At 69.7% G+C, this 54,698-nt stretch carries 57 protein-coding genes, 1 tRNA gene and 1 other RNA gene (1 of these 59 running past the window's edge); 26 read left to right on the forward strand and 33 right to left on the reverse strand.

The features are described 5' to 3' along the window. Positions 1–732, forward strand: a 732-nt coding sequence (ftsY, locus tag MKK67_RS32175) for a signal recognition particle-docking protein FtsY (RefSeq protein WP_243973234.1), incomplete at its 5' end; no start/stop codon positions are given. Here ftsY and MKK67_RS32180 read toward each other — a convergent pair. Both MKK67_RS32180 and MKK67_RS32185 read right to left on the reverse strand, forming a co-directional pair. Beyond that, positions 729–1,118, reverse strand: a complete 390-nt coding sequence (locus MKK67_RS32180) for a type II toxin-antitoxin system VapC family toxin (protein ID WP_243973236.1) — start codon at positions 1,116–1,118, stop codon at positions 729–731. The two genes, ftsY and MKK67_RS32180, sit on opposite strands and share 4 nt — an antisense overlap. Next, positions 1,115–1,375 carry a type II toxin-antitoxin system VapB family antitoxin gene (locus MKK67_RS32185; protein ID WP_243973238.1) on the reverse strand — a complete coding sequence of 87 codons (261 nt, stop codon included), beginning with the start codon at positions 1,373–1,375 and terminating at the stop codon, positions 1,115–1,117. Before MKK67_RS32185 ends, MKK67_RS32180 begins: the two co-directional genes overlap by 4 nt. Positions 1,376–1,462: 87 nt before the next feature. Here MKK67_RS32185 and MKK67_RS32190 point away from each other — a divergent pair, with 87 nt between their 5' ends. After that, positions 1,463–2,077, forward strand: coding sequence for a septation protein A (locus MKK67_RS32190; RefSeq protein ID WP_243973240.1), 615 nt, complete (start codon positions 1,463–1,465; stop codon positions 2,075–2,077). Positions 2,078–2,080: 3 nt separating this feature from the next. On the opposite strand, the gene MKK67_RS32195 is transcribed toward MKK67_RS32190, so the two are convergent. From MKK67_RS32195 to MKK67_RS32210, 4 genes are all read right to left on the reverse strand, one after another. Continuing rightward, positions 2,081–2,686: a DsbE family thiol:disulfide interchange protein gene (locus MKK67_RS32195; RefSeq protein WP_243973242.1), complete on the reverse strand. Its 606-nt coding sequence runs from the start codon at positions 2,684–2,686 to the stop codon at positions 2,081–2,083. Then, the gene (gene ccmD / locus MKK67_RS32200) at positions 2,683–2,826 is read right to left on the reverse strand and encodes a heme exporter protein CcmD (protein WP_243973245.1); all 144 of its coding nucleotides are present in this window, start codon (positions 2,824–2,826) and stop codon (positions 2,683–2,685) included. The genes MKK67_RS32195 and ccmD overlap by 4 nt, the downstream gene beginning before the upstream one ends. A gap of 10 nt (positions 2,827–2,836) precedes the next feature. After that, positions 2,837–3,634 carry a heme ABC transporter permease gene (locus MKK67_RS32205; RefSeq protein WP_243973247.1) on the reverse strand — a complete coding sequence of 266 codons (798 nt, stop codon included), beginning with the start codon at positions 3,632–3,634 and terminating at the stop codon, positions 2,837–2,839. Between the two features lie 93 nt (positions 3,635–3,727). Beyond that, a complete protein-coding gene (locus MKK67_RS32210; RefSeq protein WP_243973386.1) occupies positions 3,728–4,657 on the reverse strand; it encodes an AraC family transcriptional regulator in 930 nt (309 codons plus the stop codon). A 117-nt stretch (positions 4,658–4,774) separates the two neighbouring features. Between MKK67_RS32210 and MKK67_RS32215 the strand changes: the two genes are divergently transcribed. From MKK67_RS32215 to MKK67_RS32230, 4 genes are all read left to right on the forward strand, one after another. Beyond that, the gene (locus MKK67_RS32215) at positions 4,775–5,752 is read left to right on the forward strand and encodes an SDR family NAD(P)-dependent oxidoreductase (protein ID WP_243973249.1); all 978 of its coding nucleotides are present in this window, start codon (positions 4,775–4,777) and stop codon (positions 5,750–5,752) included. 267 nt (positions 5,753–6,019) lie between these two features. Beyond that, positions 6,020–6,856 (forward strand): glutamate racemase, encoded by an 837-nt coding sequence (gene murI, locus MKK67_RS32220; RefSeq protein ID WP_243973251.1) that lies wholly within the window; start codon positions 6,020–6,022, stop codon positions 6,854–6,856. Between the two features lie 610 nt (positions 6,857–7,466). Next, positions 7,467–8,153 carry a trna delta -isopentenylpyrophosphate transferase gene (locus MKK67_RS32225; RefSeq protein WP_243973256.1) on the forward strand — a complete coding sequence of 229 codons (687 nt, stop codon included), beginning with the start codon at positions 7,467–7,469 and terminating at the stop codon, positions 8,151–8,153. Between the two features lie 38 nt (positions 8,154–8,191). Beyond that, positions 8,192–8,503 (forward strand): hypothetical protein, encoded by a 312-nt coding sequence (locus MKK67_RS32230; RefSeq protein WP_243973257.1) that lies wholly within the window; start codon positions 8,192–8,194, stop codon positions 8,501–8,503. Here MKK67_RS32230 and MKK67_RS32235 read toward each other — a convergent pair whose 3' ends face one another. Next, a complete protein-coding gene (locus MKK67_RS32235) occupies positions 8,504–9,253 on the reverse strand; it encodes a tRNA1(Val) (adenine(37)-N6)-methyltransferase (RefSeq protein ID WP_243973258.1) in 750 nt (249 codons plus the stop codon). Further along, positions 9,250–9,474 carry a DUF2007 domain-containing protein gene (locus MKK67_RS32240; RefSeq protein WP_147855101.1) on the reverse strand — a complete coding sequence of 75 codons (225 nt, stop codon included), beginning with the start codon at positions 9,472–9,474 and terminating at the stop codon, positions 9,250–9,252. The genes MKK67_RS32235 and MKK67_RS32240 overlap by 4 nt, the downstream gene beginning before the upstream one ends. 168 nt (positions 9,475–9,642) lie before the next feature. Here MKK67_RS32240 and MKK67_RS32245 point away from each other — a divergent pair, with 168 nt between their 5' ends. Then, a complete protein-coding gene (locus MKK67_RS32245) occupies positions 9,643–10,656 on the forward strand; it encodes a polyprenyl synthetase family protein (RefSeq protein WP_243973261.1) in 1,014 nt (337 codons plus the stop codon). Positions 10,657–10,665: 9 nt separating this feature from the next. Here the strand turns inward: MKK67_RS32245 and ftrA are convergent, their stop codons facing one another. Continuing rightward, positions 10,666–11,652 carry a transcriptional regulator FtrA gene (ftrA, locus tag MKK67_RS32250; protein ID WP_243973263.1) on the reverse strand — a complete coding sequence of 329 codons (987 nt, stop codon included), beginning with the start codon at positions 11,650–11,652 and terminating at the stop codon, positions 10,666–10,668. 103 nt (positions 11,653–11,755) lie between these two features. Between ftrA and MKK67_RS32255 the strand changes: the two genes are divergently transcribed. Further along, positions 11,756–12,370, forward strand: coding sequence for a glutathione S-transferase family protein (locus MKK67_RS32255; protein WP_243973265.1), 615 nt, complete (start codon positions 11,756–11,758; stop codon positions 12,368–12,370). Positions 12,371–12,382: 12 nt separating this feature from the next. Here MKK67_RS32255 and MKK67_RS32260 read toward each other — a convergent pair whose 3' ends face one another. Both MKK67_RS32260 and MKK67_RS32265 read right to left on the reverse strand, forming a co-directional pair. Continuing rightward, the gene (locus MKK67_RS32260) at positions 12,383–13,258 is read right to left on the reverse strand and encodes a protein-L-isoaspartate O-methyltransferase family protein (protein ID WP_243973267.1); all 876 of its coding nucleotides are present in this window, start codon (positions 13,256–13,258) and stop codon (positions 12,383–12,385) included. 43 nt (positions 13,259–13,301) lie between these two features. Next, on the reverse strand, positions 13,302–13,730 hold the full coding sequence (locus MKK67_RS32265) for a MarR family winged helix-turn-helix transcriptional regulator (protein ID WP_243973273.1): 429 nt from the start codon (positions 13,728–13,730) through the stop codon (positions 13,302–13,304). Between the two features lie 154 nt (positions 13,731–13,884). Between MKK67_RS32265 and MKK67_RS32270 the strand changes: the two genes are divergently transcribed. Further along, a complete protein-coding gene (locus MKK67_RS32270) occupies positions 13,885–15,699 on the forward strand; it encodes a chloride channel protein (protein WP_243973274.1) in 1,815 nt (604 codons plus the stop codon). Between the two features lie 18 nt (positions 15,700–15,717). Here the strand turns inward: MKK67_RS32270 and MKK67_RS32275 are convergent, their stop codons facing one another. Then, on the reverse strand, positions 15,718–16,593 hold the full coding sequence (locus tag MKK67_RS32275) for a 4-(cytidine 5'-diphospho)-2-C-methyl-D-erythritol kinase (protein ID WP_243973275.1): 876 nt from the start codon (positions 16,591–16,593) through the stop codon (positions 15,718–15,720). 66 nt (positions 16,594–16,659) lie between these two features. Next, positions 16,660–17,898, reverse strand: coding sequence for a gephyrin-like molybdotransferase Glp (gene glp / locus MKK67_RS32280; protein WP_243973276.1), 1,239 nt, complete (start codon positions 17,896–17,898; stop codon positions 16,660–16,662). Between the two features lie 159 nt (positions 17,899–18,057). Here glp and MKK67_RS32285 point away from each other — a divergent pair, with 159 nt between their 5' ends. Beyond that, on the forward strand, positions 18,058–19,215 hold the full coding sequence (locus MKK67_RS32285; protein WP_243973279.1) for an aminotransferase class V-fold PLP-dependent enzyme: 1,158 nt from the start codon (positions 18,058–18,060) through the stop codon (positions 19,213–19,215). Positions 19,216–19,360: 145 nt separating this feature from the next. Beyond that, positions 19,361–20,653, forward strand: coding sequence for a hypothetical protein (locus tag MKK67_RS32290; RefSeq protein ID WP_243973280.1), 1,293 nt, complete (start codon positions 19,361–19,363; stop codon positions 20,651–20,653). 54 nt (positions 20,654–20,707) lie between these two features. On the opposite strand, the gene MKK67_RS32295 is transcribed toward MKK67_RS32290, so the two are convergent. The 3 genes from MKK67_RS32295 to MKK67_RS32305 all read right to left on the reverse strand — a co-directional run bounded on the left by MKK67_RS32295 (position 20,708) and on the right by MKK67_RS32305 (position 24,443). After that, entirely contained in the window at positions 20,708–21,832 is a 1,125-nt protein-coding gene (locus tag MKK67_RS32295) for a GNAT family N-acetyltransferase (protein ID WP_243973281.1), read from the reverse strand. A 3-nt stretch (positions 21,833–21,835) separates the two neighbouring features. Continuing rightward, complete coding sequence (locus tag MKK67_RS32300; RefSeq protein WP_243973283.1) at positions 21,836–22,825, reverse strand: sterol desaturase family protein; 990 nt, start codon at positions 22,823–22,825, stop codon at positions 21,836–21,838. Positions 22,826–23,087: 262 nt separating this feature from the next. Continuing rightward, positions 23,088–24,443 carry a glycosyltransferase family 4 protein gene (locus MKK67_RS32305; protein ID WP_409568468.1) on the reverse strand — a complete coding sequence of 452 codons (1,356 nt, stop codon included), beginning with the start codon at positions 24,441–24,443 and terminating at the stop codon, positions 23,088–23,090. Positions 24,444–24,551: 108 nt separating this feature from the next. Between MKK67_RS32305 and MKK67_RS32310 the strand changes: the two genes are divergently transcribed. Further along, complete coding sequence (locus MKK67_RS32310) at positions 24,552–25,733, forward strand: DUF1972 domain-containing protein (protein ID WP_243973285.1); 1,182 nt, start codon at positions 24,552–24,554, stop codon at positions 25,731–25,733. Then, the gene (locus MKK67_RS32315; RefSeq protein WP_243973287.1) at positions 25,730–26,974 is read left to right on the forward strand and encodes a glycoside hydrolase family 5 protein; all 1,245 of its coding nucleotides are present in this window, start codon (positions 25,730–25,732) and stop codon (positions 26,972–26,974) included. Before MKK67_RS32310 ends, MKK67_RS32315 begins: the two co-directional genes overlap by 4 nt. 215 nt (positions 26,975–27,189) lie before the next feature. On the opposite strand, the gene MKK67_RS32320 is transcribed toward MKK67_RS32315, so the two are convergent. Together MKK67_RS32320 and MKK67_RS32325 are read right to left on the reverse strand one after the other, a co-directional pair. Continuing rightward, positions 27,190–28,485 carry a VpsF family polysaccharide biosynthesis protein gene (locus MKK67_RS32320; protein WP_243973289.1) on the reverse strand — a complete coding sequence of 432 codons (1,296 nt, stop codon included), beginning with the start codon at positions 28,483–28,485 and terminating at the stop codon, positions 27,190–27,192. Continuing rightward, complete coding sequence (locus tag MKK67_RS32325) at positions 28,482–30,587, reverse strand: GumC family protein (RefSeq protein WP_243973290.1); 2,106 nt, start codon at positions 30,585–30,587, stop codon at positions 28,482–28,484. Before MKK67_RS32325 ends, MKK67_RS32320 begins: the two co-directional genes overlap by 4 nt. A gap of 256 nt (positions 30,588–30,843) precedes the next feature. Between MKK67_RS32325 and MKK67_RS32330 the strand changes: the two genes are divergently transcribed. The 5 genes from MKK67_RS32330 (at position 30,844) to MKK67_RS32350 (ending at position 34,519) form a co-directional block, all read left to right on the forward strand. Next, on the forward strand, positions 30,844–32,355 hold the full coding sequence (locus tag MKK67_RS32330; protein WP_243973291.1) for a formyl transferase: 1,512 nt from the start codon (positions 30,844–30,846) through the stop codon (positions 32,353–32,355). 228 nt (positions 32,356–32,583) lie between these two features. After that, entirely contained in the window at positions 32,584–32,832 is a 249-nt protein-coding gene (locus tag MKK67_RS32335; protein WP_243973292.1) for a hypothetical protein, read from the forward strand. A 101-nt stretch (positions 32,833–32,933) separates the two neighbouring features. After that, positions 32,934–33,090, forward strand: a non-coding RNA gene (ssrS, locus tag MKK67_RS32340) — 6S RNA. Further along, on the forward strand, positions 33,080–33,697 hold the full coding sequence (locus MKK67_RS32345) for a 5-formyltetrahydrofolate cyclo-ligase (RefSeq protein ID WP_243973293.1): 618 nt from the start codon (positions 33,080–33,082) through the stop codon (positions 33,695–33,697). The genes ssrS and MKK67_RS32345 overlap by 11 nt, the downstream gene beginning before the upstream one ends. A gap of 3 nt (positions 33,698–33,700) precedes the next feature. Next, a complete protein-coding gene (locus MKK67_RS32350; protein WP_243973294.1) occupies positions 33,701–34,519 on the forward strand; it encodes a TIGR00282 family metallophosphoesterase in 819 nt (272 codons plus the stop codon). Positions 34,520–35,134: 615 nt separating this feature from the next. On the opposite strand, the gene mtaB is transcribed toward MKK67_RS32350, so the two are convergent. Next, on the reverse strand, positions 35,135–36,361 hold the full coding sequence (mtaB, locus tag MKK67_RS32355; RefSeq protein ID WP_243973296.1) for a tRNA (N(6)-L-threonylcarbamoyladenosine(37)-C(2))-methylthiotransferase MtaB: 1,227 nt from the start codon (positions 36,359–36,361) through the stop codon (positions 35,135–35,137). Next, positions 36,361–37,248, reverse strand: coding sequence for a diaminopimelate epimerase (dapF, locus tag MKK67_RS32360; protein WP_243973298.1), 888 nt, complete (start codon positions 37,246–37,248; stop codon positions 36,361–36,363). Before dapF ends, mtaB begins: the two co-directional genes overlap by 1 nt. 198 nt (positions 37,249–37,446) lie before the next feature. Between dapF and MKK67_RS32365 the strand changes: the two genes are divergently transcribed. Then, the gene (locus tag MKK67_RS32365; protein ID WP_243973300.1) at positions 37,447–38,190 is read left to right on the forward strand and encodes a GyrI-like domain-containing protein; all 744 of its coding nucleotides are present in this window, start codon (positions 37,447–37,449) and stop codon (positions 38,188–38,190) included. Between the two features lie 132 nt (positions 38,191–38,322). On the opposite strand, the gene MKK67_RS32370 is transcribed toward MKK67_RS32365, so the two are convergent. After that, positions 38,323–38,586 (reverse strand): hypothetical protein, encoded by a 264-nt coding sequence (locus tag MKK67_RS32370; protein WP_243973302.1) that lies wholly within the window; start codon positions 38,584–38,586, stop codon positions 38,323–38,325. On the opposite strand from MKK67_RS32370, the gene nth reads away from it, so the two are divergent. The 4 genes from nth (at position 38,585) to tam (ending at position 42,009) form a co-directional block, all read left to right on the forward strand. Continuing rightward, positions 38,585–39,346, forward strand: a complete 762-nt coding sequence (gene nth, locus MKK67_RS32375; RefSeq protein WP_243973304.1) for an endonuclease III domain-containing protein — start codon at positions 38,585–38,587, stop codon at positions 39,344–39,346. The genes MKK67_RS32370 and nth overlap by 2 nt on opposite strands. A 93-nt stretch (positions 39,347–39,439) precedes the next feature. Beyond that, positions 39,440–40,504, forward strand: coding sequence for a tryptophan--tRNA ligase (trpS, locus tag MKK67_RS32380; protein WP_243973307.1), 1,065 nt, complete (start codon positions 39,440–39,442; stop codon positions 40,502–40,504). After that, positions 40,501–41,202, forward strand: a complete 702-nt coding sequence (locus MKK67_RS32385) for a haloacid dehalogenase type II (protein ID WP_243973309.1) — start codon at positions 40,501–40,503, stop codon at positions 41,200–41,202. Before trpS ends, MKK67_RS32385 begins: the two co-directional genes overlap by 4 nt. A gap of 24 nt (positions 41,203–41,226) precedes the next feature. Then, positions 41,227–42,009 carry a trans-aconitate 2-methyltransferase gene (gene tam / locus MKK67_RS32390; RefSeq protein WP_243973311.1) on the forward strand — a complete coding sequence of 261 codons (783 nt, stop codon included), beginning with the start codon at positions 41,227–41,229 and terminating at the stop codon, positions 42,007–42,009. 175 nt (positions 42,010–42,184) lie between these two features. Here tam and MKK67_RS32395 read toward each other — a convergent pair whose 3' ends face one another. The 12 genes from MKK67_RS32395 to aroQ all read right to left on the reverse strand — a co-directional run bounded on the left by MKK67_RS32395 (position 42,185) and on the right by aroQ (position 53,135). Further along, the gene (locus MKK67_RS32395) at positions 42,185–42,838 is read right to left on the reverse strand and encodes a pyridoxamine 5'-phosphate oxidase family protein (RefSeq protein WP_243973313.1); all 654 of its coding nucleotides are present in this window, start codon (positions 42,836–42,838) and stop codon (positions 42,185–42,187) included. Between the two features lie 172 nt (positions 42,839–43,010). Next, positions 43,011–44,030 (reverse strand): ketol-acid reductoisomerase, encoded by a 1,020-nt coding sequence (ilvC, locus tag MKK67_RS32400; RefSeq protein WP_092043443.1) that lies wholly within the window; start codon positions 44,028–44,030, stop codon positions 43,011–43,013. A 35-nt stretch (positions 44,031–44,065) separates the two neighbouring features. Further along, positions 44,066–44,731, reverse strand: coding sequence for a TetR/AcrR family transcriptional regulator C-terminal domain-containing protein (locus tag MKK67_RS32405; RefSeq protein WP_279601940.1), 666 nt, complete (start codon positions 44,729–44,731; stop codon positions 44,066–44,068). A 78-nt stretch (positions 44,732–44,809) separates the two neighbouring features. Continuing rightward, positions 44,810–45,451, reverse strand: a complete 642-nt coding sequence (locus tag MKK67_RS32410) for a glutathione S-transferase family protein (RefSeq protein ID WP_243973315.1) — start codon at positions 45,449–45,451, stop codon at positions 44,810–44,812. Positions 45,452–45,469: 18 nt separating this feature from the next. Further along, positions 45,470–45,856: a type II toxin-antitoxin system PemK/MazF family toxin gene (locus MKK67_RS32415; protein WP_243973317.1), complete on the reverse strand. Its 387-nt coding sequence runs from the start codon at positions 45,854–45,856 to the stop codon at positions 45,470–45,472. Continuing rightward, on the reverse strand, positions 45,819–46,055 hold the full coding sequence (locus MKK67_RS32420; RefSeq protein WP_243973319.1) for a MazF family transcriptional regulator: 237 nt from the start codon (positions 46,053–46,055) through the stop codon (positions 45,819–45,821). The genes MKK67_RS32415 and MKK67_RS32420 overlap by 38 nt, the downstream gene beginning before the upstream one ends. Positions 46,056–46,102: 47 nt before the next feature. Beyond that, on the reverse strand, positions 46,103–46,645 hold the full coding sequence (gene ilvN / locus MKK67_RS32425) for an acetolactate synthase small subunit (RefSeq protein ID WP_058193937.1): 543 nt from the start codon (positions 46,643–46,645) through the stop codon (positions 46,103–46,105). Positions 46,646–46,774: 129 nt separating this feature from the next. Beyond that, positions 46,775–48,550, reverse strand: a complete 1,776-nt coding sequence (locus tag MKK67_RS32430; RefSeq protein WP_243973320.1) for an acetolactate synthase 3 large subunit — start codon at positions 48,548–48,550, stop codon at positions 46,775–46,777. Positions 48,551–48,972: 422 nt separating this feature from the next. Next, the gene (locus tag MKK67_RS32435) at positions 48,973–50,418 is read right to left on the reverse strand and encodes an amidase (protein WP_243973322.1); all 1,446 of its coding nucleotides are present in this window, start codon (positions 50,416–50,418) and stop codon (positions 48,973–48,975) included. Between the two features lie 339 nt (positions 50,419–50,757). Beyond that, complete coding sequence (pyrC, locus tag MKK67_RS32440) at positions 50,758–51,837, reverse strand: dihydroorotase (protein WP_243973324.1); 1,080 nt, start codon at positions 51,835–51,837, stop codon at positions 50,758–50,760. An 11-nt stretch (positions 51,838–51,848) separates the two neighbouring features. Further along, positions 51,849–52,550 carry an orotate phosphoribosyltransferase gene (locus MKK67_RS32445; protein WP_243973326.1) on the reverse strand — a complete coding sequence of 234 codons (702 nt, stop codon included), beginning with the start codon at positions 52,548–52,550 and terminating at the stop codon, positions 51,849–51,851. Positions 52,551–52,682: 132 nt separating this feature from the next. Beyond that, on the reverse strand, positions 52,683–53,135 hold the full coding sequence (gene aroQ, locus MKK67_RS32450; protein ID WP_243944217.1) for a type II 3-dehydroquinate dehydratase: 453 nt from the start codon (positions 53,133–53,135) through the stop codon (positions 52,683–52,685). A 378-nt stretch (positions 53,136–53,513) separates the two neighbouring features. On the opposite strand from aroQ, the gene MKK67_RS32455 reads away from it, so the two are divergent. From MKK67_RS32455 to MKK67_RS32465, 3 genes are all read left to right on the forward strand, one after another. Further along, positions 53,514–54,356 carry a 3-keto-5-aminohexanoate cleavage protein gene (locus tag MKK67_RS32455; RefSeq protein WP_243973328.1) on the forward strand — a complete coding sequence of 281 codons (843 nt, stop codon included), beginning with the start codon at positions 53,514–53,516 and terminating at the stop codon, positions 54,354–54,356. Positions 54,357–54,401: 45 nt separating this feature from the next. Further along, positions 54,402–54,475 (forward strand) — tRNA-Gly (locus MKK67_RS32460). Positions 54,476–54,582: 107 nt separating this feature from the next. After that, positions 54,583–54,698, forward strand: the 5' end (the start) of a protein-coding gene (locus MKK67_RS32465; RefSeq protein WP_092043425.1) for an MTH1187 family thiamine-binding protein. Its footprint extends 172 nt past the window's final position; only the first 116 of its 288 coding nucleotides appear in the window; the start codon lies at positions 54,583–54,585; its stop codon lies off the right edge, out of view.

A 54,698-nucleotide genomic window follows, 5' to 3' on the forward strand; every position in this document is an offset into this window, starting at 1 on the left:
AAAAAAAAAAAGGACATCTCCCCCGACGAGGTCCGGGCGATCCTGGCGACGGAAGTCGAGCGGGCGCTGGAGCCCGTGGCGGTGCCGCTTTCCATCGACAGTACGAAGAAGCCGTTCGTGATCCTCACCGTCGGCGTCAACGGCGCCGGCAAGACGACGACGCTGGGCAAGCTCGCCTCGAAGCTGCGCGCGGAGGGCCGGACCGTGATGCTGGCGGCCGGCGACACGTTCCGGGCGGCGGCGGTGGAGCAGCTCAAGGTCTGGGGTGCACGCACCGGGACCCCGGTGGTGAGCGGCGGCGAGGGGGCGGACGCGGCCGGCCTCGCCTTCGACGCGCTCAAGCAGGCGGCGGCCGTGGGAACCGACGTGCTGCTGATCGACACCGCCGGCCGGCTCCAGAACAAGGCCGGGCTGATGGCCGAGCTGGAGAAGATCGTGCGCGTGCTGCGCAAGCAGGACCCGGACGCGCCGCACGCGACGCTCCTCGTCCTCGACGCCACCGTCGGCCAGAACGCGATCTCGCAGGTGGAGCTGTTCTCCCAGGCGGCGCCGGTCTCCGGCCTGGTGATGACCAAGCTCGACGGCACGGCGCGCGGCGGCATCCTGGTGGCGCTCGCCGCCAAGTTCGGCCTGCCGGTGCACTTCATCGGCGTCGGCGAGGGCGTGGAGGATCTGGAGCCGTTCGCGGCCCGGGATTTCGCCCGGGCGATCGCCGGGCTGGAGAAGGATTAGGCCCCAACGCGGAGTACGTCGGTCCGGGCGAAGTCGTCACCCTTGAACAGGAGCGGCGCGTTCAGCGTCCGGGCCAGCGCGTAGGCGAAGCAATCACCGAAGTTCAGGCCGGCCGGATGCCGACCCTTGCCGAAGCGAGCGAAGGCGTCGGCGGCGACCTGCGCGAGGGCGTGGTCGACGGGGACGACGGAAATGCGCCGCGCTTGGATCCAATCGTCGAGCACCGAGCGCCCGTCTACCACGCGCGAGGCCACGATCGCGCATTCAAGATAGGTCGCCGCCGCCATCGCGGGGGCGTCCGCGAGCGCCAGCGCACGGGAAAAGCCTTCGGCTTCCGGTTCCCGGCGCTGGATCGCGATGAAGGCTGACGAATCGACGACGATCACGCCGGCAGACCGTGCTCATCGTACGCGAGGATCTCGTCGATCGGACGCGGATCCACCAACGGGCTTGCATTGAGACGACGGCGCATCGCCTCGTCGGCCGCGAGGCCCTCCGCGATGCGGCGCTCTGCCTCGTCCTCCACCCGCTCCCGCTCCCGCCGGAGCAGCTCCAGCAGCAGGTCCGGCGCGGCGCGGTGGGTCGTTGCCGTGAGGTCGGCGAGCAGCGCCTCCACCTCGGCGTTGTCGATCGTGATGGACATCGTAAGCCCCGCGTTCCACACAGCCCCGAAACCGCCAGCCCGGCCTCCAGCCTAGCGCGAGTGCCGCATCCGAGCCAACTGAGGCGCATGCAGATCGAATCCGTTCCTCCCCGCCGCCACCTGCCGCCCCTCGTGAAGCTGGCGCTGGAACTCGGGCCGCTCGTCATCTTCTTCCTGGGCAATGCCTATTCGGAAAAACTCGGCGTCGCACCCGACCAAAAACTGTTCGTGGCGACCGGCGTGTTCATCGCGGCGACCGTTGTGGCGCTGGCGGTTCACTTCGCCCTGGTGCGGCGCCTGCCGATCATGCCGCTCGTGTCCGGCGTGGTCGTGGTGGTGTTCGGCGGGCTGACGCTGGCGCTTCAGGACAAGACCTTCATCATGGTCAAGCCGACCATCGTGAACGCGCTGTTCGGCACCGTGCTGCTCGGCGGCCTCGCGTTCGGGCGCTCGCTGCTGTCGGTGGTGCTCGATTCGATGTTCAGCCTCACCGAGGAGGGCTGGCGCAAGCTCACCTTCCGCTGGGGTCTGTTTTTCTTCGTTCTGGCGGCGCTGAACGAGGTGGTGTGGCGGACCCAGACCGAGGACTTTTGGGTCAACTTCAAGGTGTTCGGCATCATGCCGCTCACCGTGGTGTTCGCCCTGGCGCAGACGCCGCTGCTGACCCGCTACGAACGCAAGGAGCCGCAGCCGGGCGAATGAGAGTCAGCGGGCTGCGACCTTCCCGGCCGCCCGGATCCGCGTGAGCACGCTCGCGTAATTGTCCGGCGTCAGGATGCCGACGAGCTTGTCGCGGATCACCCCGTCCGGCCCGACCACGAAGGTCTCGGGCACGCCGTAGACGCCGAAATCGATCGCCGCGCGCCCGTCGGCATCGGCCCCGACGGCGGTGAACGGCACCCCGTGCCGGGCCAGGAAGCGCTGGCCGGCGGCCGGGTTCGGCTCCTTGTAGTCGATGCCGACCAGCCGGATGCCGGGCTCCCGAGCGAGCCGCATCAGCATCGGGTGCTCGACCTGGCAGGGGGCGCACCACGAGGCGAACACGTTGATCACCGTGATCTGGCCCTTCAGGTCGGCGCTGGACAGGCCCGGTACCGGGGCGTCCCCGACCTTAAGCCCTGGCACGGCAGGCAGGCTGAAGCTCGGAACCGGCTTGCCGATCATCGCGGAGGGCAGCGCCGCCGGGTCGGCGCCCGAGCGCAGGCGCAGGAACAGCACCGCGGCCAGCGCGGCGAATGCCAGCACCGGCACCACCAGCAGCAGTGAGCGGCGGACCGGGGGCGGCCGGTCGATGATGTCGTCGCCGCTCACCGCCGCTCCTCCCCAAAACCCTTGAGGGCGCGCCGCTGCGCCCGCCGGTCGCGGATCGCGTTGCCGATCAGGCCGGCCATGACCAGGGCCGTGAAGCCGTAGGCGGCGACGATGAAACCGCCGTGAGATCCGAGATCCATTGAAACAATCCTAGACCGGCTGCCCGACCGGCATCCCGGCGGGCTTCGGCGTGAGGCGCGGCTGGGTGCGGTCCAGGCGCTCGGCCTCGCGGATCGTCAGCGTCCGCACCCGGCGGCGCATGATCTCGGTGCGCATCGCGTAGAGGTGCAGCGTGGTCCCGCCGAGCGTCGCCGCGCCGATCATGATCAGCAGCGGGTAGAGCATCGACGGGTCGATGGACGAGCCGCCCATGCGCAGGATCGAGGCCGGCTGGTGCAGGGTCGACCACCAGTTCACCGAGAACTTGATGATCGGAAGGTTCACCGCGCCGACGAGGGTCAGGATCGCCACGGCCCGGGCGGCGCGGTTCGGCTCCTCGAGGGTGCGCCACAGGGCGATGATGCCGCAATAGATCAGCAGCAGGATCAGCATCGAGGTCAGGCGCGCGTCCCAGACCCAGTAGGTCCCCCACATCGGCTTGCCCCAGAGCGAGCCCGTGACGAGACAGATCAGGGTGAACGCCGCCCCGATCGGCGCGGCGGCGCGCTGGGCGACATCGGCCAGGGGATGGCGCCAGACCAGGGTGCCGATCGCCGACAGGCTCATGGCGCCGTAGAAGAACACCCCGAGCCACGCCGCCGGGACATGGATGTACATGATCCGCACGGTCTCGCCCTGCTGGTAGTCCGGCGGCACGACGAAGAAGGTCTGGTACAGCCCCAGGCCGAAGAGTCCCACCGACAGGACGGCGAGCCACGGCACCACGGCGCCGGACCAGCGCATGAAGTGGCTCGGGTTCGACAGGCGGGTCCAGAGGGAAGGCGTCATCGCGGCTCGGTCTCGGACAGCGTCCCGGCGGTCCGGTTTCGGTCTCGCGTGATCGCGTCCGAAAATCCGGTCTCCACCGTTTCCGGACGAGCTTTAGCGCAGGGTGCGGTGCAGCAACAATGCGTCTCTTCCCCGCCGATACTGCATCGGCGTGCACAGCATCCGCCTGCGAAAGGCGGTGCGGAACGCGGTCTCGGATTCGTAGCCGACCGAATACGCGATCTCGGCGACGCTCGTGTCGGAGCGCCGCAGCCGGTCGGCCGCGCGCTGCATCCGCCAGCCGGCGAGATAGGCCAGCGGCGTCTGCCCGACCACCGCCCTGAACCGGGCCGCGAATATCGTGCGCGACATGCCGGCGCATGCGGCGAGTTCAGCCAGCGTCCAGCGCCGTGCCGGTTCGGTGTGCAGAGCCGTGAGCGCCCGGGCCAGCCTTGGATCGGCGAGAGCCCCGAGCCAGCCGGTCGGCCGCTCCGAGACGAGCCAGAGCCGCAGCACCTGGAGCAGCATGATCTGCGCGAGATGGTCGGCCATCAGGGCGCCGCCGGGCGCGCCCTGGCGCAACTCGACGGCCAGCTGGTCTAGCGCCCAGCGCAGGATCGCCGCCTGGTTCGAGGCATCCCGGATCGGCACGATCGCCGGCAGCGCATCGAACAGCAGCCCGGCCGCATCGCCCGCGAAGAAGAACCGTCCGCCGACCAGGAAAAAATCGCCGCCGCCGTTGCAGGTCGCGACAGTGTCCACCGCCTGGTCGTAGATCGTGGCGGACTCGATCGCCGGAAGCGCCAGGTCGGTGGCGAGTCGGAACGGCCGGCCCCGGGTCAGCAGGAAGCAGTCGCCGGCCGCGATCCGGATCGGCTCGGCCTCGCCCTCGACCGCCACCCAGCAGGCACCCCGCGTCACCGCGTTGAACTTGATCCCGTCATGGGCGGGGAAGCGGATCGCCCAATCGCCGCCGGCATCGAGGCCGGCGCTGAAGGCGCTGCGGGGCCTCAGCAGCGACAGCACGTCGGAGAGCGGATCCATGGCACGAACCGGACGCCCGCGCAGGATTCGCGGACGGGGCAGCATGGAGCGTCCGCCGCCTTCCGTCGATCATGGCGGCGATCCGGCGGCCCCTCTGCGCCGCCGCGGAGCATGACCATGATCGATCATCAAAAGCCGCTCGGATCGGACTTCGGCGCCCGCAGCACCGCCTCCGAGGTCCTGGCCGGGCGGGACCTGACCGGACGACGCGCCATCGTCACCGGAGGCCATTCAGGCCTGGGCTTGGAAACCACCCGGGCGCTCGCTGCCGCGGGCGCCGAAATCCTCATCGCCGCCCGCGATCCGGACGCCGCCCGGATCGCGACGCAGGACATTCCCCGGACGACGGTCGACACCCTCGACCTGTCGGATCTCTCCAGCGTCCGGCGTTTCGCCGCGCACGTCCTGGCCGCCGGCCGGCCGATCGACTGGCTCATCAACAATGCGGGCCTCATGGCGTGCCCGGAGATGCGGGTCGGTCCGGGCTGGGAGGCGCAATTCGCCACCAACCATCTCGGCCATTTCGCCCTGACCAACCACCTCCTGCCGCTGCTCGGGGCCGGAGCCCGGGTGATCGCGGTGTCCTCGGCCGGGCACCACCTCTCGCCGATCCGCTGGGACGACCTTCACTTCACGTCTGCTTACGACAAGTGGCGCGCCTACGGCCAAGCGAAGACCGCCAACGCCCTGTTCGCGGTCCATCTCGACCGGCTCGGCCGGGACCGGGGCCTCCGCGCCTTCTCGTTGCACCCGGGAAAAATTTTCACGCCGCTTCAGCGCCACCTGACCCAGGCCGAGATGATCGCGGAGGGCTGGCTCGACGCAACGGGCGCGCCCGCGGACCCGACCTTCAAGAGCCCAGCCCAGGGGGCCGCCACCCAGGTCTGGGCCGCAACGTCACCGCTGCTCGACGGGCTGGGCGGCCTCTATTGCGAGGATTGCGATGTCGCCGTGCGGGCGGAGACGGCCGGTGAGCCGTTCGTCGGCGTCCAAGCCTATGCCGTCGATCCTGAAGAGGCTGAGCGGCTGTGGGCGCTGTCCGCCGATCTGATCGGGACCGGGTTTCTTGGGCGCCCCGGTTGTCCCACCTCGTGATCACGCGCCTCCTGGCGCGGTCCGGGATACGCGCAGGCCGGGCATTGCCCGCTGCTCTCCGGTGCGAGCCAATCAACTTGGCCGTAATCCCGTCCCAGAGGGGTGGATTTGCGACGGTCCGCTTCCGGGCGAGAGTTGGCACAAGCACACACCGCCGTCGCGCCCGCTCACGACCCAACCCGGCCATTCGGAATGCTGCCTGCCTTCAAGCTTGCACCAGCCGAACGTAAACATCATAAGTAAAGCAGTAAGGTGAGATTTTGGATCATGAACATTGGTGTTTTTGACTCCGGTAGCGGTGGACTCACTGTGGCCCGTGCTTTGGATGATGCATTTCCAGCCAGAAATTTCATTTATCTAGGCGATCATGCAAACGCACCCTACGGAGATAGATCGGTCGATGAAATTTATAGACTGACGATTTTCGGATTGGAGCGATTGTTCCAGGAAAATTGTTCACTCGTCGTTGTTGCTTGCAACACAGCTGCTGCACGGGGCCTGCGGCGGCTCCAGCGTGAATGGCTGCCCGTTGCGCATCCCACTCGACGCGTGCTTGGTGTGATAGTCCCTGTCGTCGAAGAGGTGACGGGGGTGCCGTGGACTGCGGATCAGAAGCCGCTGCCTCGGTCAGTAGAGGCTCCTAATACGACGGTTGCCGTCTTTGCGACGAAACATACTGTAGAGAGTCGCGCCTTTGCTGGCGAAATTTACAAACGGGCTCCACATATAGAAGTCTGGCAAGAGGCATGTCCGCGCCTCGTTCCGCTGATCGAGAGCGATGCGCCGGATAACGTTATAGAGAGCGCCGTTGGACGATATGTTATAAGTTTGAAGGATCGCATGTCTGGTCGATCGCCAGATGTGTGCATTTTAGGTTGTACGCACTATCCACTGATAGAGCCGATTTTCCGCAAATTTCTTCCTTTTAAAACCAGGATACTATCCCAGCCGTCTGTAACGGCCCGCAGTCTTGCTGATTATTTGAAACGACACCCGGAATTTCCGGTTTCGACCATAGGGACTCGTCGCTTCCTAACGACGGGAAAGCCTGAATTGGCTTCGCGGATCGCATCACGGTTCTATGGGCGAGCTATCACCTTCTAATTCATCGGGGGTGGGTCGATGTCCGCTCTTGAGATTGGCTGCAGGCAAGCAGATCGTTTTTTGAGGGTCGCAAGCGGCCATTCTCAAGCGGATCCGGTGCAGTCCCGAGTTTGCTTCGCTGTGCTCGCAACCACGGTGAGAATAGCGAGCAACCCGTCAGCCCTGTCCCCCACGCCCTCATCATGAGGTGCCGAAGCGCAGCGGAGGCCTCGAAGGAGACCTCCAGGAATCGCGCGGCTGGCTGGAGGGCTCCTTCGAGGCGCGCTGACGCGGCCACCTCAGGATGAGGGGGTTGGGTTGGAGGAAGGGGTGATCGGGCTCGGACCCGTCGCCGTCCTGACCCGTGAAGCAAAAATCCGAACCAACCGCGTCATCACCGCCCCCGCCTCAAACCGATCCCCGATCCGACCCACGACCGAGCCCTCTCCAGGCGCTCGTGACACCCCCGCGCGCACTGACGCAGCCCCCTCCAATCGACGCGGGCAGCCAGCCCCGACCCTTGCGCATGACCCCGCGATCCCGCATATACGATGAAACAAAACAGGAACAAAGAGCGTCGCCGTAGAAAGCTGTGGATGACGCAGCCGTCTCTCACCGGAATGAGCCCCGCATGCGAACCGCCGACAAGCAGATCGCCGACATCCTGGTGCGCTACGGGGAGCCCTTCGGGGGCAACGTCTGGCGCGTGCAGGGCACCGCCGTGATCTACCACAAGACCCTGGAGCGCATCGCCGCGCAGGCCGGGATCGTGTTCGAGCCGCCGACCATCATCCGGGCCGAGCGCGACGAGGCGGTGCTGCTGGTCACCGGGCGTCTGCCCGGGGCCAAGGCCGGCGCGAAACAGGCCGCCGACCGGATCGAGTGGTCGATGGGCGAGGCGCTGGTCAACGTGAATTACCGCGTCTCGGGCAAGCAGGCGGCCTACGTCTACGCCATGGCCGAGAAGCGCGGGAAGGACCGCGTCATCCTCAAGCTGATCGAGCTCCACGGCCTGGTCTACTCCGAGGAGGAGGCCGACGAGTTCCGCGCCCATCTGCCCGCCGTCCGGGCGGTGGACGAGGATTTCGAGGAGGCCCAGCCCTTCGACGAGGTCACCGAGGCCGAGGGCGACCTCAAGCGCCGGATCGACGCGGCCGAGACCATCAACGCCGTCACCGACCTGATGCTCGACGGCGCCACCCAGGCGATCCTGGCGGCGATGCCGCCCGGCACCCGGGACGAGGTCCGCGACTACGCCAAGGCGCGCCTCGTGGCGCTCGGCTGGCCCAAGCGCGCCGGCCGCCGCAGCGCCGCCTGACCCACCCCCACACCATCCCCCAACCGCAGGAGACCGCCATGCATCGCGCGACGCGCAACCGGACCCTGAAGGCCCGCCGGGACCATCATCGGGGCTGGACCATCGAGACCCTGTCGTACAGCCCGACCCGGATCGTGCGCCTGGGTGCGGAAAAAGTCGCGATCCTGTTCCCACCGGTGGAGCCGGGCGCCGAGTGGCAGCTCTACCCGCATCCCGACACCTTCCCGGGGCTCAACTTCGATGGCCTGCCCGAGCCGCTCCGTCCGGAATTTTTGGGGTTTTCGGACCTGCCCGCCGTCGAGCGGTTCTTGGGGATTCACGACATGGCGCCGGCGGCGCTTGCGGCCTGATCAGGCTGGCGGCCAGGGGGCGCCCCGGTGGAGCGCCTCCGCCTCCGGGGTCAAGGCTTTCGGGTCGGGGCCGTGCAGCACCAGGGGCGGCAGCAGGCTGAGTGCCGCGCGGCTGCCCCTTGTCGCGGCGATCAGCACCCGGATCGCCGGGGCCTCCGCCCTGGCCTGGACCGGGCGGATCGCGATCCCGCCATACCGGCCCTTGAGGACGTCGAGGCAGGCCGGCAGGGCGTCGGCCCGGTGGATCAGCCCGAGCCGGCCCCCGGGCCGCAGGATCGCCGTGCAGGCGCGGATCCAGAGGTCCAGGCCGTCCTCGGGAAACGTGTGCGCCGTCGCCTTGCCGGGATGCGGCGAGGGGCGGTGGCTGCCCGCAGTGAAGAATGGTGGGTTGGTCAGCACGAGATCGAAGCTGTCCGGCTCCAGTCCGGCGGCACGGCGCCCGGCCGCGGGAGCCAGCACGTCGGCCTCGATCACCGCCGCGTCGATGCCGTTGAGGGCGGCGTTGGCCCGGGCCAGCTCCGCCAGTTCCGGATCGCGCTCCACCAGGGTCGGGCGCGTGCCGGGATGAAGCGCTGCGCAGGCCAGGCCCACCGCGCCGGTGCCGGCGCCGACATCGCAGAACCGGCCCCCCGGCGCCGGCGCGATCAGCCGGGCGAGCAACACCGCGTCGGTTCCCGCCCGGTGCGCTCGCCTGGGCGGCTGGTGCAGGCGCAGGATCCCGCCGAGAAAAGCGTCTGGATCGGTGTTCACGGGTCGCGCAACTCGTGGGCGAGCCCGGCATCCGTCAGCAACCGGCGGGCCTGGGGGGCCCAATCCCCCGGCACCATCAGGCGCTGACCGAACGCCCCGATCGAGCCCTCCATCACGCTCATATGGGTGTCAGCCACCAGGACCGGGATCTCGGCCGCCTCGAGCACCGAGCGGGCGAAGCCGATCAGCACCGGATCATTCGCGGAAATCAGGACGATCATCGGGTTTCTTCGAAGATTTGGCGGGTCACCGGCGCATTCGTCGCGTGCTCTGCACGTTCTGTTCGCACCATATCTCACCCGCGCCGATGTTGCGGCGCCGCGAGGCGCGTGCGAAGGGATCGCCCGCTCCCTGCGGGGGAACCGGACTGGAGGTCGCGGATCTTGGGTATGGCCCTCTCCATCGAGAATCCGAAGCCCGAGGTCGAGGCGGGGCTGAACGACCTCGTCGCGCTGGTGGCGGACGGCATGGCGCGGGTCAACACCACGATCCTGTCGCGCACCGGCTCCGACGTGGCGATGATCCCGGAGGTCGCCAACCACCTGATCGCCAGCGGCGGCAAGCGCCTGCGCCCGATCCTGACGCTGGCCTGCGCCAAGCTCTGCGGATACGCCGGCGACGGCGACGTGAAGCTCGCCGCCAGCGTCGAGTTCATGCACACCGCGACCCTGCTGCACGACGACGTGGTCGACGAGAGCGACATGCGCCGCGGCCGCGTCGCCGCCCGGATCAAGTGGGGCAACGAGGCTTCGGTCCTGGTCGGCGACTTCCTGCTCGGCCAAGCCTTCCGGATGATGGTCGAGGTCGGCTCCCTGCGGGCGCTCGACATCCTGTCCGCCGCCGCCACGGTGATCGCCGAGGGCGAGGTGATGCAACTCACCAACGCCAAGAACCTGGAGACCGACGAGGCCGCCTATCTGGCGGTGATCCGCGGCAAGACCGCCGAGTTGTTCGCCGCCGCCTGCGAGGTCGGGCCGGTGCTGGCCGGCCGGCCTGAGGCCGAGCAGGCAGCCGCCCGCGCCTACGGGATGAATCTCGGCATCGCCTTCCAGCTGATCGACGACGTGCTCGATTACGGCGGCACCTCGGCCGACCTCGGCAAGAATGTCGGCGACGATTTTCGCGAGGGCAAGATCACCCTGCCGATCGTGCTGGCGTACCGCAAGGCGAGCGAGGGCGAGCGCGGCTTCTGGCGGCGGACCCTGCAGCAGGGCGAGATCGGTGCGGACGACCTCGACACCGCCCTCGACCTGCTTCAGCGCCACGGCGCCTTGGAGGAGACCGTGGCCCGCGCCCACCATTACGGCGCTCAGGCCCGCGCCGCCCTCGACATCTTCCCGGACGGACCGGTGAAGGCCGCGCTCAACGGCGCCGTGGAATTCTGCGTCGCCAGGGCCCACTGAACCGTCGCCTCAGGCGGCCTTCCGCAGAGGCCCGGCTGCCCGCGTCGTGAAGCTGCGCCGATAGGCTGTGGGCGTCACGCCGACGAGGCTGCGGAAATGGCTGCGCAGGGTCGGCGCCGAGCCGAACCCCACCTGCCGGGCGATCTCGTCCACCGGGCGGGTCGTCTCTTCGAGCATCGTCCGCGCTTCGGTCACCCGCTCGGCGATGAGCCAGGTCCCGGGCGCCTGGCCGGTGGCGGCCCGGACGTGCCGGTGGAGGCTCCGCAGGCTGAGCCCGGCTTCGGTCGCCATGCGCTCGACCGTCCAGGCCGCGCCGAGGTTTTCGCGGACGCGATCGAACAGGAGCCCGAGCTTGGCGCCGGCCCGCTTCGGCACCGGCCGCTGCACGAACTGCGCCTGGCCGCCGTCCCGGTGGGCGTGGACCACCATCCGCCGGGCCACCCGGCTGGCAACCTGCGCGCCGAAATCCGTCCGCACCACGTGGAGGCACAGATCGAGCCCGGCCGCGCTCCCGGCCGATGTCAGGATCGAACCCTCGTCGACATACAGCACGTCGGCCGCAACCCGGACGTCCGGGTAGGCCGCGAGCCGGTCGGTGAAATGCCAATGGGTGGTGGCCCGGCGGCCCGCCAGAAGCCCGGCCTCGGCCAGCACGAAGGCCCCGGCGCAGATCGAGACGAGGCGCGCGCCCCGGAGGTGCGCCCGCCTCAGCGCGGCGAGCAAGGCGGGCGGGATCGCGCCCGTGGGGCCTCGCCAACCCGGGAGGACGATCGTCCCCGCCGTGTCGAGCAAGTTCAGGCCGCCATCGGCCTGGACCACCACCCCGCCGGTGCCGCGCAACGGTCCCGGTTCGACCGCCGCGATGGCGCAGCGGTACCAGCGCCCCCCGAATTCCGGCCGAGGCAGGGCAAAGACCTCGACCGCGCAGCCATACTCGAAGGTGCACAGCCCGTCATAAGCCAGGATGACGACGGTGGGGCGGGGCGACTTTGGCATGATCGCGTCGGTAATGGCCGATCGTGCCACTGGCAACGGCCACGCTGCCGGGAGACATTCCGCCAGCCCGCACAGAGGAATGCGGCCCACGCAAGGATGCGCCATGCGCCTGATCGGTATGCTCGATTCGCCCTATGTCCGTCGCGTCGCGATCACGATGCGGATGGCCGGACTCCCGTTCACGCACGAGCCCCTGTCGATCCTGCGGGACATCGAGGCGTTCCGCACCGTCAACCCGGTGATCAAGGCGCCGACCCTGATCACCGAGGCCGGGATCGTGCTGATGGAGTCGACGCTGATCCTGGCGCACCTGGCCGAACGGCATCCCGACCGTGCCCGGCTGATGCCCGCAGCGCCCGACGCGCATGCCCGGGCCTCCCGCATCCTCGGCCTCGCCCTGGCGGCCGCGGACAAGACGGTGCAGCTCGCCTACGAGCGCAACCTGCGCCCCGAGGAGAAATGGCACGCGCCCTGGCTCGATCGGATCCAGGGTCAGCTCGTCGCCGCCTATGCGGAGCTGGAGCGGGAGATCGGGTCGCAGGAGCCGTGGCTATTCGGGCCGGCGCCGCTCCAACCGGACATCACCACCGCGGTGGTCTGCCGATTCACGCGAAGCATCCAGGGTGATGCGGTCTCGGAAGCCGAGCATCCGAACCTCGCCGCCCTCTGCGCCCGCGCCGAGGCGCTGCCGGCCTTCCAAGCCTATCCGTTCAAGTAGATGCGGGAGGCCTCACGGCTCCTTCGTGGAGAGCCACCAATCGCCGCCATCGTACCAGCAACTCGCATCGGGCGGTCCGTCGAAGCGGATCGCGCGCACCGCCTTAAGCTGCCCCTGCGCGAAAGCCTTGGCCAGGCTGCCGCTCTCGTCCTCGGCCAAGCCCTGGAGCGGGATGAAGATCGAGGGTGAGACGAACCGGGCCGGCCATGCGCTGGCATCCAGGCCCCGGCGGATCAACAGCATGCCGCCCCGGTCCTCGGCCGGCTGGAGTGGGAACAACAGCCGCCCCTCCGGCCGCAGCGCGTCGAGCCAGGCTTGGGCCGGGCGCGGCGCGCCGGCATTGACGTAGATCGCGTCGGCCGCCGGCAGCCCCTCCGCCGCGCCGGAGCGCGCCTCGACCCGCGCCCAGGGCCAGGCGACGAGGTTGCGCGCCGTCCGCTCGGCGAGGCCGGGATCGATCTCGCGGCCGTGAACCTGGCCGTCCGGCCCGACCAGATGGGCGAGCAGCGCTGTATAATATCCGCTGCCGGTGCCGACCTGGATCGCCGTCTCGCCGGGCTGGGGCGCGAGCGCATCGAGGCAGAGGGCGTGCAGGCTCGGCTGGCCGATATTGATGCCGCGGGCGGCGTCGATGGCGATGAGCACGTCCTGATAAAGGAAGGCCGGATCGTCGTCCGGGGTCGTCACGTAGAGCGGCCCGCGGTCCCGCGACCGCCAGCCATTGGAAGCCAGGATCGACCAGGGACCGGGGCCCGCGAAGGGCTCCCGCGGTACCGCCGCGAAGGCCGCCTCGATGCGCGGGTCAGCCGCGTTCGAGTTCGCCACGAGGGACGCGTAGAAGCAACGAAGCTTGGTGCTGCGCGCGTCGGAACCGTCTCGATCCGCCATCCCGTCACCCCCGGAACAAACAGATCAGCCACATCGATCCGCGTCAAGACGCCGCAGGCGTGAGCGCGCCCGCCAAGGCTGGCGCGAGGCCGCGCAATTCTTCCAGGTGCGCCGAAGTCAGGGTCCGCAGCAGCGCTTCGGCCCGAGGCGTGAGCGCGAGTTCGCTTCGGCGGCGATCCTCCGTCGACCGGACCTTGGTCAGCAGGCCGGCCTCGACCATCCGGGCGACCAGCTCGGCCGCGCTGTGCGGCGCGATCAAGAGCTGTTCGGCCAGCAAGCCCACTGTCGGCGGAGCGCGACCCGCATGGCCGGCGAGGGCCAGGAGCGCTTGATGCTGCTGCGGCGGGATGCCCGCCCGGGCCGCGGCGGCCTCGCTGAAGGCCAGGAAGCGCCGCAGCCGATAACGGAACTCCGCCAGCGCCGCGTATTGCTCCGGTGAGAGTGGTTCGGCCTCAGGCTCGTCGGCACCCATGCTGGCCTCCCTGGTCCTGATCCCGGGCTTGGTGACCGCTTCGCATGGTGATCCTTAGGGCCGTGCCGACGCAGCCGCACCGGGCGCTCCGGTCGTTTCGTCGTTGAATATATCGTATCACGATATAAATGGCCTTGGGCGGAGGGCGGACTTTATGGACGGCGGACCAAACATCGAGGGTGGTGGCGAGACGCCGTTGCGGCGGCCGCTCGGCGATTTCAGCGCGGACCGGCGGGTGCTGATGCTAGCTGGTCTGGCGGTGATCACCGGTACGGCCGCGTCGGGCACCGCCTGGATCCTGCTGGCGCTGATCGGCCTCGTGACCAACGCCGTATGGTACGGCCGCTTCGATACTGCGCTGACCTCCCTGGCCGGCGCAGCGCCGGGGCCATGGATGGTCGCGATCCCGGTGATCGGCGCGCTGATCGTCGGGTTCATGGCCCGCTACGGGTCCGAAAAGATCCGGGGCCACGGCATTCCCGAGGCCATGGAGGCGATCCTCATCGGCGGCAGCCGGATGTCGCCCAAGGTGGCCGTGCTCAAGCCGGTCTCCTCGGCGGTGGCGATCGGCACCGGCGGCCCGTTCGGGGCCGAAGGACCGATCATCGTCACGGGCGGTGCGGTGGGTTCGCTGTTCGCGCAGTTCTTCCATCTGAGTGCGGCCGAGCGGAAGACGCTGCTGGTGGCAGGCGCCGCGGCCGGCATGACGGCGATCTTCGGGACGCCGGTGGCGGCCGTGCTGCTCGCCGTCGAGGTGCTGCTGTTCGAGTGGCGGCCGCGCAGCCTCGTGCCGGTGGCGGTCGGGGCGGTGACGGCGGCGTGCTGGCGCCCGGCCCTGTTCGAGGCCGGACCGCTCTTTCCCTTCACCGACAACCCGGCTTTGCCCTGGTGGGGTCTGCCTGCTTGCGCCCTGCTCGGCGTGGCCTGCGGGCTGATCTCGGGCGTGCTCACCAGGGCGCTTTACGCGCTGGAAGACGGGTTCGGCCGGCTGCCGATCCACTGGATGTGGTGGCCGGCGCTGGGCGCCCTCGTGGTCGGCCTCGGCGGCCTCGTGGAGCCCCGGGCGCTCGGTGTCGGATACGACGTGATCCGCGACCTGCTCTCCGGACATCTCCTGGCCGGTGCCGTGCTGACGATCCTCGTGGTCAAGGCGGTGATCTGGCTCACGGCCCTGTCCTCGGGCACTTCCGGGGGCGTGCTGGCGCCTCTGCTGATCCTCGGTGGCGCGATCGGTTGGCTGATCGGCCTCGCTTTGCCGGGTGCGCACGGCTTCTGGGCGCTGCTCGGTATGGCGGCGATGCTCGGCGGGGCCTTGCCGGCGCCGCTCACCGGGGTGGTGTTCGCCGTCGAGGTGACCGGCGACGTCGCCGCCCTGGCGCCGCTGCTCGCCGCCACCATGGCGGCCTATGCGGTGACCGTGCTGCTGCTCAAGCGCTCGATCCTCACCGAGAAGATCGCCAGGCGCGGCCAGCACGTGACGCGGGAATACGGCATCGACCCTTATGACCTCGCCCGGGTCGAGGCAGTGATGACCCGCGATGTCGCGACCCTCAGTGGAGACCTGCCGCTCGCCGAAGCCCTCGCCGCGATCACCTCGGGCGACCACCACGCCTATCCGGTGCTCGACAGTGGCCGCCGGCCGGTGGGGCTGGTCACGCGCAATGATGCGCTTCGCTGGACGGTGGAGATCGGGGAGGATGACAGGGCCGACGGCACGCTGGCCGAGCGCGTCTCGGATGCCGACCTCGCCGTGGTCCACCCAGGCGACGTGGTCTCGCACGCCCTCGACGTGATGCTCTCGGCCGGACAGGGGCGCCTGCCGGTCACCGATCCGGAGAGCGGCGCGCTGGTCGGGCTCCTCACCCGCAAGGACCTGCTGCAGGTGCGCGCCACGACGGTCCGGGCCGAGGCCGAGCGTCGGGCATATTTCCGCCGGGGCCGGGCGCGGGCGGGTGCGATCGGGGGCTAACGGGAGCCGTCGCTCCGGTCAGCGCAGGAAGGTCGGCGCCACCCACCAGCCTGGATGGGCAGCCCGCAGGGCGGCGGCGGCGCGCACCGCCGCGTGCCGATCGGTGAACAGCGCGAACACCGTCGCCCCCGAGCCCGACATCCGCGCCAAGCGGCAGCCGGCTTGGTCCCGCAGGGCCGCCAGGGTCTCGCCGATCACCGGGGCGACCGTGAGCGCCGGGGCCTCCAGGTCGTTCCGGGCCGGGGCGATCGCCGCCACGAGGGCGTCGGCGCCGAAACCCTCGCCGATGTCGGGATGCGCCGCGCCGTCGAGCCGCTGCCCGACCGTCAGGCCCAGAGCCTTGAACACCGGGGCGGTCGGCACCGGCACGCCGGGATTGATCAGAACCGCCGGCAGCGGCGCGAAGCTGAGCCCCGGGCCGATCTCTTCTCCGGCGCCGCGCATCATCCGGGCGCGCGGATCGAGGCAGACCGGGACGTCGGCCCCGGTCTCGCGGGCGGCTGCGATCACGGCCGGGTGGTTGAGCGGCAGGCCGTTGAGGCACGCGAGCAGCCGCAGGGCCGCGGCGGCATCGGAGGAGCCCCCGCCGATCCCGGCCGCGACCGGCAGGCGCTTGACCAGATGGAAGGCGCCCATCCGCAGCGACGGCACCTTCGCCGCGAGCCCGCGGGCGGCGCGCAGGACGAGGTTGTCCTGCGTTGGGCCAGCCGGACCGGCGGTCGGGCCACTGACGGTGAGGCCGAGCGGTGCGTCGGGATCGAGGGTCAGCCGGTCCGCGGTGCCCGCGAAGGCGACCAGGCTCTCCAGCTCATGATAGCCGTCTCCGGGCCGCCGCCCGAGGACATGGAGCGTCAGGTTGACTTTGGCGGGGGCGCGGTCGGCGAGCAGGGGCACGGTGTCTCGAACGGGTCGGCGTGGTCGGGCCTGACGCTCTACAGAGTCACGGGCGGGAACAACAGTTCACCCCAGATCCCCATGCGACCGGTACGGCAGGGCATCGCCCACGCTGATCGCAGTCAGATCCTCGGCCAGTTCCACCAGCCCGTCGCTGGCCGACAGGCCGGACAGGGCACCTCCCGGCACAGGCACCGCTTCCGGCGTGCCGTCGGTGCCGGCTCGGAGACGGACGCGCAGGTACTCGCGCCGGCCTGAGCGCTTCTCCTGAGCGAAGCCGCTGCGCACCGTCAGCGTCGGCGCCGCGTCGCGCGCGCCCGACAGGTGCAGCACCAGCGGACGGAGGACGGCCAGAGCGGTCACGTAGGCGGCGGCCGGATTGCCGGGCAGGCCCGCGAACGGCGTGCCCGCCACGGTGCCCAAGGCCACCGGCCGACCGGGCTTGATGGCCAGCCGCCAGAAGGTCAGCGCACCCGATGCCTCGACGGCGGCGCGGACGTGATCCTCCTCGCCCACCGAGACGCCCCCGGAGGTCAGGATCAGGTCGTGATCGGCGGCCGCGGCTTCGAGGCGTTGCCGCAGGGGACCGGGCGCGTCGCGCAGGATGCCGAGGTCGACAGGTTCGGCGCCGAGCCTGCGCAGCAGGGCGGCGAGCATCGGCCGGTTGGCGTCGTGGATGCCGGCGGGCGGCAGGGGCTGGCCGGGCTGGGTCAACTCGTCGCCGGTCGAGAACAGCGCCACCTTGAGCGGCGCGCGCAGGCGCAGCTCGGGCAGGCCGAGCGCCGCCGCGAGCGCGAGGTGGCGCGGACCCAGCCTCGTGCCGGCCGGGATCGCGCGGTTGCCGCGTGCCACATCCTCGCCGGCCCGGCGGCGGTTGGAACCCTGGGTGAGGCCGGCGGGCAGGATGACGGCCTCGCCGTCGGTCCGCACGTCCTCCTGCATCGCCACCGTGTCGGTGCCCGGCGGCATCGGCGCCCCGGTGAAGATCCGCACCGCGAAGCCCGACCCGGGATCGGCCGGCGCGTGACCGGCCGGGACGCGGCCGCCGAGCGGGAGGCGTGTCTCGCCCGTCGGTGCGAGATCGCCGGCCCCGACCGCGTAGCCGTCGACGGCCGAATTATCGAACGGCGGCAGGTCGATCGGGGCGATCAGATCCTCCGCCAGGACGCGGCCGTCGGCCCGATCGATCGCGACCGATTCGATCCCCGACAGGACCGGCAGCCGCGCGCGCAGCAGGGCCACCGCGTCGGCGACCCGCATCGGCGCGGGCGCCACGTCGAAGCAGTCGCGGCTTAGGCGTCCCATCGGGACGCGATGGCGGTCTTGGACATGACGATCTTGGACAAGGAGCGGGTCGGCACGGGTGCCTCGCGGGCTGTGGCCTGTCGGCTTGCGGCATCGGGGCTAAGCGATCAAGCCCGGACCTTGGCGGCGGCGTGGGTGATCCTCTACCCTCGCCCAATCATGCCAGATGTCGAAGCGATTCCCTGCCAACGCCACCTGTTCGAGGTGCCGGCGGATGTCAGCTACCTGGATGCGGCGGCCTGGTCGCCGCTGCCCCGCGCGGTCCGGGCGGCCGGCGAGGCCGGCATCCTGATGAAGAGCCAGCCCTGGACCTATCCCCGAACGGCGATACCGGCCCTCGCCGAGCGGACCCGCGAAGCCGCGGCCCGGCTGATCGGAGCGGGCGACGACGACGTCGCGATCGTGGGCTCCGTGAGCCACGCCATGGCGATCGCGGCGCGCAACCTCGCCCCCGCATCGGGCGCACGTCTCCTACGGGTGGCGGACGAGTTCCCGTCCCTGCGCTACGCCTTCGACCGGCTGGCGGCCGCCCACGATCTCTCCGTCGAGGAGGTCGCCCGGCCGCCGGACGGTGACTGGACCACCGCTCTGCTGGAGGCGATCCGGCGCCCCGGCGCGCCGCCCCTCGCCATCGCGACCCTGACGCCCCTGCATTGGACCGATGGCGTACTGATCGACCTCGACCGGCTCGCGCCGGCGGTGCACGAAGCCGGTGCCGCCCTGGTGATCGACGCGACGCAGGCCGTCGGCGCGATGCCGGTGGACGTGGCCCGCTGGCGGCCCGATTTCCTCGCCTTCCCGACCTACAAATGGGCGCTCGGTCCCTACGGCGTCGCGTTCCTGTACGCCGCGCCGCGTCGGCAGGACGGGGTGCCGATCGAGGAGCATACCGGGAACCGCTCATCCGCGGTGGGGGCTCGGCGCTACGATCGGGGCGAGCTGAACGATCCCGTCTCCCTCTCGATGGCCGCAACCGGCCTGGAGCTGATCGCCGAACTGGGCGTCCCGTCTATCGCGGCGCGACTGCGTGGGCTCACCGACCGCCTGGCTGGTGGCGTCGCGGAGCTAGGCCTCGCCGTTGCGCCGCGCCATCTGCGAACGGGCCACGTCGTCGGCGCGCGTGCGCCTGGGGGACTGCCTAAAAACCTGGCAAATCGCTTGCAGGCGGCAAACGTATTCGCGAGCGAGCGGTCGGGGGCGCTGCGCCTGAGCCCCCATGTCTGGGCCGACGAGGCCGATATTACGCGCTGTCTCGCCGCACTCGGACGGGTTCTCGGTGACGCGGGCGGACACCGAACGGAAGCACACGATCGATAGTTTCCGTCTGTCCATCGGGCGAATGCGGATGCCGCGGCGGGCACCGCCCCTAGATCATCGTTTCGAAGCGCGGCCGTCGTTCTTGGGACGCGGCCACCCCATCATGTTGCCGAGATTCATGCCGCGTTCCGGTGAGACCTTTCCCATGCCGGTCCGCAGCCTGCGCCTCGCCGCGACGGTCCGCGCCGGCCTGTCCGGACGCTTCGCCGTCATCCTGTCCGGCGAGCTGATCCAGAGCCTTTTCCACTTCGCGCTGAACATCCTGCTGGTGCGCGAGCTGGGGGCGCACGATTACGGGCTGTTCGCGATCGTGTTCACGGTCGGGGCGGTCGGCATCACCTATATCCGCGCCCTGGTGGCGGTGCCGGCGACGCTCCACCTCGCCCGGAGCCTCGGCCGGCCGGCGGCGCTCGGCTACGACGTGATGTTCGGCTCCGGCGCGGCCCTGGTCTCCGTGCTGATGGCGCTCGCCACCAGTGTGGCGCTCGTGCCGGTGATCGGCCTCGGCGCTCTGGCGGCCGGGGCCTTCGTGGGCCTCTACGGCTTCCGAAGCTACCTGCGGATCGTGCTGCTGGCCCGCGGACGGCCGCGGATCGCGGGCCTGAGCGACCTCGTCTACGCGATCTGCGGCAGCCTGTTCGTCTGGTGGGGGCTGAACGGCGAGGGCACGGCTTTGCTCGACCGGGCGTTCCTGGCGATCGCCCTGGCGCATGCCATCGCCATCGCGGTGGCCTACGGGGCTCTGCGCCAGCGCCTGCGGATCTCGCTCCATCCCCGGGCGCGGGCGCGCTACCGGGCGATCTGGCGGACCCTGGCCTGGTCGCTCGCGGGCGTTACCAGCCTCACCGTGCAGGGTCAGGGCCTGACACTCCTGTTCGCCCTGCTGGCCGGGCCGGCCGCCTACGCGCCGATCGCCGCGACGTTGGTGCTCTATGCGCCGCTGCGCATCCCCACGAGCGCGCTGATGAACATGGTCCTGCCCGAGATCAGCGGCCTGCTGGCCGCCGGGCAGGTCCAGGCCGCTCGGCGGCTGGTGATGCGCCATGTCCTGCTGATCGCCTGCGCGTGCCTCGTCTACGGGCTGGTGATGGCCGCGACCCTGCCGCTGATCGAGGACGTGCTGTTCAAGGGGCGCTTTGCCGGCGAGGCCATGGGCTGGATCGGGCTCGGCGTCTGGGCTGTCGTGACGACGTCGCTGCTCTACGCGATCCCGCGCGCCTATCTCGAAGCCTCCGCGGCCTTCCGGACGATCACGGCCGGTGCGGTTGCGAGCGGCGCGCTCGGCTTCGCCCTCATGGTGCCGCTTCTTCTGACACTGCCGCCGGCGACTGCGCTACTCGGGCTCCTGGCCTCGGAGATCGCGACGCTCGCGTGGTCGGTGGGGGCGTTTCGCCGCTTGGCGGGGAAGCCGCGGATTGTGGTCGAGGAACTGTCCTAGCGCGGCTGGCGAAGCCTCTGCTGCGAGGCCTCTCCCGGAAACTGGTTTAGCCCGTCAGGCCGCAGTCTCGGTGACCGGCGCCTGCGCGGCTTCAGGCTTGCCGAAGCGCTGCTTCAGGGCATGCCTGGTACGATCGACCAGATGCGCCGCCGCGCCCTGTGGGGTGCGCCCGCCCATCATCGAGGCGAGGGTCAGGCTCTCGGTGCCGAATCGGCCCTTGAAGCCCTCGTCGCCGCACAGGAAGTCGACCGTGTGCAGTCCGCGGTCGATCGACCACATGATGTAGTCCATCATCAGCACCATCCCGGGCGAGCCGCGCTCGAAGGCCGGATCGTAGGTGGTGACGAAGGCCATCATCGTGCCGGCCTGGACGAAGTTGATCGAGACCGCGACGAGGGCGCCGCCGCATTCGAGCACGAAGGCGTGGAGCAGCCCCGTGTCCTGCAGCACCCGGACCATCGCGGGCAGGGCCTGCGAGCCTTCGTCGTAGAAGGCGGTGGACGGCAGGTTATGGGTCGCGAGCCAGGCGCGCTTGAACTGGGTGAGCCTTTCCAGCACCGGGCCGAGCGGCTCGTCGGGTCCGAGTAGCCGGAAGGTCAGCGGGCCGTGCTCGCCCATGGATTTCTGGCCGCGGCGGTAATTCTGGCGGGTCTTCTTCGACTGCGCGTCGAACCAGGCCTGCCCGGTCGGCCAGGGGCCGCGCACCCGCCAGTTCGCCTCGTCGCGGTGGTTGAGGCGCAGCCGGGTGCCCCCAGAAATGGGTGTGAGCAAGGCCCGCGCGGCGGCGTCGGGCAGGAGCCGGTTCAGATAGGCGAGGTCGAAGCCGCCGGCCCGGCTGGCCTGCTGCCACATCCGCCGGACGAGGCCGGCATTCGTGCGGTCCGCCAGCACGGCGTCGCCGAAATCGGAGCAGTCCTTGGCGGCCCATTCGAGCACGCGGAACCCTTTGCGCCGCACGGTGGCCAGCGGCAGGATGCCGACCAGGGTATCGCCGCGCCAAGACAGCACGATCGCCAGCGCCCTGCGCTCGCGGTCGGGGGCACTGGCCCACCAGGCCGAGATCCAGGCATGGCTCTGGAAGACCAGGGCGCCGCTGCGCCGCCACAACTCGGTCCAGGCCGGTCCGACGGCTTCCAGCCGCTCGGCGGTGCGGACGATCTCGAAGCGTTCCGGAGACATGGGTCAGGCGCCCGAGCGAGGCTGAGCGGGGATCCCGCGCAGGCGCCGAACCTGCCGCGCGATCCGCCGGCCCATCTTCTTCAGGGGCAGGAAGTAGAGCCCCGAGAGGGATTGATAATCGGCGACATCCCGATCGACGAGCCCAAAGGTAAAATCCTCGTTCGGATCCGGGACGTGCAGGGTCCCGAACAGGCGGTCCCAGAACGAAAACAGCAGCCCGAAATTCTTGTCGTAGTGCTGCGGCGCCGTCGAGTGGTGGAGCTGGTGCCAGTGCGGGCAGAGGATCACCGCGTTAAGCCGCCCGAACGAGATCTTGAAATGCGTGTGGCGCACGAAATCCATCATCAGGATGTTGCGCATGATGTAGACGTTGATCCCGAACACCGTCAGCTCGACCGGGTTCAGCGCGACCAGGCTCCAGATCCCGAAGCAGATCCCGGGGATCACCCCGTCCCAGGCGCGGTTCATCAGCTCGTCGAGGGGGTGGACCCGGTCCTTGGTGATGCCGACCATCACCTCGGCCGAGTGATGGACCTTATGCAGCTCCCACAGGAACGGGTAGCGGTGCTGGGCCGTGTGGTAGAGGTAGTAGGACAGGTCGTAGGCAAGCAGCATGGTGAGGGTGAACAGCACCACGGTCACCGGCCCGGGCGAACCGAAGACCGGTTGGTCGATGCCGAGAATCGTGCCCAGGACCCAGTTGGTCGCGTAGCCGACCGCCACCACGAAGGTCACCCCAGCCGGGATCAGCAGGAACGGCATGATCGCCTTACGGGTGACATAGAACAGCAGGTCGGCCCGGGCGGAGGGGTGGGTCATCACCTCGTGCGTCAGCACGAACTCGAAGAACTCGGCGAACGCGTAGCGCTCGGCGGTGCGCAGGTAGGCGATCAGGGCGCAGCCAAACGCGGTCGCGAACAGCAGGCCGGCGGCGACCAGGTTCTCGGCCGAGACCCGGTCGATGATCTGCGTGATGAACCCGACGACATCCATGACGAGGCGTTCCCCTCCGCCGGACCGGCTTGCGCGCCGGCGGTGACCGCCGGACTACCCTGAGACGCCCAACGCACGCGGTGCGCCCCGCCCTAACCCGGCGCGACGATACCCGCCGAACCGCCAGCGTCCAGTACGGCGAGCATTATCGTCGACCGGTACTTACTGAATTTGACGGCACCGGTATTTGTCCACCGAAGATCGGCGGCGGACGAAGTCCGGTCCCTGGACCGCGGCTAGGCACAGACCGGACGCGCTCCGGTCAGGCCGTCGGACGCGCGGTCCGTTCCGCCGTCACCGCCGCGTCGGTATTGCGAGGCCCGCGCAGAATCGCCCGGACCATGGCGTCGATCCCTTCGGCGGCGGAGGCCTCCGAGAACAGGGTCTCGTAGCGCGTCCGGGCCGCCTGGCCGAAGCCGCGCCAGCTCGCCGGATCGGTGGCGATGCGGGCGAGCAATGCGGCGATCGGCTCCGGGCCGCCGGGGGGCACGATCCAGCCGGTCCTGCCGTCGGCCACGACCTCCGGGAGGCCGCCGATATCGGTGACCAGCGGCGGCACGCCGTAGGACATCGCCTCGATCGCCACCCGGCCCAGCGATTCCGGACGCTGCGACGGCATCGTCACCACGTCGGCCCAGCGGTAGAGTTCGGAGGGATCGTCCACGAACGGTTGGAGCGTGACCTGCTTCGACAGGCCGGTCTCGGCGATCCGCGCAGACAGAGCCTCCTCGCGGGCAGCGTCCTCGAAGGCGCTGCCGACGATCTTCAGTTCGATCCGGCTGCGGATCGCCTCGGGCAGGGAGGCCAAAGCCTCGACCAGCACGTCCTGGCCCTTGATCCGGCTGATTCGGCCGAGCATCAGCACCCGCAGGGGCCGCGTGCCGTCGTAAGGCCGCCCGTTCGGCTCGGCCGGTCCGGCGATGCCGTTATAGACCACGCGGGCCGTTGCCTCCGCGGGCAGCGCGTAGGCGCGCTCGGTGGCGCGGGAATTGAACACCACGTTGGCGCCGCTCCAGCGGATCAGCCCGCGCAGGACCTTCAGCACGGCGCCTTCCGGGATCTCGTGCACGTGCACGATGCTGCGCCCCGGCAGCAGCCGCGCGGCCAGCAGGTAATCCGCCACCACGGTGGTGTTGATGTAGACGAGGTCGCTGTCGCGGAGGCGCCGGAGCGCCCGGGCCACCGCGAAGGGCAGCGCCATCATCCCCAGCGTGGCGAGGCGGGCGAGGTTCTTGCGCCGCAGGATCCACAGGGGCTCGATCACGATGGCGCTGGCATAGGGCTCGAGCGCAGCGACGATCGGGCCGCGCCGGGGCAGGACCACGTCGATCTGCGCCGCCGGATGGGCGGCCCGGATGGTGCGCACCGTCTCGATGAAGCAGCGATCCGACCCGTAGAGCTCGAAGCCCTGGTGCACGCAGGTGATGCGATTGACCGGCGCGCTTCCGTGCGCACGCCCAAAGGCGAACGTGCCCCCCGCCCCGGCGGCTCCCGGTTCGGCGGTGAACGCCTCACGCTGGAGGTTCTGTGCGGTCTCCGGGCCAAAAGCGAACGGATGCGATGCCCCACGGGCGCCAACTGGGCTAGAAGGTGTCGCGAGTATCGAGCTATCTACCATAAGATGAATACTTATCGGGCTATAACAACTGTGAGTTGTATCGCCTGTTTAGGCGACCGTTATTCCTGTCTCCGTACAATATGAGCCGCTAACAAGAAAGGAAGAGCCGTGCCCGTCGATGCGCCCACACTACTTATTCTTGGGACACGCGGGATTCCGGCCGCCCATGGCGGCTTCGAGACTTTCGCCGAACGGCTCGCGCTCTATCTTGCCGGTCGCGGCTGGCGGGTCGGCGTGTATTGCCAAGCGGAGGTCGAGCGGGTGCGGGACCGGGTCTCGACCCGGACCTGGAACGGCATCGACCTGATCACCGTGGAGGTGGCGCTCCGCGGACCGGCCGCGACCTTGGCCTTCGACGCGATCTGCGCGCACGACGCGGCGACGCGGGGCGGCGTCTGCCTGGTGCTCGGCTATAACGGCGCAGCGTTCCTGCCCTACCTGCGGGCGCGCGGCGCCAAGATCCTGACCAACATGGACGGGATCGAGTGGCGCCGGCCGAAATGGCCGCTGCCGGTGCGGGCGTTCTTCTACCTGAGCGAGTGGATCGCGGCGTGGTCATCGCAGCGGCTCGTCGCCGACCACCCGGCCATCGCCGACCACCTCGCCCGCCGCCGCCCGCGCAGCGCCATCGCGACGATTCCCTACGGGGGCGATCCGCCACCGGCGGATCTGGCGCCGCCGCCCCTCGGGCTCGAGCCGGGCCGCTACCTGGTCTCGATCGCCCGCATCGAGCCCGACAACAACATTCTGACGCTCGTCGAGGCGTTCTCACGCAAGCCGAGGGGCATGCGGCTCGTTGTGCTCGGAACGTTGAAGGTCGGTAACGCCTATCACCGCGCACTCGAGGACGCGGCCGGGCTGGAGGTGCTGATGCCGGGGGCGATCTACGATCCCGAGATGGTCCAGAGCCTGCGCGTCCACGCGCGCGCCTATCTCCACGGCCACACGGTCGGCGGCACCAACCCGTCGCTGGTGGAGGCGCTCTGGGCCGGTAACGCCGTGATCGCCCACGACAACCCGTTCAACCGGGGCACGGCCGGCGACGGTCAGTTCTACTTCACCGACGGCGACAGCTGCGCCGCCGCGATCGAGCGGGTCCTCGCCGATGACGACGCGGTGGTTGCCGCTGGTAAAGCGGCGCGCAGGCAGGCCGAGCGTTTCCGTTGGGACGACATCTTGGCCGCCTACGAAGACGAGCTGCGCCGGGTCGGCGGCTATCCGCGGCTTTCGCGGGCGCGACCGAGTGCGGAGGCGAGTCCGGTCCAGGCGACGGCCGGGATCGACGGGTGAGAGCGAGCCGGCGGCAGGTGCTGGCCGGCGGCCTCGCGGTCGCGGGGGCCGGCGCGCTCCCGGCCGCGTCCGGCCCCGAGCCGCTTCCGCTGCGCCGCGGCATCGCCCTGTGGCCGTGGTTCTCGCTCACCACCGAGTTCCCGGAGCCGCGCATCGATTATGCCTGGCCGCCGTTCCAGGCCGACCGCCCCGTGCCGACCAGGGACGACCTGCGCCGCCTCGCCGGCCTGGGCTTCGACTTCGCGCGGCTTCCCCTGGATCCCGGACCGTTCGTGGCCTTCACGGGCACACGCCGCGCCGAGCTCCTCGGCACCCTGTTGAGCGCGATCGACGACGTGCTGGCGACCGGGATGCGCGTCCTCGTCAACGTCCAGGCGAATGCCGCCACGCACCATTACACGCCCGACGCCTTCTACGGCTCAGACCGGGCGCCGCTCTACCCAGCCTATCGCGACCTGATCGCCGAGCTGGCCCGGCTCTGCGTCCGGAAGGGGACCGGCCGTGTGGGTTTAGAGCCGGTCAACGAGCCGCCGCAGGCCTGCGGGGCCGGCGCCTGGAACCGTGTCCAGGCGGGGCTCCTGACCGCCGCTCGGGACGCCGCGCCTGACCTGACTCTCGTGGCGACCGGCGCCTGCGGCAGCCTCGTCTCCGGTCTGACGGCCCTCGACCCGGCATCCTTCACCCGGTTCGCGCCGCTGCTCTACACCTTCCATTTCTATGAGCCGTACCTGTTCTCGCACCAGGGGGCGACCTGGCTCACCGAGGAGCCGTTCTACCGTTGGCTGAATGCCGTGCCCTGGCCGGGCAATCCGGCGCGCCTGCCCGAGACCCTCGCGGCGATCCGCGCCCGCATGGCGGTCGACCGTGCGGTTCCGCAGGCCGAAAAGGCGCGCGACCTCGCCGTGATCGAGGCCAAGCTGCACGAATATGGCGAGGCCGAACCGGGGCCGGCCTACCTGGCGAAGGCGCTGGCCCCGGTCTCGGCCTGGGCCGATCTCTACGGGATCCCGGCCCGGCACGTGCTGATGGGGGAGTTCGGGGCGCTCCGCACCGATGGCCGCTACACGGCCTCCCGGGCCGCGGACCGCGCGGCCTATCTCGGCGACGTGCGGCGCGCGGCGGAACAGGCGGGCTTCGCCTGGTCGTTCTGGAACCTATTCGACGGGCTGGGGCTGATGGACGACGCGCACGCCATCGATCCGGCGCTGGTGGCTGCGCTCGGGCTTGGAGGGCGGAGGTAGGCTGATCGTGGCGGCCGTTTAGGCAAGCCGGTTCGGCGCGGGGTGACTTTTCCCACCCTCCCCCTCACCCTGAGGCGCGAGCGCAGCGAGCCTCGAAGGAGACCTCCAGGGATCGCGCGGCTGGCTGGAATGCTCCTTCGAGGCCTCCGCTTCGCTCCGTCACCTCAGGATGAGGGGGTGAGTGGGAGGAGCCAGGCGTAGGGCCGACCGAGGTGTCAGCCTCGCTCCCGTGCGGCACCCGGCGGAAACAGCACGATCAGCATCATCGCGAACTTCGCGAGCATCGTGGTCTTGCCCGCCAAGCCCTCGAAGGTGTTGACCAGGATCACGAAGGTTAGGATCGGCAGCCAGACGCCGCGCCGGCAGTGGCGAGCGATCTCGGTGAGGTAGAGCCCCACCGCCACGACCAGCAGCGTCGTCACCAGAATGCCGTGGTAGAGCACGTCGGAGACGATGGAGTTCTCGATACCCCATTCGAGGCCGTAGATCCGCCGCAGGGTGCTCACCTGCAGAAGGTCCGGGGCGAGCAGCAATTGCCGGAACGGGATGGCGTCGAAGATCGCCAGCATGTCGACCCGGGCCTGGGCGCTGCCGCCGTCGGAGACGAACCGGCTGAGCAGGGTATCGAAGAACCCCACCGCCGCGAGCACCGCGACCATCACCGGCAGCGCCGTCAGGACGAAGCAGACGCAGGCTGCCCCGATCAGGGGGATCCGGTTGCTCCGCAGGGTCCGGTTGAGGGCGACCAGCCCGACCATCCCACCGAGCGCCAGGGTGGTCACCGTGGCCGACCGGCCGCCGAACGTGACGAGCGCCACGAGCTGCACGGCGATCATTCCGGCCCGGAGCGCCGGACTCAGCCGGCCACCGCCGTTCGCCAGCGCCAGGATGTAGCAGGCGGTGAGCGTCGCGTTGACCAGCGGGTGGCCCTGGAGTGCGGCCGAGCGCGTATCGGTCTCGAACGCCATGCCGTCGAACCGGAACGGGAAGAAGCGCTGGCCGCTGGCGAACTCGAACAGGCCGAGCAGCGCGTTGGCGAGCATCATCAGGTGGAAGACGGTCTCGACCCGCCGCAGGGTCGCGGCGTCACGATCCATGAGCAGGATCGGGATCAGCCCGGCCAGCACGAAGGTGTCGATCGAGCCGGCCAACCCCGTGCCGCCGCGGGCCGCGATCAGCACGAGGAGCAGCACGCCGCAGGTGGCGAGCAGCACGCAGGCCGGCCGGCGGTTGAGCGCCTGGGCCACCGGGATCACCGGATTGCCGGCGCGCAGCATCGTCCAGCCGACCAGTGCGACCGCCATGTAGGTCGCCGGATGGATCTTCGAGGGCGCCGAGCCGCTGATCCCGTCGTAGTTGAGACCGAGCGCCCAGAGCAGGCCGCCCGACACGCCGACCAGCACCAGGGTCAGCAGCACGAAGGCCAGCGACTCCATGCGGGCCAGGCCGGCGCCGGGCCGCGTCAGCGCCGCCTGCCGATGCGCGAAACCCGCGGGCCGCGCCGTGTTCACGCGCTGCGCCGGTCGAGCAGCAGGGAGCCCGAGACCGGCCGGCCCAGGGCCTCGGAGGTGTCGACGAGGTCGATCAGGTCGCGCTGGCGGGTGGCGCCGTTGCAGACGACCAGAAGCAGCCGGTCGGCCGCCGCGGCGATCGGGCCGAGCCGCAGGTTCTCGGAAAGCACACCGCCATCGACGATGACCAGCTCGAACCGGCCTTTCACGCCCGCCAGGAAGCGCTCGATATGGGCAGGCACGAGCGCGTCACGCATCGGCTTCTGGGTATCGCCGAGCCCGATACTCCGGGCGCCGGTCTTCGGATCGACCTGCGTCACCGCGTTGAGGCTCTGCTCGCCGCGCAGGACGTCGAGGAGGCCGGCTGTGCCGGCGCCGTCGGCGCGCAGGTCCGCATCGATCAGCAGCACCCGGTCGCCGCGGGCCACCGCCACCGAGGCGAGCAGCGCGATCACCGACCGGCGCTCGGACGCCTCGGCCTCGCCGGAGGTGACCAGCAGCACCAGCGACCGGCTGCGGGTGCCCGCGTCGCTGGCGAGATGGTCCAGGGTGAAGCGTGCCGCCGCGGTGCTGGCCCCGCCCGGCTGCAGCCCCGGGATTACCGCGACCACGGGGGCGTTCGACAGCCGCTCCAGCTGGCGCGGCGACAGCACCGTCGGCTCCAGGTATTCCCGGGTCAGCGCGAGGCCGGCGCCGAGGCCAAGGCCGCCCGCCAGGGCTGCGGCGACCAGGATCAGCCGCGGCGGCCAGCTCGCATCCTGCGGCGGCCGGGCCGAGGTGATGATCCGGGCGTTCGAGCTGTCGATGGCCGACTGCTCCTTGATCTCGCGGGTGCGGACCAGGAACGTGTTGTAGACGGTGCGGGCCGCCTCGACCTCCCGCTCCAGCTCGCGGAGCTGGACGGAGGATTGGGCGGTCACCGCCGATTGCCGCTGCAGCTTCTCCAGATCGGCGGCAATCGACTTCTCGTTGGCCAGGGCGCGCTGGTACTCGGTCTCGGCCGCGCCGGCGATGCGGTTCAACTCGGCGTCGATCAGCCGGCGGACATCCTGCATCTGCGTGCGTACGGCGGCGATGTAGGGATGGCGCTCGCCGAGATTGGTGCGGAGATCCGCCTCCTTGGCGGTGAGCTCGGCGTACTGGCCGCGCAGCCGGTCGACCGCCGAGGATTGGACCGCTTCCGGCATCGCCCCGGAGCCGATCGCCTGGCCGCGCGCATCCTTGATGCCCTGCAGGCGCGCCTTCGCTTCGGCGGTCCGGCCCCGGGCGGCCACCAGCCGGGCGTTCGAATCCGTGAGCTGCTGCTCGTTCACGAGCCGGCCGCTCGACGCGATCAGGCCGTTGCGGGCCTTGTAATCCTCGAGCTTCTTGTCGGCAGCGTTGACCGCGTTGCGCAGCTCGTCGAGGCGCCCGCGCAGGTCGCCCGAGGCGCGCTTGGCGGCGTCGGAGCGCGCCTCAGTCTGGTCGGCGAGGTACGCGTTGGCGATGGCGTTGACGATCCTGGCCGAGAGGTCCGGATCCACGGTGGTGACGACCACGTCGATCACGAACACCTTGTCGGCGCGCTTGACCGCCAGCTTGCGCCGCAGCTGGTCGAGGGCCCGGCCGCGCGAATCCACCGGCCGCTCGGGCTTGGGGCCGAGCACCATCTCGCGCAGCGACGCGACGGTGCGAGAGATCAGCCCCTCTTGGGCGACACCGAATCCCGACTCGGTCTCCAGATGCGCCTGCGTCACGGCCCGGCCCAGGACCGCGTCCGACTCGATCACCTTCACCTGGCTCTCGACCTGGGCGATGCCGCCATCCGGCGAGAGGGCGCCGGGATTGACGTCGTTCAGCACCACCTGCCGGTCGCGCGGGTCGATCAGGATCTGCGCGGTGGCGGTGTAGAGGGACGGGGTGATCAGGGCATAGGCCAGGACCAGCAGGCCGAGCACCAGGGCGGTGCCCAGCACGGTGCGCTTGCGCCGCCACAGGATGCGCCACAGGTCGCCGAACTCGGCGGTGGTCTCGGGCCGGGTCGGGCCCGGCCGCTCCGGTTGTGCCGAATGGACCGGCGCGAGCCAGGTCGCGACGGCAATGTTACGGTCGATCTGTGCCACGATCGGTCACCATCGTCTCGAACTCGGTCGATCCCTCGCGGGCTCCATCTCCTACTGCAAGAGCCGCGCAGACTGCTGACAATCCCTCAAGACTGCCGAGGGTCGTCGGCTCACGCGCCGATTACTCGGCGTCTGGTAAACGCCCCCAACCAAACGAGGCGGCCTGTAGAGTTATCGTTCCCGTTACCGTTTGGGAATTAGATCGGATCTGCGGCCGTTATCCGGCGGGACATCGCGCTGGGCGGGGGCGCTCATCATGCATGTGAGAGTTCGTCTGGACGGCGCCGAACCGCGCCGTTGGCAGATCGCCCTGCTGCAGCGCATCGCCGAGACCCCCGGCATCCGGGCCGTGAGCGTCGATGCCGCCGCGGCCCCGGACGGGTGGCCCGACAAGATCGAATTGCTGTTCCGGCTGGAGGCGCTGATCCACGGCCTGCCACGGATCGGCTCGGAACGCCTGCCGCCGACCGCCCTCAACCCCTGGCGCCGGCCCGACGCGAAGCCCGATCTGGTGCTCGACCTGTGCGGCGATCTCCCGGCCGCCCCCGCGCTCTGGCACGTGGCCTATGACGGCAGGCTCGGCGACGGGGCCCTGCTGGCGAGTCTGCTCGCCGGGGCGGTCCCGCGGCTGACGCTGATCGAGGCCGGGACCATCCGGGCCGAGGGCCGGCTCGGCACGGACCGTCCGGGCAATCTCCTCGCCGGCGTGGACGACGCGCTGGCGCGGACGGTGACGCTGGTCGTGGCCGCCCTGCGGCGCCGGGCGGCGGGACGGAGCGAGGCGCCCGGCGCAGCCGAGCCTGCGCCGCTCTCCAGCCCCGCGCGAACTCTGTCGGGCGCCGAACTCGGCACCCGGGCCGCGCGGATGCTGGCCGGCGCCGTGGTCCACCGCCTGTACCATCTCTGCTACCGCGCCCCGCACTGGCGCTGCGGCTGGCGCCGCCTCGATGGGCCGGACTTGTTCGACCTCGGACGCCATCCCGAGACCGGCTGGAACACCTTGCCGGATGACGGCCACCGCTTCTACGCCGATCCGTTCCCGCTGGCCTATGCCGGCAGCACGCACGTCTTCGTCGAGGAATTCCCCCACGCGACCGGCAAGGCGATCATCTCCGCCGTCCGGTTCGGCCCGGACGGCCCCGAGGGTACGCCCGTGCCGGTGCTGGAGGAGCCCCATCACCTCTCCTACCCGTTCGTGTTCGAGCGCGACGGCGAGGCCTGGATGGTGCCGGAAAGTTCCGCGTCCGGCACGGTCGATCTCTACCGGGCGACCCGCTACCCCGGCGGCTGGGTGAAGGAGGCGACGCTGCTCTCCGGCGTGGTCGCCAGCGACGCGACGCTGCTGGAGCATGCCGGCCGGTGGTGGATGTTCGCGACCGTGCGCGACGCCGCCCCTGACGCGCCCGCCGGTTCCGGATCCTACCACGATGCGCTCTGCCTCTGGTCCGCCCCGGATTTCCGCGGGCCCTACACGCCGCATCCGGCCAATCCGGTGCTGATCGATCCTGCGACCGCACGGCCCGCCGGGCGCATCGTCGAGCGTGGCGGCCGCCTGATCCGTCCGGTCCAGGATTGTGCGGAGGGCTACGGCCGCGCCCTGGGTCTGGCCCGCATCGACCGCCTCGACCCGGAGGGCTTCGCCCAGACCTTGATCGGCCGCATCCAGCCCGGGCCGGCCTGGTCCGGGAGTCGGCTCCATACCCTGAATGCAGGCGGCGGCATCGAGTGCATCGACGGCTCGGCCCGCGCGCCCCGGATCCGGATCTAACCACCTCGACGCGTGGCCGCTTCCGGAGCCGTCAGGAGCTTCGGCGCCTCGACTTGTCGCCGCGGGATTTCAGCCGCCAAAACGATATCCGGTTGGCCGATCCGCATCCCTATGGTGGATAGCGCAACTTATGCGTGCTTTAATTCATATGGATTAATTGCATAGATTGTATTTTGGTTGGAGAATGTCTGATATCGAGGGCTTCCGAAGCATCGGAGTGGCTGTTTCATGACTGCGAGCGCGACGATCCGGCCCGAAACGCATAGGCGGCGTGCCCTGAACGCCAAGCTCTCGCGGATCGCCGCCGTCATCGGCGTGCCGATCGACGCGTTCTTCGCCGACCCCGCCTCGATGCCGCAGGCCGGCCTGATCGAGCTGATCCGGCTCTGGGACGCGGCGCCGACCGAAACCGTGCGAGCCGAGATCCTGGCCGGCACCCGAGCGGTCGTCGCCGGAGCGGCCGACCGGTCGCGCTGAGAGCGTTTCGCCGAACGAACGCTGCTGAATTGATTCCGGCCATCGATATTTCGCTTCCCCCGGCCCTGGCGGGAGCCCCCCGAGATCGCTACATTGCGGAGGCGGGGCTGCAGAGTTCGTCAGGAGCACTTTCCCCGGGGCCTTATCGACTCCCTCGGGAGCTGTCCCTGGCCTCGTCCCTGGACTTGGCCAACACGGCGCCCACCTACTCTGTAGGTTTCCCGGGATCGATCCTCCAACGGCTCACGTGGCTCCGCACTCTCCTTCTCCTGAAGCCGGCCCCTCCAAGACCGATGCGGCCCTCAAGGCCGAGTTGCGCGGCGCCGCACTCGCCGCCCGCGATGCCCTGGAGCCGCCCGCCCGACAGGCGGCCTCCGCATCGATCGTCCAGGCGCTGCTGGCCCTGTCGGAACTCGCCGCGGCCCGGCTGGTCGGCACCTACTGGCCGATCCGCAGCGAGGTCGATCCGCGTCCCGCCGCCGAGGGCCTGTTGGCCCGCGGCCAGAGGGTCGCCCTGCCGCATGTCACCCCCGAGGGACTGGTCTTCCGGGAATGGCGGGCCGGGGATGCGCTGGTCGCCGGCCGCTTCGGCCTGAGCGAGCCCGATCCGTCGCTGCCGCCAGTGGAGCCCGACGCCCTGATCGTGCCGCTCGCCGCCTTCGACGGCTCGGGCCAGCGCATCGGGTACGGCCGCGGCTACTATGACGGCGCGATCAGCCGCCTGTCCCGCACCCGGCCCGTGCTCACCGTCGGGGTCGGATTCTCCGTGCAACGGGTTGATCGCGTGCCGGCCGAGCCGCATGACCGGCCGCTCCAGTTCGTGATCACCGAATCGGGCGTGACACGGTTCGACAGGAAATCCTGATCCATGCGGCTGCTTTTTCTCGGCGACGTCATCGGTCGCCCGGGCCGTACCGTCGTTTGCGAGCGTCTGCCCAAGCTGCGCGAGCGCTGGCGGCTCGACTGCGTCGTGGTCAACGGCGAGAATTCCGCCGGCGGCTTCGGCATCTCCGAGACGATCTGCGACGAGCTGATCCAGGCCGGCGCCGACGCCGTGACACTCGGCAATCACAGCTTCGACCAGCGCGAGGCCCTGGTGTTCATCGCCCGCCAGCCCCGCCTGGTGCGGCCGGCGAACTACCCGCCGGGCACCCCCGGCCGCGGCGCCACCGTGGTGGAGACGCAGGGCGGCGCCCGGGTTCTGGTGGTCAACGTCATGGGCCGGGTCTTCCTCGACGCCATGGACGACCCGTTCACCGCGGTGGAGCGCGAGATCTCGGCCTGCCCCCTCGGGGCCGCCGCCGACGCTGTTGTCGTGGATGTGCACGCGGAGGCGACCAGCGAGAAGCAGGCCTTCGGCCATTACCTCGACGGTCGCGCCAGCCTCGTGGTCGGCACCCACACCCACACGCCCACGGCCGATCACCGGATCCTGCCCGGCGGCACCGCCTACATGTCGGATGCCGGCATGTGCGGCGATTATGATTCGGTCATCGGCATGCAGAAGGACGAGCCGATCCGTCGGATGATCCAGAAGACACCGGGCTCCCGCTGGGAAGTGGCGGGCGGCGAAGCGACGCTCTGCGGCATCGCGGTGGAGACCCGGCCGGACGGGCTGGCCACCAAGGTCGCGGCGGTGCGCCTCGGGCCGAATCTGGAAGAGAGCCGGCCGCACTTCTGGGATTAGCGAGGCGGGCTTGTGCCTGGTCCAGGAACTTCGGCGGTTCGCATCGGTAGAGTGCAGAGACCCCCGAAGGAATGGATCTCGCCGTGCCTCAGATGTTCGACTGGATTTTCTTCGCCATCATGATCCCATTTCCGGCGTTCCTGGTCTGGGATTACTATCAGCATCGTTAGAGTTTGGATGCCCGGACGGCCGCGATCCTTTTTCGTAGTGCCGGTCCGACGGGTCGTCCTAACCTTGACCTTATCTGAGCTGTGAGCCTACGGGTTACACAGGTTAGAATTTTCATTTTTCCCCAGTACGGAAAGCTCAGTCTTGTTCCTCAAGCGAAGGCTTGACCGATGCCGTCACGCACCGTCATCCCGGGGCCGCGCAGCGGAGCCCGGGATCCAGAGACGCTGACGTGCCAAGCTCTTGCACCGACGGCGTTTCTGGATTCCGGGCTCGCCTGCGGCGCCCCGGAATGACGGCGCGGGTTATCAGGTATGGGGTATCAATTCTCGGGAGATGAGTCTTCCAACCTGTGTAGCCCCTAGGCTGTGAGCGAAGCGAGCCTCGGAGGAGCCTTCGAGGCCTCGCTTCACTCCGTCGCCTCGGAATGCCGTTGTCGGAGAGGCTTCACGCGGCGATCAGCCGAGCGCCATCGTGGTCTGCGATCTTGACCGCGTGAAACGTCCCCGCCTCGAGATCCCCCGCCAACCGCACGGGTGTGAAATCCGCGCTCCGGCCGGTGCCGCCGCGCTCCGCCAGGACCGTCAGCGTCCGTCCCACCTGCCCATCGAGATGCCGGTGCAGGGCATCGGCGCCGGTTGCGCGCAGGCGGGCGGCGCGGTCGCGGACCGCGTCCTGGGCCACCGGGGGCATGCGGGCGGCGGGCGTCCCGGGGCGGGGCGAGTACGGGAAGACGTGCAGATGCGTCAGCCCGCATTCGGCCACGAGGTCCAGGGAGCGGCGGAACTGGTCCTCGGTCTCGGTGGGGAAGCCCGCGATCAGGTCGGCGCCGAACACCACATCAGGGCGTAAGGCTCGGACCGTCTCGCAGAAGCGGATCGCGTCGGCACGGCTGTGCCGGCGCTTCATGCGTTTGAGGATCAGGTCGTCGCCGGACTGGAGGGACAGGTGCAGGTGCGGCATCAGCCGCTCCTCCTCGGCGAGCGCCGCGAGCAGCGCGTCGTCCGCCTCCACCGAGTCGATCGAGGAGACGCGCAGGCGCGCCAGCTCCGGCACGCCCCGCAGGATCGCTCGCACCAGACCCCCGAGGGACAGCGACGGTTCGGGAAGGTCTCGGCCATAGGCCGTGAGATCGACACCGGTGAGAACCACCTCGCGGCCGCCATGGGCCACGATGGCCTCGACCTGCGCAATGACGTCGGCGACCGGCACCGAGCGGGAGGTGCCACGGCCGAACGGGATGATGCAGAAGGTGCAGCGATGGTCGCAGCCGTTCTGCACCGGCACGAACGCCCGTGTATGGCCGGCGACGGACTCGATCCGCGTCGGTGCGATCGTGCGGGCCGCCATCACGGCGCCCGGGCCAGTGCCCGAGGGCGACCAACCCGCGGGGCTCAGCTTCTCGGCATTGCCGACGAGGCGTGCCACCTCCGGCATCGCCGCGTAGGCTTCGGTCTCGACCTCGGCGCCGCAGCCGGTGACGACGATCTCGGTGCCGGGCCGCTCCCGGGCGATCCGCCGGATCGCCTTGCGGGCCTGGCGGCCGGCCTCCTGGGTCACCGCGCAGGTGTTGACCACCACCCGGTCGCGCCCGTCGGCCGCCGCGTGGACACGCAGTGCCTCCGACTCGACCGTGTTGAGCCGGCATCCGAAGGTGAGGGTCTCGACGCCCATCAGGCGGCGCCGGCAAACAGCTCCGGCGCCAGCGTGCCCTCAGCCACGAGCGCGACCGGGCCGGTCATCAGGACATGGTCGTCGGCGCGCCATTCCACGAACAGCTCGCCCCCGGGCAGCCGGACATGGGCCTGCCGTCCGATCATCCGCAGGCGCGAGGCCGCCACCACGGCGGCGCAGGCCGCCGTGCCGCAGGCGAGCGTCAGCCCGGCGCCGCGCTCCCAGACCCGCAGGGTGATCGCCTCGCGCTCAGTCACCTGCGCGATCGAGATGTTGGCGCGCTCCGGAAACAGCGGGTGGTTCTCCAGCATCGGCCCGATCCGGGCGAGGTCGTAGGAGGTGGGATCCCGGTCCACGAAGAACACCGCGTGCGGGTTGCCCATGTTCACGGCGCCCGGCGAGTGCAGGATCGGATCGTCGATCGGGCCGATCTGCAATTCGATCCGCCGCGTGTCGGGGAACGGCTCGGATAGGGGGATCTCATCCCAGGCGAGTTTCGGCCGGCCCATATCGACCGTGAAGGCGCGCTCGGAGACCCGGCGCACGCCGACGCGGCCGGCCGATGTCTCCAGGACCAGCCGTCCGCCCTCGGCGGGCCGGGCCATGGCCGGGTCGTCGAGCATCGCGTAGGCGACGCAGCGGGTGCCGTTGCCGCAAGCACCGGATTCCGAGCCGTCGGTGTTGTAGATCCGCATGAACGCGTCGGTGCCGACGCTCACGGGATCGTGCAGCACCATCAGCTGATCGAAGTGCGAGCCGGGATCCTGCGCGATCGCCCGGGCCTCCTCGGGCCGGACCTTGGCCGTCGAGCCGCGCAGGTCCAGCACCACGATCGCGTTGCCGGCGCCGTGCATCTTCAGGAAGCGTCTATGGGCGAGTGCGCTCATGCAGCCAGAGAGGTTGAGGGGATCGGCCAGCTATATGGCAAAACCCTCCGCCCGACGCGAGGGGGGCCGGCGGCGTGGCAGATGCGCCGCACCCGCGGCTCTCGTGACCCGCGCCCTCGCGGGCAGGCCGGATCGCCACTAGGTTAGCCGGCGGGAGCCCACGCGACGATCCGCCGGGACCCGACCGGAGCGCCACCCGTGATCCGCCTTCGTTCCCTCGTCGCCTTCTCGACCGCGCTGACCCTCGCCGCCGGCGGCCCGCTGGCCGCGCAGCAGCAGCCCGCGCCGCCACCCTCCACCGCGCCGGCGCCCGCCCAGACCAGCCCGCTGCCGACCACCACGGCGCCCAACCCGGTTCCCGACCCGAACAAGAGCGCTGCCCCCGCGCCCCAGCAGGCGATTGCGCCGCCCCCCGCGGGCCAAGCGGCCGTGGGCACGCCCGGTCGCCCGACCCTCATCGAAAAACCCGGCGAGCCCGGCGATGTCGACGAGGTGACCCTGCCGGCCAAGCCGGCTGCGATTATCTCGGGCAAGACCAAGTGGGAGGAGGCCATCGTCAACCTGACGCAGGCCTTCACGCGGATCGAGGCGGATCTCGCCAAGCTCGGCGTCGCGCCCGCGGGCCGGCCACTGGCGGTGTTCACCCGCACCGACGATGACGGATTCGAGTTCGAGGCGATGATCCCGGTGGCCGCAGCCCCGAGCCCGGCGCCCGCCGAAACCGACGGCCTGCGCTTCGGCACGACCCCGTCCGGCAAGGCCCTGCGCTTCCCCCACCGGGGCTCCTACGAGTCGATCGACAGCACCTACGAGACGCTGACGGCCTATCTCGACGCCAAGGACATCGTCGTCCAGGACCGCTTCGTCGAGGAATACGCCACCGACCTCAAGGACGGCACCGACGACAACCTCGACGTGAATATCTTTGCGCTGGTGAAGTAGGCTGCCGGGAGAGCGGTCGCAAAAAGAATTCTTGTTCTCTTCCGCGAACGAGAAGTCGCCGGGCGGGGCAATCATCCGCCCTGTCATCCCGGGCCCCCGAAGCGGAGCCGGGGATCCATAACCGCTGACAACTCACGATCTTGCGCCGTCGGTGGCCCCTTCGGGTCCGGGCTCGCCTGCGGTGCCCCGGAATGACAACGCGACTCGTCCGCTCATCGAAAAATCGCCGCTCGAAGAATAGACTTCGGTGACGCCGCGATCTGCCAGAAAACCCTTCCTTGGCGCGATGATCCAGTAACCACCTGCGAACGTCGCGCCGTCTTGACCGCAGGGACAGATCGCCGCTGTATTGGACGACCCGGAACAGCGGCGGCAGCTCGCGGATTCGTCGTGCATGCCGACCTCCCTCTTTCCGACCACGTCCGCACCGCCGTCGCGCCGCAGGGCCGCCCCGTCACCGGCCGATCCGGCGGTCGCCGACAAGGCGCTCGCCATCCATGCCCGGCTCTGCCCGGTCTATGGCTGCCCGATCCCGTACTTCCACAGCCTCGACCCGGTGAGCGAGCTGGTCTCGTCGCTGCTGTCGCACCGCACCCGCAACGCCGAATCCGGCCGGGCCTTCAAGGCCCTGCGTGCCCGCTTCCCGGATTGGGAGGCGGTGATCGACGCGGCGGTGCCGGAGATCCAGGCGGCGATCGCCGGCGTGACTTGGCCGGAGCTGAAGGCACCGCGGATTCGCGAAGTGCTGGTCGCCGTGCGCGAGCGCTGCGGCAGCCTCGACCTCGCCTTCCTGGCTGACATGGAGGTCGCGGCGGCCCGGGCTTGGCTGGAGGCGATTCCGGGGATCGGCCCCAAGACCAGCGCGGCGGTGCTGTCGTTCTCGACCCTGCGGATGCCAGCCCTGCCGGTGGACAGCCACCACCACCGGGTCGCCCAGCGCCTCGGGCTGATCGGCCCGCGGATCGATGTCGGGCCCTCGCACGCGATCCTGCGCGCGCAGCTGCCTGCCGATTGGAGCGCGCAGGATCTCTACGACAATCACGAGATCCTGATGCTGCACGGCCAGCAGGTCTGCCATCATCGCCGCCCGGCCTGCGGGCGCTGCGTGCTGGTCGATCTCTGCCCGAGCGCGGCCGCGGGCGCGCGGGAGCCGTAAGGGCATCCTTGACCGGTCCGGGCCGCGGGTGCGAGTAACCCCGCGCCCGGCAGGCGCGCAGCCCCGGCTATGTACTGCTCAGGATCGGCGCCGATGGCCGCGTTCACCGAATTGGTCTTCTCGGGCGTCCAGCCCACCGGCAACCTGCATCTCGGCAATTACCTCGGGGCGGTGAAGCGCTTCGTGGAGATGCAGGAGCGCGACGCGCAGTGCCTCTACTGCGTGGTCGACATGCATGCGATCACCGTCTGGCAGGACCCGGAGGCGCTGCGCGGCCAGATCCGCGAGGTCACGGCCGCGTTCCTGGCCGCCGGCATCGATCCGAAGCGCGCGATCGTGTTCAACCAGAGCCAGGTGCCGCAGCACGCCGAGCTCGCCTGGATCTTCAACTGCGTCGCCCGCCTCGGCTGGCTGAACCGCATGACCCAGTTCAAGGAAAAGGCCGGCAAGGACCGGGAGAACGCCTCGATCGGGCTCTACGACTACCCGGTGCTGATGGCGGCCGACATCCTAGCCTACCGCGCCACACACGTCCCCGTGGGCGAGGACCAGAAGCAGCACCTCGAGCTGACCCGGGACATCGCCCAGAAGTTCAACACCGATTTCTCGGGCTCGATCGCGGCGCACGGCCACGGCGAGGCGTTTTTCCCGATGACCGAACCACTGATCGGCGGGCCGGCTGCGCGGGTCATGTCGCTGCGGGACGGCTCGAAGAAGATGTCGAAGTCGGATCCGTCCGACAACGCCCGCATCAACCTCACCGACGAGGCCGACGCTATCGCCCAGAAGATCCGGCGGGCGAAGACGGATTCCGAGCCGCTGCCCTCCGAGATCGCGGGGCTCAAGGAGCGGCCGGAGGCGGACAACTTGGTCGGGATCTACGCGGCGCTCGCCGGCATCACCCGCGAGGAGGTGCTGCGCGATTTCGGCGGGGCGCAGTTCTCGACCTTCAAGCCGGCTTTGGCCGACCTCGCGGTGGCGAGCCTCGCGCCGATCGCCGGGGAGATGCGCCGTCTGACCGCCGATCCAGGCCATATCGACGCCGTGCTGGCCGACGGCGCCGGGCGGGCCGAGACGATTGCGGCCCAGACCCTCGATGCGGTCAAGGACATCGTCGGCTTCGTGCGCCGGAGCCCGAACCTCCAGGCGGTGCGGTGACGGTCCGGGCGCTCGTCTTCGATGTCTTTGGGACGCTCGTCGACTGGCGCTCCGGGGTCGCCCGGGAGGCCGCGCGTTTGCTCGCCGCCTACGCGCCATCGCTCGATGCCGGCGCCTTCGCGGATGCCTGGCGCGGCCGCTACAGCCCCTCGATGGAGACCGTGCGCTCCGGCGCGCGGCCCTTCGTCGATCTCGACACCCTGCAGACGGAATCCCTGCCCGACGTGCTGGTGCAGTTCGGCATCGCCGGCGTGCCCGAGGACGTGCGGCGGGAGTTGGTCCAGGCCTGGCACCGGCTCGACGCCTGGCCCGAGGTTCCGGAGGCGATGCGCCGGCTGCGGGAGCGTCACCTCCTGGCGCCCAACTCCAACGGCCATGTCCGGCTGATGGCGGACCTCGCCCGGCGCAACGGCTTCCTCTTCGACGCGATCCTGGGCGCCGGCTATTCCCGCGACTACAAGCCGAAGCCCGCCCTCTACCGCGACGCGGTGGCGGCCTTCGGCTTCACCCCGGCGGAGACCCTGATGGTCGCCGCCCATTCGAACGATCTCGCGGTGGCGGCCAGCCACGGCCTGTCCACCGCCCACATCGCCCGGCCGCACGAGCACGGGCCGGCCGGCGGCGAGACTGCGCCCAGCGTCCCGGTCACCTACGCGGCCCGGGACCTGGCGGATCTGGCCGACCAGCTCGGCTGCTGACGACGGAGCGATAGGGGGAACACGATGGCCGATTGGAACCCCGCCCTCTACACCCGCTTCGAGGACGAGCGCACCCGCCCGGCGGCCGAGCTCCTGGCCCGCGTGCCGCTTACAGAGCCGCGCCTCGTCTACGACCTCGGCTGCGGCCCCGGCAATTCCACGGCCCTGATCGCGGCGCGCTTCCCCGAGGCCGAGGTGGTAGGCCTCGACACCTCGCCCGCCATGCTGGAGAGCGCCCGGACCCGCCTGCCCGACCTCGCCTTCGCGCTGGCCGACGCCGCGACCTGGGTACCGGAGCGGGCGCCGGACCTGATCTACGCCAATGCCGTGCTGCAATGGCTGCCGGACCATCCGGTGCTGCTGCCCCGGCTGTTCGGCCTGCTGGCGCCCGGCGGCGTGCTGGCGGTGCAGATGCCCGACAACCTCGCCGAGCCCTCGCACCGCTTGATGCGCGAGACCGCGTCCGCCGGCCCCTGGGCCGGGGCGATCGGCGATCCGGCTGTTGCCGGGCGTCTCGGGCGGATGCTGGAGCCGGCCGGCTATTACGACCTGCTGGCCCCGCTGGCCGCCGACGTGGATGTCTGGCGCACGGCCTATCACCACCCGATGGCGGATGCCGCCGCCATCGTCGCCTGGGTCAGCGCCACGGGACTGCGCCCGTTCCTCGACCCGCTGGACCCGGACCAGACGGCCGGGTTCCTGGCCGCCTACGAGGCCGCGATCGACGTCGGCTACCCGCCGCGCAGCGACGGGCGGCGCCTGCTCGCCTTCCCGCGGGTGTTCATCGTCGCCCGCAAGGGTGGGTAAAGGCCCCGATTTCGGCGAGCACGGCTGACATCGCGCGCTTCATCGGATCGTCCCGGACCGTCATTGCGCGCATCGCCCAGCAACCCAGCGACACGCCCCTTCCGGGGATCGTGCGCAGCCCTGGGTTGCTTCGCTCACGCTCGCAATGACGGTGAGCCGTGCGTGGAGTGTTCGTTCAAGCCTCGCCGCGGGCGACGAGCGCCTCGTACTCGGCCACCTCGAGCTTGCCCTCCTGGGCGACCCGGGCCTTGTCCTCATCGCTGATCACGTCGCCGGCGAGGTCGAGGCGCTTCCAGGAGGCGAGCGGGGTCTCGCGGCCGGGGGTCGGGACGTACTTGTTCTGCTCGAGCTTCTGGTACTTGTGGATGTAGCGCGGGCAGTTGACCCAGATCTTCTTCACCGCGACCTTCACCAGGTACTTGGCCTCGGTGTATTCGGCCATCAGGGCGTCGTCGCGCAGCAGTGTGGCGTGGCCCTGGACGCGGATCCGGTGCGGCGTCTCGAAATCGATGAACAGCAGGCCGACCTTGGCCTGACCCTCGATGTTGCCCATCGAATAGAACATGCCGTTGCCGTCAAAACCCGGGAACGCGAGGGTGTTCTCGTCGAGCACCTTCACCAGGCCCGGGGGCCCGCCCTTGTACGAGACGGTCGGCATCCCGTCGGGATCGACCGTGGACAGGAAGAACATGTCCCGGGAGCCGATGAAGGCGCCCTCGTCCGGCCGGATGCTGTCATGGACCCAATCCTCGTCCAGGCGCACGGCGAGCTTGGTGGTGCCGAACTCGGTTTGCAACGCCCGGTGGGCGTCCGAATAGAGCGATGCCATGGCGTGTCCTCTCCAACCCTCACCGGTCCTCATGCAGACGGGACCGCTGAGGCGTTTATCGCCGGGAATGCCCGCGTTCGGCAACCGGGAATAGAAAAGGCCGGCCTCGCTTTCGCGTGACCGGCCTGTCGGAGGTGCGGCCGAGCAAAGCCCGGCCGCGAGATCCCAAAAATCAGTTGCGGGTCTTGTCGACCAGCGCCTTCTCGGAGATCCACGGCATCATAGCGCGGAGCTTGGTGCCGACTTCCTCGATCGGGTGGGTGGCGAGCTTGGCGCGGGTCGCCTTGAACGAGGTCTGGTTGACCTTGTTCTCCAGCATCCAGTTGCGGGTGAAGGTGCCCGACTGGATGTCGTTGAGCACGCGCTTCATCTCGGCCTTGGTCTCGGGCGTGACGATGCGCGGGCCGGTGACGTACTCGCCGTACTCGGCCGTGTTGGAAATCGAGTAGTTCATGTTGGCGATGCCGCCCTCGTAGATGAGGTCGACGATCAGCTTCACCTCGTGCAGGCACTCGAAATAGGCCATCTCGGGGGCGTAGCCCGCCTCGACCAGGGTCTCGAAACCAGCCTTGATCAGCTCGACCAGACCGCCGCAGAGCACGGCCTGCTCGCCGAACAGGTCGGTCTCGCACTCTTCCTTGAAGGTCGTCTCGATGATGCCGGCGCGACCGCCGCCATTGGCCGAGGCGTAGGAGAGGCCGAGATCGTGGGCGTTGCCGGAGGCGTCCTGGGCGATGGCGATTAGGGTCGGCACGCCGCCGCCGCGCAGGTACTCGGAGCGCACGGTGTGGCCGGGGCCCTTCGGGGCGACCATCAGGACGTCGAGGTCCTTGCGCGGCTCGATCAGGTTGAAGTGGACGTTGAGGCCGTGGGCGAACAGGAGGGCGGCGCCCTCCTTCATGTTCGTCTCCAGGGACTCCCGGTAGATGTCGCCCTGCAGCTCGTCCGGGGTGAGCATCATCACCACGTCGGCCCACTTGGCGGCCTCGGCCACCGACAGGACCTTGAAGCCCTCGTGCTCGGCCTTCTTGGCGGTGGCGGAGCCCTCGCGGAGCGCAATGACGATGTCCTTCACGCCGGAATCGCGCAGGTTGAGCGCGTGGGCATGGCCCTGGCTGCCGTAGCCGACAATGGCGACCTTCTTGCCCTTGATCAGGTTCAGGTCGGCGTCGCGATCGTAATAAACCCGCATGTCGGTTTCCTCTTCGGAGTTGGTTTCGGGTGGGGTTAGGCTTTGGCCTGGCCGTACAGGGCCAGGAACTGCTCCACGGCGCGGCCCGCATCGCGCCGGATCTCGTCCGCGTCGAGGTCGAGCGCCTCGCCGAGCAGTAATCGGATCTGGATATCCCGGCCGACGAGGCCGAAGAAGGTCCGGAACGCTGCCTCGCTGTCGGCGAAGGCGAGCAGCCCCGCCGCGCGCCCGGCCTCCAGCACAGGCTTCACCCGCTCGCCGATGGCGAAGCGCCCGTTCGCGAGCACGATGCCGCCGAGATTGCTCTTGTGCGAGCCCGCATGGGCCACGGCGATCCGGTTCAGCGCCACCGAGGTGCGGCTGGTGATCACCGTGAGCCAGGAGACCGCGAAGTCCTGAAGATGCTCCCGCAGGCTGGTCCCGTCCAGCGCCTGGACGGCCTCCCGGCCCGCATGGACTCGGGACGCCTGCCACCGCACCGTCGCGGTGAGCAGGCCGTCGCGGTCGCCGTACCACTTGTACAGCGTCTCCTTGGAGCAGCTCGCCCGGCGGGCCACCGCGTCCATGGTGAGCTGCTCGCCCCCCTCGACCATCAGGGCGAGGACGGCATCGAGCACCGCCTGCTGGCGCACGGATGGCGGCTCCGGCGCCGCGGCGCCAGCCTCCCTCGTCTCCTGCCGCTGTGCGAGGCTCGACCGCATCGTTTCCAGTACCGTACCGTACGGTACGCTCGATAGAGCGATTCGCCGGGCGCCGCAAGGGGCCCGGCGCGGCTCGGTTCAGGCGGGCAGGCTCAGCCCCTCGCGGGCGAACACCGCCTGAACCGCCGGCCGCTCGGCGACCCGGCGGGCATGCGCGTGCCAGGCCGGAAAGCGCTCGGCCATGTCGAACCGGAGCGAGGAGCCGGACGCCCAGACCCAGAACACCATCAGGTAGGCGTCGACCACACCGTACCGGTCCCCGACCGCCCAGTCGCCATTCGAGAGATGGACCTCGGTCATGGTGCAGAGATCGCCGTAGGTGTCGGCGGCCTTGTCGCGGATGCCGGGGAAGGCGTCCTCGTCCGCCGTGTAGCGCTCCGGCCGGCGCACATGCGCGTAGGTGACGTGGTGGTTGGCGGCGAGCCAGCCGAGCCACTCGTCGGCTCGGGCTTGCTCACGCAGGTCGGTCGGCCAAAACCCCTTCTCGGGCACGGAGCGGGCGACGTGGCGCAGGATCGCGGCGCATTCGGTCAGCACCCAGCCGTCCTCAACCAGGGCCGGCACACGGCCGCGCTCGTTGATCGCCAGATATTCCGGCGCCCGCTGGTCCCCCGCCGCCAGGTTGAGCTTGACGCCCTCGAAGGGCAGCCCGGATTCCTCCAGGATGATGTGGGCGGCGAGCGAGCAAGCGCCGGGGGCGTAGTAGAGGGTGCGTGCCAAAGGATCCGTATCCTTGCTTCAGGAAGGCGGGTTGAACCCGAGGAGGTTCGCGAGCTTCTGGCGGACGGCATCGAGGGTTTCGACGGGAACACCGTCGATGCGGCGAAAGCCGCGTACCGCGCGATCGACGTTCCGGATCTGGTCGGTCAGGATCGCACCGGAGATCGCGAGCCCCTGCGGGAGCATGACTTTCGTCGGCCACGGGTCGATATTGCGCGTCACGGGGCAGACGATGGCGGTCGCGTTCCGCGCATGGAAATCGCGGCTCGTCAGAACGAGCGCGGGTCGAACGCCGGATTGTTCACGCCCTAGGGTCGGCCGGAGATCGACCCAGACGAGATCCCCGGCTTCCGGGAGGTCGCGGACGTCACGTCCAGTCGTCATGGATGATCTCGGCGCCGACATCCGGGCCCCAATCCACGACGGGGGGACGGTAGGCCGGTCCGAGCCGATCCATCTCGGCGATCATGTCCTGCAGCGTCTCTTTTCGCCGACGCGGCAGGATCTCGACGGTCTGGCCATCCGCCAGGCCGTGCCGATCGCCTTCCCCCGCAGGGATCCGGATCACGAATTCATCGCCGGCGCGCGTGAGCTTGGCTTCCATGAGAGCTTCTCCCACTCTCCGGACATCATAGCTCAATTGGCCGCTTCCTACAGCGGCTCCGAACCCCGCCCCATGGCGCTGATGCCGGTGCGGCAGATCTCCACCAGCCCGATGACGCTCATCAGACGCACGAACCGGTCGATCTCTTCGGTGGCGCCGGTGAGCTCGAACACGAAGGAGTTGAGGGTGGCGTCCAGCGTCTTGGCGCCGAAGGCGGCGGCCAGGCGCAGGGCCTCGCTGCGGTGCTCGCCCTCGCCCTTGACCTTCACCAGGCAGATCTCGCGCTCCAGCGCATTGCCCTGGAGCGTCAGGTCCACGACCCGATGGACCGGCACCAGCCGATCGAGCTGCGCCTTGATCTGCTCGATCACGGCGTTTGTGCCGGTGGTCACGATGGTGATGCGCGAGATATGGCGCGCCTCCTCGGTCTCGGAGACGGTCAGGCTCTCGATGTTGTAGCCGCGGCCGGAGAACATGCCGGAGATGCGCGCGAGCACGCCGGGCTCGTTGTCGACGATCACCGCGAGCGTGTGCCGGTTCACCGGCTCGACGCGGCCGGCATCGGGGTAGTGGGTGTTCATCGCGTTCATCGCCGGCTTCGTCCTCGTCCAATCCTGCTCGTGGCGGCGATCCGAGCGCGCCTTGCGCGAGGCAAGCGCGACCGCGCGCCGCCGCCCATGCGGCGGGCAGCGGCCCCGAAGGGCCGCCACCAGAAAACCTCACACCAGCATCTTGCCTTCCTCGGAGATCACGTCGCCGAGTTCGACGCCGGTCTCGCCGAGGTAATCGGACAGGAGCATCTCGTTATGCGCCTTGCCCGAGGGGATCATCGGGAAGCAGTTCTCGGTCTTGTCGACGATGCAGTCGAACAGCACCGGCCCGTCATAGGCCAGCATCTCCGCGATCGCGCCGTCGAGGTCGCCCGGCTTCTCGCAGCGCATGCCCTTGGCGCCGTAGGCCTCCGCCAGCTTGACGAAGTCCGGCAGGCTCTCGGAATAGCTCTGCGAGTAGCGCGAGCCGTGCAGCAGCTCCTGCCACTGCCGGACCATGCCCATGTACTCGTTGTTCAGGATGAACACCTTGACCGGCAGCCGGTACTGCACCGCCGTCGAGAGCTCCTGCATGTTCATCAGGATCGAGGCCTCGCCGGCGATGTCGATCACCAGCCCCTTCGGATGGGCGAGCTGCGTGCCGATCGCCGCCGGCAGGCCGTAGCCCATCGTGCCGAGACCACCTGAGGTCATCCAACGGTTCGGCTCGTCGTACTTGAAGTACTGCGCCGCCCACATCTGATGCTGGCCGACCTCCGTGGTGATGTAGGTCTCGCGGTCCTTGCAGGCCTCGTAGAGGCGCTGCACGGCGTATTGCGGCTTGATGATCGTCCCCGACGGCCAGTAGGCGAGGCAGTCGCGCGCCTTCCAGGCTCCGATCTTCTGGAACCACGGGTCGAGGTTGGATTTCTCCGGCCGCGACGGCAGGGCACGCCAGGCTTCCAGCATGTCGGCCAGCACCGAGGCGCAATCGCCCACGATCCCGACATCGACCTTGACCACCTTGTTGATCGAGGAGGCGTCGACGTCGATGTGGATCTTCTTAGAGAACGGCGAGAACGCGTCGAGCCGACCGGTAATCCGGTCATCGAACCGGGCGCCGACGCAGATCATCACGTCGCATTCGTGCATCGCCAGGTTGGCCTCGTAGGTCCCGTGCATGCCGAGCATGCCCAGGAACTTCGGATCCGTGCCCGGATAGGCGCCGAGCCCCATCAGGGTCGAAGTGACCGGGAAGCCGGTCTCGGCGACCAGCTCGCGCAGGAGCCGCGAGGCCTCGGGGCCGGAATTGATCACGCCGCCGCCGGTGTAGAAGACCGGCCGGCGCGCGGTCGCCATCAACTCGACCGCCGCGCGGATCCGGTCGGCATCGCCCTTGACGGCTGGGCGGTAGGTCTTGTGGCTCGCGATCTCCGGGCGCTCGTAGAGGCCGGAGGCGAACTGGATGTCCTTGGGCAAGTCGATCACGACCGGGCCGGGCCGGCCGTTGGCCGCGACGTAGAACGCCTCGTGCAGGATCCGCGGCAGGTCCTCGATCGATTTGACCAGGTAATTGTGCTTCGTGCAGTGGCGCGTGATGCCGACCGTGTCGCATTCCTGGAAGGCGTCGGTGCCGATCAGATGCGTCGGAACCTGCCCGGTGATGCAGACGAGCGGGATCGAATCGAGCAAGGCGTCGGTGAGACCGGTGACGATGTTGGTGGCGCCGGGGCCCGACGTGACCAGCACGCAGCCGACCTTGCCGGACGAGCGCGCATAGCCCTCGGCCGCGTGGACGGCGCCCTGCTCGTGGCGGACGAGCACGTGCTTCACCGCGTTCTGGTGGAACAGAGCGTCGTAGATCGGAAGTACGGCACCGCCCGGATAGCCGAACAGCGTGTCCACGCCCTGATCCCGGAATGCCCGGATGACCATCTCGGCCCCGGTCATGACCTCGCCGCCCATGCTCTCCTCCTCCGCTCCCCGGATCGTCAGCGGCGGTCGTGCGCCGCCGGACGGACCGGTTCCTTTCGTCCTGCACTCTCGTCACGCGAGGCGGCATCCGCCTCGCTCGAAAGTACTGTCTTCGTCGGTATCTCGAACGCGTGGATCTCGTTGGCCGTGATGCGTCACCGGGCAGCGGGCAATAAAAAAGGGCCCCGAGGGACCCTGCATGCGCCACCGCTCGGATTGCAGCCCTGATCTAGGGCCGCCCCGTCGGTAACGCTTCCGCTACAATAAGAACCGCGTTCATCGGATATCCGAGCCTGCCTCGCGGCGAACGCCAAATCCGGGGTCGGATTCATGCGACTCACGCGTGAAGTGTCGAGCCTCATACCGGAGCCCCGGGAACCGGTCAACGCGTTTGCCGAGGATCGGACGCGCGCTCAGTGCAGAGGCGGTGGCCGGCGGCGGACCCAGTTGCTCGCCGCGTCGTAGGCGGCGCCGAGTTGAAGGCAGGCGAGCTCGCCATGATTGCGGCCGACGATCTGGATGCCGGTCGGCAGGCCGGCCTCCCCGAAGCCCGCCGGAACGTCGAGGGCCGGCAGGCCGGACATCGTCACCGGGATCACGGTCTGCATCCACCGGTGGTAGGTGTCCATCGGGCGGCCGCCGACCTCCTGGGGCCAGCGCAGGCCCTTGTCGAACGGAAAGACCTGCGCGCTCGGCATGACCAGGTAATCGTAGCTTTCCATGAAGCGGCGCAGGGTCTCGTACCAGCGGGTACGCCCCTCCAGGGCGGCGGTGAGCCGGTCGACGGTGAGTTCGAGGCCGCGCTCGGCCTCCCAGATCGCTTCGGGCTTCATCTGTGCCCGGTGGGCGGGCTCGTCGTAGAGCGGCCGGAGCACCGGCGCGACCATCAGCGCTCGCAGGGTCAGGAAGTCGCGCCAGAGCTGCTCCATGTCGAACCGGGGCGCAGCCTCTTCGACCACGCAGCCGATCTCTGCGAAGGTGGCGAGCGCTGCGCGGCCGAGTTCGAGCACGCCGGGATCGAACGGGATCTGGCCGTTGCAATCACCCAGCCATGCGATCCGGGTCCCGCGGAAATCCCGGGCGAGCGGGTTCGCGAAGGCCGCTGGGTCCTGGCGGATCGTGTTCGGGCAGCGGGGATCGTAGCCCGCCTGGACTGAGAGCATCAGGCCGATATCCGCCGGGCTGCGCCCGACGGCGCCGAGCACCGACAGGCCTGGGCTGAACGCATCCTTGGTCTCGACCGGGATCCGGCCCCAGCTCGGGCGCAGGCCGTAGCAATTGTTGAAGGCCGGCGGGTTGCGCAGCGAGCCGCCGAAATCGCTGCCGTCGGCCACCGGCTGCAACTTCAGGGCGACCGCCACCGCGGCGCCGCCGCTCGATCCGCCGGCACTCTTCTCCGGATCGTAGGCGTTGCCGGTGGCGCCGTAGACCGGGTTGAAGCTGTGCGAGCCGAGCCCGAATTCGGGGATGTTGGTCTTGCCGATGAAGATCGCCCCGGCGGCGCGCAGCCGGGCGACCATGATCGTGTCGACTTGCGCGATCCGGTCGGCGAAGATCGGCGACCCTTGGGTGAACGGCAGTCCGCGCACCGCATCGAGATCCTTCACGGCGAGCGGAAACCCGTGCAGCGGACCGACCGCTTCGCCGCGGGCGAGCGCGGCATCCCGCGCCTCGGCCTCCTGGAGGAGCGCCGCATCGTCCTGAAGCCCGACGATGGCATTGACCTGCGGATTGAGCCGGTGGATCCGCTCCAGATAGGCGCGCATCACCTCGACGCAGGAGACGATCCGGCCGCGGATAGCGGCCGCGAGATCGACGGCGCCGAGCGCCGTGATGCCGTCCTGTCGCTCATCCTGCATGGTCGATCGTCTCCCTATCGCGGTCCGCGCCGGCATGGCCGAGGCTTGGCGAGGCCGATCACACGTTTGGTCGCGTGCGGCGGTCTACTACTCGCGATAGTTGGGGAGGCAAGAGATGTGCAGGGATTCGGCTGACGTTCCCGCTGCCTGACGAGCGGCCGGTGTCGCGCGCGCGATGCGCGGTCGTTCGTGATCCCGTCCCCAGGCTCAGCGCCGTCATTGCGAGCGTAGCGAAGCAACCCAGGGCAGCGGGCGCTCGCCGAATGTGGCGTTTCGCTGGATTGAGTCGCTACGCTCGCAATGACGGTGGGGCCGGTGCGAGCTCCTACCGGCGCCTTATCAGACCACCGCCCAAGGCAGCGTCTCATCCCCCCGGAACACCACCACGGCGGTGTCCTCCACGGTTACAGCCTCGATCACGCGGCTCTCCCGGCGCTCGAGAGTAACCGTGGCCGCGTTGGGCTCAAGCCCGTGGAAGCGCGCGCCGTTCAGCGACGCGAAGGCCTCGAATTTATCGAGCGCGCCCTCCTCGTCGAAGACCTGCACGTAGGTCTGCAGGGCACTCGGGCCGCAGAACACGCCGGCGCAGCCGCAGGACGCCTCCTTGGCGCCGCGGACATGCGGGGCCGTGTCGGTGCCGAGGAAGAAGCAGGCCTCTCCCGAGGTCGCGGCCGCGCGCAGGGCCAGGCGATGCCGCTCGCGCTTGGCCACCGGCAGGCAGTAGAGGTGCGGGCGCAGGCCCCCCTGGAAGATGTGGGTGCGGTTGATGACGAGGTGGTGGGGCGTGATCGTCGCCGCCACGCGGGTCCGGTTGGCCCGGACCACGTCGAGGATCTCGGCCGTGGTGGCGTGCTCGACGGTGACCTTCAGGCCCTGGTGCCGGGCGAGCAGCGGGATCAGGCTGCCCTCCATGAAGGCGGCCTCGCGGTCGAAGATGTCGATCTCCGAGTCGGTCGCCTCGCCGTGGATCAGGAGCGGCATGCCGATCCGCTCCATCCGCTCCAGAACGGGCGCGATCCCGATCAGGTCGGTGACGCCCGCATGCGAGTTCGTCGTGGCGCCGGCCGGGTAGAGCTTGGCCGCGATCCAGACCTTTTCCGCAAAACCCCGCGCGATCTCGTCCCGGTCGGTATCGTCCCGCAGATAGCAGGTCATCAGCGGGGTGAAGTCCATCCCGTCCGGCAGCGCGGCCAGGATCCGCTCGCGATAGGCGCGCGCGGCCGCCACGGTCGTGACCGGCGGGACCAGGTTCGGCATGATGATGCCCCGGGCGAACTGGGCCGCCGTGTAGGGCAGCACCGCCTTCAGCATCGCGCCGTCGCGCAGGTGGATATGCCAATCGTCCGGCCGGCGGATCGTGATCCGGTCGGCCGGCTTCGCCTCCTGGCGCTCGGCGGGAAACAGCTCGGCGACGCCCATCGCGAAACTCCTCAGCCCTGACCGAAGGACGCGATGCCGCCATGGGCCGCCGACCACTCCGCCGGGGCGTTGAGGAAGCGCTCGACCTCGGCCAGGGTGTTGGCGTCGAAGGTGCCCATCTCCTTGGCCACCGCCAGCACGTCCCACCAGGTGGTGAGGTAGTGCAGCTTGATGCCGATCTCCTGCATCAGGGCGGCGCTGCCGGGGAAGATGTCGTAGTAGAACAGCACGAAGCAGTGATCGACGTTGGCGCCGGCGTCGCGCAAAGCCTGGCAGAAATTGACCTTGCTGCGCCCGTCGGTGGCGAGATCCTCGACCAGCAGGGTCCGGGCGCCCTCGACCACCTCGCCCTCGATCTGCGCGTTGCGGCCGAAGCCCTTGGGCTTCTTGCGCACATACTGCATCGGCAGCATCAGCCGGTCGGCGATCCAGGCGGCGAACGGGATGCCGGCGGTCTCGCCGCCCGCGATATGGGTGAGCGACTCGTAGCCGATCTCGCGCACGATCGTGGAGGCGGCGAAGTCGATCAGCGTCGAGCGCAGGCGCGGGAACGAGATGATCTTGCGGCAGTCGATATAGACCGGGCTGGCCCAGCCGGACGTGAACTTGAACGGCTCGTCCTTGTAGAAATGGACGGCCTGGATCTCGAGGAACATCTTGGCCGCCTCGCGGGCGATCAGCGTCCGGTCGATGGGCAGGAACGACGTGGTCATGCGGCGTGCGCGCTCCGCTGGGGCACTCTCCGCCGGGGCCGGCCTGGAAGAGCGCGAGGATGGGAAGGCCTGACCGGTCTCCTCCGCCCTGTCTCCGCCAGCGTCAACCCTGAAGCTGACGCTATCCGCCGCTCAGGCTGCGCCGGCCCTGGCCCGAAGCTCCGCCAGATGCCGGATCGCCAGGGCGTAGCCATGCGTGCCGAAGCCGGCCAGCACTGCGGTCGCGGCGAGAGACACGTAGGAGTGATGGCGAAACGCCTCGCGCCGGTGGACGTTCGAGATATGGCACTCGATCACCGGTACCTCGCAGGTGTTGAGCGCGTCGAGGATCGCCACCGAGGTATGGGTATAGGCGCCGGCATTGATCACGATGCCGGCGGACTCGACCCGGAAGGCGTGGATCGCGTCGATCAGCGCGTGCTCGGCGTTGCTCTGGCGGAAATCCACATTGAGCCCGAAGCCGGCGGCAGTCTCGCGGCACAGGGCCTCGACATCGGCCAGGGTCTCGCGCCCGTAGATCTCCGGCTGCCGCTTGCCGAGCAGGTTCAGGTTCGGCCCGTTCAGGACCAGGACGGTGTCGATCATCGCTTTCCTCGCCGCCTGGTGCGGCCAGCCTCCAAGCCCCGATGCGCTGAGACCTTCGTTCGCTTGCTCCCATCCACGCCCTCATCCTGAGATGCGCGCAGCGAGCCTCGAAGGAGCCCTCCAGGAAATCGCGCGGCAAGCTGGAGGCCTCCTTCGAGGCGTCCGCTGCGCGAACGCGCCTCAGGATGAGGGCGCGGGTTGGTTCGCCCCGTTGTGGCCGTGCGTTGGGTGAGCGTCAAACACGTCCCCACATTCGCCCTGTCACCGGCCCCGAGATGTCCCGCCCCGGGCGTCCTCTCCCCGCCTCGGCGGTTCAGTTTCCCCACGCGCGGCGTTATCCCGGGCTCGAACCAGCCGAACGATCAGGGAGAAGATGCGATGGCAGGATCCCCGAGCGAAGCGCCCGTGGTGATCGCGGTGGCGATCACCGGCTCGGTGCCGCGCAAGACAGACAACCCGGCCGTGCCGATCACCGTGGCCGAGCAGATCGAATCGACCCGGCAGGCCTTCGAGGCGGGCGCGACCCTGGCCCATATCCACGTGCGCAACGACGACGAGTCGCCCTCCTCGGACCCCGAAAAATTCGCGGCCGTGCAGGAGGGGCTGCGCAAGCACTGCCCCGGGATGATCGTGCAATTCTCTACCGGCGGGCGCGGGCGCGATCCCGCGGCCCGGGGGCTCTCGCTCAAGCACCGGCCCGACATGGCCTCGCTCTCCACCGGCTCGGTGAACTTCCCGACCATCGTGTACGAGAACAGCGCCAGCCTCGTGACCGACCTCGCCGGCCAGATGAAGCAGTATGGCGTGCGGCCCGAGATCGAGATCTTCGACCTGTCGCACCTGCACGGGGCCAAGCGGCTCATCGAGGCCGGCCTGATCGACGCGCGCCCGCACGTGCAGTTCGTGATGGGCGTCCAGAACGCGATGCCGGCCGAGGAGCACCTCCTCGACATCCTGCTCGCCGAGACCCGTCGGATCCTGCCCGAGGCCACCTGGACCGCCGCCGGGATCGGCCGAAACCAAGCGGTGGTGATGGACTGGGCGCTGGCCCGCGGCGCCGACGCGGTCCGCACCGGCCTCGAGGACAACATCCGGGTCACCAAGGACCGGCTGGCGGCGAGCAACGCCGAGCTGGTCACCCTTGCCGCCGACGCAGTCCGCCGCCACGGCCGCCAAGTTGCGAGCCCGTCCGAGGCGCGGGCCGCGCTGGGACTGGCCTGAGACTGTCTTCTCACGGGCCGGACGGCGTGCTAACGGTCCGCCCGCGCGGGTGTAGCTCAATGGTAGAGCAGCAGCCTTCCAAGCTGAATACCCGGGTTCGATTCCCGGTACCCGCTCCACGCCTGCCTCACATCAAGGCGGCGGATCCCCGGCAGGCGCCCCCATCCCGTTCGTATCCGTCGCCCCGTCGAGTGCGGAGCGTCCCGGCTTCTAGGGAAGCATCACCATGAAGGTATCCGCCGATCTGTGCATCGTACCGATGGGCGTCGGGCCGTCGGTCTCGCCCTACGTGCGCGAGATCAAGGCAATCATCGAGGCGAGCGGCCTGACCGCCACAATGCA

Origin of the sequence: Methylobacterium sp. J-072, assembly GCF_022829425.1 — a bacterium.
Lineage (GTDB): Bacteria > Pseudomonadota > Alphaproteobacteria > Rhizobiales > Beijerinckiaceae > Methylobacterium.

Excerpts from the sequence above, each read along its gene's own strand:
- MKK67_RS32185 (WP_243973238.1), bottom strand. The coding sequence starts at position 1,375 with ATGTCCATCACGATCGACAACGCCGAGGTGGAGGCGCTGCTCGCCGAC.
- MKK67_RS32190 (WP_243973240.1), top strand. The coding sequence starts at position 1,463 with ATGCAGATCGAATCCGTTCCTCCCCGCCGCCACCTGCCGCCCCTCGTG.
- ccmD (WP_243973245.1), bottom strand. The coding sequence starts at position 2,826 with ATGGATCTCGGATCTCACGGCGGTTTCATCGTCGCCGCCTACGGCTTC.
- MKK67_RS32205 (WP_243973247.1), bottom strand. The coding sequence starts at position 3,634 with ATGACGCCTTCCCTCTGGACCCGCCTGTCGAACCCGAGCCACTTCATG.
- MKK67_RS32210 (WP_243973386.1), bottom strand. The coding sequence starts at position 4,657 with ATGGATCCGCTCTCCGACGTGCTGTCGCTGCTGAGGCCCCGCAGCGCC.
- MKK67_RS32215 (WP_243973249.1), top strand. The coding sequence starts at position 4,775 with ATGATCGATCATCAAAAGCCGCTCGGATCGGACTTCGGCGCCCGCAGC.
- murI (WP_243973251.1), top strand. The coding sequence starts at position 6,020 with ATGAACATTGGTGTTTTTGACTCCGGTAGCGGTGGACTCACTGTGGCC.
- MKK67_RS32225 (WP_243973256.1), top strand. The coding sequence starts at position 7,467 with ATGCGAACCGCCGACAAGCAGATCGCCGACATCCTGGTGCGCTACGGG.
- MKK67_RS32230 (WP_243973257.1), top strand. The coding sequence starts at position 8,192 with ATGCATCGCGCGACGCGCAACCGGACCCTGAAGGCCCGCCGGGACCAT.
- MKK67_RS32240 (WP_147855101.1), bottom strand. The coding sequence starts at position 9,474 with ATGATCGTCCTGATTTCCGCGAATGATCCGGTGCTGATCGGCTTCGCC.
- MKK67_RS32245 (WP_243973261.1), top strand. The coding sequence starts at position 9,643 with ATGGCCCTCTCCATCGAGAATCCGAAGCCCGAGGTCGAGGCGGGGCTG.
- ftrA (WP_243973263.1), bottom strand. The coding sequence starts at position 11,652 with ATGCCAAAGTCGCCCCGCCCCACCGTCGTCATCCTGGCTTATGACGGG.
- MKK67_RS32255 (WP_243973265.1), top strand. The coding sequence starts at position 11,756 with ATGCGCCTGATCGGTATGCTCGATTCGCCCTATGTCCGTCGCGTCGCG.
- MKK67_RS32260 (WP_243973267.1), bottom strand. The coding sequence starts at position 13,258 with ATGGCGGATCGAGACGGTTCCGACGCGCGCAGCACCAAGCTTCGTTGC.
- MKK67_RS32265 (WP_243973273.1), bottom strand. The coding sequence starts at position 13,730 with ATGGGTGCCGACGAGCCTGAGGCCGAACCACTCTCACCGGAGCAATAC.
- MKK67_RS32270 (WP_243973274.1), top strand. The coding sequence starts at position 13,885 with ATGGACGGCGGACCAAACATCGAGGGTGGTGGCGAGACGCCGTTGCGG.
- glp (WP_243973276.1), bottom strand. The coding sequence starts at position 17,898 with ATGGGACGCCTAAGCCGCGACTGCTTCGACGTGGCGCCCGCGCCGATG.
- MKK67_RS32285 (WP_243973279.1), top strand. The coding sequence starts at position 18,058 with ATGCCAGATGTCGAAGCGATTCCCTGCCAACGCCACCTGTTCGAGGTG.
- MKK67_RS32290 (WP_243973280.1), top strand. The coding sequence starts at position 19,361 with ATGCCGGTCCGCAGCCTGCGCCTCGCCGCGACGGTCCGCGCCGGCCTG.
- MKK67_RS32295 (WP_243973281.1), bottom strand. The coding sequence starts at position 21,832 with ATGTCTCCGGAACGCTTCGAGATCGTCCGCACCGCCGAGCGGCTGGAA.
- MKK67_RS32300 (WP_243973283.1), bottom strand. The coding sequence starts at position 22,825 with ATGGATGTCGTCGGGTTCATCACGCAGATCATCGACCGGGTCTCGGCC.
- MKK67_RS32305 (WP_409568468.1), bottom strand. The coding sequence starts at position 24,443 with ATGGTAGATAGCTCGATACTCGCGACACCTTCTAGCCCAGTTGGCGCC.
- MKK67_RS32330 (WP_243973291.1), top strand. The coding sequence starts at position 30,844 with ATGCATGTGAGAGTTCGTCTGGACGGCGCCGAACCGCGCCGTTGGCAG.
- MKK67_RS32335 (WP_243973292.1), top strand. The coding sequence starts at position 32,584 with ATGACTGCGAGCGCGACGATCCGGCCCGAAACGCATAGGCGGCGTGCC.
- MKK67_RS32350 (WP_243973294.1), top strand. The coding sequence starts at position 33,701 with ATGCGGCTGCTTTTTCTCGGCGACGTCATCGGTCGCCCGGGCCGTACC.
- mtaB (WP_243973296.1), bottom strand. The coding sequence starts at position 36,361 with ATGGGCGTCGAGACCCTCACCTTCGGATGCCGGCTCAACACGGTCGAG.
- dapF (WP_243973298.1), bottom strand. The coding sequence starts at position 37,248 with ATGAGCGCACTCGCCCATAGACGCTTCCTGAAGATGCACGGCGCCGGC.
- nth (WP_243973304.1), top strand. The coding sequence starts at position 38,585 with ATGCCGACCTCCCTCTTTCCGACCACGTCCGCACCGCCGTCGCGCCGC.
- MKK67_RS32370 (WP_243973302.1), bottom strand. The coding sequence starts at position 38,586 with ATGCACGACGAATCCGCGAGCTGCCGCCGCTGTTCCGGGTCGTCCAAT.
- trpS (WP_243973307.1), top strand. The coding sequence starts at position 39,440 with ATGGCCGCGTTCACCGAATTGGTCTTCTCGGGCGTCCAGCCCACCGGC.
- tam (WP_243973311.1), top strand. The coding sequence starts at position 41,227 with ATGGCCGATTGGAACCCCGCCCTCTACACCCGCTTCGAGGACGAGCGC.
- MKK67_RS32395 (WP_243973313.1), bottom strand. The coding sequence starts at position 42,838 with ATGGCATCGCTCTATTCGGACGCCCACCGGGCGTTGCAAACCGAGTTC.
- ilvC (WP_092043443.1), bottom strand. The coding sequence starts at position 44,030 with ATGCGGGTTTATTACGATCGCGACGCCGACCTGAACCTGATCAAGGGC.
- MKK67_RS32405 (WP_279601940.1), bottom strand. The coding sequence starts at position 44,731 with ATGCGGTCGAGCCTCGCACAGCGGCAGGAGACGAGGGAGGCTGGCGCC.
- MKK67_RS32415 (WP_243973317.1), bottom strand. The coding sequence starts at position 45,856 with ATGTCGGCGCCGAGATCATCCATGACGACTGGACGTGACGTCCGCGAC.
- MKK67_RS32420 (WP_243973319.1), bottom strand. The coding sequence starts at position 46,055 with ATGGAAGCCAAGCTCACGCGCGCCGGCGATGAATTCGTGATCCGGATC.
- ilvN (WP_058193937.1), bottom strand. The coding sequence starts at position 46,645 with ATGAACGCGATGAACACCCACTACCCCGATGCCGGCCGCGTCGAGCCG.
- MKK67_RS32430 (WP_243973320.1), bottom strand. The coding sequence starts at position 48,550 with ATGGGCGGCGAGGTCATGACCGGGGCCGAGATGGTCATCCGGGCATTC.
- MKK67_RS32435 (WP_243973322.1), bottom strand. The coding sequence starts at position 50,418 with ATGCAGGATGAGCGACAGGACGGCATCACGGCGCTCGGCGCCGTCGAT.
- pyrC (WP_243973324.1), bottom strand. The coding sequence starts at position 51,837 with ATGGGCGTCGCCGAGCTGTTTCCCGCCGAGCGCCAGGAGGCGAAGCCG.
- MKK67_RS32445 (WP_243973326.1), bottom strand. The coding sequence starts at position 52,550 with ATGACCACGTCGTTCCTGCCCATCGACCGGACGCTGATCGCCCGCGAG.
- aroQ (WP_243944217.1), bottom strand. The coding sequence starts at position 53,135 with ATGATCGACACCGTCCTGGTCCTGAACGGGCCGAACCTGAACCTGCTC.
- MKK67_RS32455 (WP_243973328.1), top strand. The coding sequence starts at position 53,514 with ATGGCAGGATCCCCGAGCGAAGCGCCCGTGGTGATCGCGGTGGCGATC.